Here is a 51,809-nt window from a genome sequence, read left to right on the forward strand (position 1 = left end):
ACTGGGCGAAGGCCGCGAGGCGATCATTGCGGTGACCATCCCCGAACAACCGGGCAGCTTCAAGGCGTTCTGCGAGGCCATCGGCAAACGGCAGATCACCGAATTCAACTACCGCTACCACACCGATCGCGAGGCGCACATCTTCGTCGGCGTGCAGACCCATCCCGAGAACGACCCACGCAGCGCCCTGATCGCCAGCCTGACCGGCCAGGGCTTCCCGGTGCTGGACCTGACCGACAACGAACTGGCCAAACTGCATATCCGCCACATGGTTGGCGGGCATGCCGAGCGGGTCAATGATGAAGTGGTGCTGCGCTTCGAGTTCCCGGAGCGACCGGGCGCGCTGTTCAACTTCCTCAACCGTCTGGGCGGCCGCTGGACCATCTCCATGTTCCACTACCGCAACCACGGCGCTGCTGACGGCCGGGTGGTTGCCGGGCTGGTGGTGCCGGAGGAAGAGCGGCATCTGGTCGGTGCTGCGCTGGATGAGATTGGTTACCCGTATTGGGATGAAAGCGAGAACCCAGCGTACCGGTTGTTTCTGGGCTGAGGCCGGGATATCTCGCGTTCCTCACGCTCCGCGTCACAAGAGGACGCAGAGCGTCCAGACCGGCATACCCACGCGGAGCATGGGCACGATGGGGATCTGACTGACAACTATCGTTCCTCACGCTCCAGCGTGGGAATGCAGTTCACGACGCTCTGCGTCGCAAGAGGACGCGGAGCGCCAGACCGGCATGCCCACGTGGAGCACGGGCGCGATAGCGCTTAAGGCACGGCTCTTGTGTCCACACTGCTAAACTCACCCAAGCCCGATTCCAGAGGAACACCGCGTCATGGAACCCATCACCACCCTTAGCACCCTGCACATCGTCGCCATCGCGTTGTTGCTGATCAGCGCGCTGGTGTTGGCCAGCGGGGTGGTCAAGGTGCGTCTTGAAGGCGACACGACCGTGCAGAATCGCCTGCTCAAGCGGCCATTGCTGTTTTTCTGGGTGTTGATGGCCGTTTGCCTGGCGACGCTGCCGTTCAGTGGCTGGTGGCTGGTGCATTTGAAAGGCCTGTCACTGGGCCAGACCTGGGTGCTGGGCAGCAGCGTGCTTTACACCCTGGGGCTGTGCAGTTGGGTCTGGCTGGTGGCCAGGCTCAACCGCTTGCGTCTTGGTGCCAAAGGTGGCAAGCGCGGCTTCACCTTGGCGCTGACGGTGATCAGCGTTGTGTGCTTCGTGGCAATGGCCGGTCTGACGGGCTTCAAACCGGCCTGAGTATTGCCAGCACTCAGTGGCGCAGGGTAATCACCGGCCAGCCGCGTCGCTCGGCTTCGGCACGCAATTTATCGTCCGGATCGACCGCGACCGGGTTGGCCACCTGCTCCAGCAGAGGCAGGTCGTTCATCGAGTCACTGTAGAAATAGCTGCCCTCGAGGCTGAACGCGTTGTCTTCCAGCCACTGGTTGAGGCGTGTCACCTTGCCTTCACGGAAGCAGGGCACACCCGTGGTACGACCGGTATAGCGTCCATCCACCATTTCGCACTCGGTCGCCAGCAGGGTATCGATGCCCAGCTGCGCCACGATAGGTGCTGTCACAAAGCGGTTGGTGGCGGTGATCACCACCAGCTTGTCGCCAGCCTCTCGGTGTTTGGCGATCAATTCCAGCGCCTTGGGCAGCATCATTGGTTCGATGCAGTCGCGCATGAACTCGCGATGCCACTGCTCAAGCTGCGCCATGTCAGTGTTGCCCAGAATCTCCAGGGTAAAATTCAGGTAGTCGGTCATGTTCAGCGTGCCGGCCAGGTAATCCTGATAGAACTCGTCGTTGCGGGTCTTGTAGGTCGCGGCATCAAGGATCCCGCGCCGGCACAGGTAATCGCCCCAGGCGTGATCGCTGTCGCCGCCCAGAAGGGTGTTGTCGAGGTCGAATAAAGCCAGGCGCATAGGGTTACTCGCTGAAATAGTTGAAAAAAGAGCCCCAGAATACGAGGTTTTCACAAGTCTTCACATAAGGTGATAAGCCTCGTTGCTGGTTTGATCGCCTTTGTGGAACAATGCGGCGACATGCGTTTGCGAGGTTGTTGCCGTGATCGACCCCGATGGTTTCCGTCCTAATGTCGGGATTATTCTGACAAACGATGCTGGTCAGGTCCTATGGGCTCGGCGTATTAACCAGGATGCCTGGCAGTTTCCTCAAGGGGGTATCAACCCGCAGGAGACGCCGGAAGACGCGCTTTATCGCGAATTGAATGAAGAAGTCGGTCTGGAACGACATGATGTGCAAATACTTGCCTGCACTCGGGGCTGGTTGCGCTATCGTCTGCCGCAAAGACTGGTCCGTACCCACAGCCAGCCGCTGTGTATCGGCCAGAAGCAAAAATGGTTTCTCCTGCGCCTGATCTCCAACGAGCAGCGGGTGCGGATGGATTTGACCGGTAAACCGGAGTTCGATGGCTGGCGCTGGGTCAGTTATTGGTATCCGTTAGGCCAGGTGGTGACATTCAAGCGCGAGGTGTATCGACGCGCACTCAAAGAGCTTGCCCCGCGCCTCTTATCGCGCGACTGACACGGAGTTCGACCCCGAGCCATGCTCAATACGCTGCGCAAGATCGTCCAGGAAGTTAACTCCGCCAAGGATCTCAAGGCGGCGTTGGGCATTATTGTGTTGCGCGTCAAGGAGGCCATGGGCAGCCAGGTCTGCTCGGTCTACCTGCTCGATGCCGAGGTCAACCGCTTTGTCCTGATGGCTTCCGAAGGCCTCAACAAGCGCTCCATCGGCAAAGTCAGCATGGCGCCGAATGAAGGCCTGGTCGGCCTGGTCGGTACGCGCGAAGAACCGCTGAACCTCGAAAACGCCGCAGATCACCCTCGTTATCGCTATTTTGCCGAAACCGGCGAAGAGCGTTACGCCTCGTTCCTGGGCGCGCCGATCATCCACCACCGGCGCGTGGTTGGCGTGTTGGTCATCCAGCAAAAGGAGCGCCGTCAGTTCGACGAGGGCGAAGAAGCCTTCCTGGTCACCATGAGCGCGCAACTGGCGGGCGTTATCGCGCATGCCGAAGCGACCGGCTCGATCCGCGGTCTGGGTCGTCAGGGCAAAGGCATTCAGGAAGCCAAGTTCGTGGGTGTGGCCGGTTCGCCGGGTGCTGCGGTCGGTGTCGCCGTGGTCATGCTGCCGCCTGCCGATCTGGAAGTGGTCCCCGACAAGACCGTCACTGACATCGCCGCTGAACTGGCGCTGTTCCAGAACGCGCTGGAAGGCGTACGCAATGACATGCGCACCCTGTCAGCCAAACTGGCCACCCAGTTGCGTCCCGAAGAGCGGGCGCTGTTCGATGTCTACCTGATGATGCTCGACGACGCCTCGCTGGGCAGCGAAGTGACCGACGTCATCAAGACCGGTCAATGGGCGCAGGGTGCCTTGCGCTCGGTGGTCAGTGAGCACGTCAAACGTTTCGAGCTGATGGACGATGCCTACCTGCGCGAGCGGGCGTCGGACGTCAAGGACCTGGGCCGCCGTCTGCTGGCTTACCTCCAGGAGGCGCGACAACAGGCGCTGGTCTATCCCGATAATACGATTCTGGTCAGCGAGGAGCTGACCCCGGCCATGCTCGGCGAAGTGCCGGAAGGCAAACTGGTCGGCCTGGTGTCGGTTCAGGGTTCCGGCAACTCCCACGTCGCGATTCTGGCGCGGGCCATGGGCATTCCCACGGTCATGGGCCTTGTGGACTTCCCTTACTCCAAGGTCGATGGCATCGATCTGGTGGTCGACGGCTATCATGGCGAAGTCTTCACCAACCCCAGCGAAATCATGCGCAAGCAGTTCGGCAAGGTGGTGGAGGAGGAGCGTCAGCTCTCCCAGGGCCTGGATGCCCTGCGCGAACTCCCTTGCGTCACTCTCGACGGGCATCGCATGCCGCTGTGGGTCAACACCGGTCTGCTGGCCGACGTGGCGCGTGCGCAACAGCGTGGCGCCGAAGGGGTGGGCCTGTACCGCACCGAAGTACCGTTCATGATCAACCAGCGCTTCCCGAGTGAAAAGGAACAGCTGGCGATCTACCGCGAGCAACTGGCCGCCTTCCATCCACTGCCGGTGACCATGCGCAGCCTGGACATCGGTGGCGACAAGTCGCTGTCCTACTTCCCGATCAAGGAAGACAACCCGTTCCTCGGCTGGCGCGGTATTCGCGTCACCCTCGACCACCCGGAAATTTTCCTGGTCCAGACCCGCGCCATGCTCAAGGCCAGCGAGGGCCTGAATAACCTGCGCATTCTGTTGCCGATGATCTCCAGCACCCACGAAGTGGAAGAAGCGCTGCACCTGATCCACCGCGCCTGGGGCGAGGTGCGCGACGAAGGCACCGACGTGCCCATGCCGCCGGTGGGCGTGATGATCGAAGTGCCAGCCGCGGTCTACCAGACCCGCGATCTGGCGCGTCAGGTGGACTTCCTCTCGGTCGGCTCCAACGACCTGACTCAATACCTGCTCGCGGTCGACCGCAACAACCCGCGCGTGGCCGATCTCTATGATTACCTGCACCCGGCAGTGCTTCAGGCGCTGCAAAGCGTGGTGCGTGATGCCCACGCCGAGGGCAAGCCGGTGAGCATCTGCGGCGAAATGGCGGGTGACCCGGCAGCAGCGGTGCTGTTGATGGCGATGGGTTTCGACAGCCTGTCGATGAACGCCACCAACCTGCCGAAAGTGAAGTGGATGCTGCGCCAGATCAACCTCAGCAAGGCCAAGGAACTGCTGGCGCAACTGATGACCAACGATAACCCGCAAGTCATCAGCAGTTCTCTGCAACTGGCGCTGAAAAACCTCGGCCTGTCGCGGATGATCAACCCGAGCTCGGTCAAAGGGCACTAAGCGCTACTAATGCTTTCGTGAGCAAGCTCACTCCCACAAGGGGGACACATGCACCTTTGGGGCGGGCCGGTCGACGTTCACTTGTTCGCGAAGAGGCCGGTACAGACTCCGGGAAATGGGGCGTTTGGGCTACTGCCTTCGTGAGCAAGCTCACTCCCACAAGGGTGACACATGCACCTTTGGGGCGGGCCGGTCGACGTTCACTTGTTCGCGAAGAGGCCGGTACAGACTCCGGGGAATGGCGCGTTTGGGCTACCGCCTTCGTGAGCAAGCTCACTCCCACAGGGGTACACATGCACCTTTGAGGCGGGCCGGTCGATGGTCGCTTGTTCGCGAAGAGGTCGGCATGATCGCCGAAAATGTGTCGTTTGAAACGCCGTCTTTGCGAACACGCCAAGCCTTGTCCGGTTCGCTCCTGCGCCCTGGGGGCAGAAGCCTGTAAGGCACGTATTCAGTGCGCTCCAAGACCTGTCTATAACGCTGTGCGCGGAAGCGCTAAGCGTACGGCTGGACACATCAGGCGTATCTTTTTTCATTTCGTTCAGGCGGCTTCCATCGGTCGCCGCTAGAGCATCCTGCCGGGCTCCGGTAACATGCGCGCCTGATTCAGTCGCTCGCAAGGGCGTTCCAATTGAGGAGTCGCAATGCTGCCTTACCCGCAGATTGACCCGGTAGCCGTCGCTATCGGCCCGCTGCAAATTCACTGGTACGGTTTGATGTACCTGGTCGGTATCGGCGGCGCCTGGCTGCTTGCGTCGCGTCGCCTGAACAAGTTCGACCCGACCTGGACCAAGGAAAAACTCTCCGACCTGATTTTCTGGCTGGCCATGGGCGTGATTGTCGGCGGGCGGCTGGGCTACGTGCTGTTCTACGATCTGTCGGCCTACATCGCCAACCCGCTGCTGATCTTTGAAGTCTGGAAGGGTGGTATGGCGTTCCACGGCGGCTTTGTCGGCGTGATGATCGCGGCCTGGTGGTTTGGCAAGCGCAACGGCAAAAGCTTCTTCCAGCTGATGGACTTCGTTGCTCCGCTGGTGCCGATCGGCCTGGGTGCCGGGCGTATCGGCAACTTCATCAATGCCGAGCTGTGGGGCAAGCCGACCGACGTGCCGTGGGCCATGGTTTTCCCGCCGTTCAGCGACCCTGCGCAACTGGCGCGTCATCCTTCGCAGCTGTATCAGTTCGCGTTGGAAGGCGTTGCGCTGTTCATCATCCTCAATCTGTACGCCCGCAAGCCGCGTCCAACCATGGCCGTTTCCGGCATGTTTGCGCTGTTTTACGGGATCTTCCGCTTTGTAGTCGAGTTCGTTCGCGTTCCTGACGCCCAGTTGGGCTACCTGGCATGGGGCTGGGTGACCATGGGTCAGATCCTCAGCCTGCCGATGATCATCGCCGGCCTGTTCCTGATCTGGCTGGCCTACAAGCGCGATCCGTCCGCCAGCAAGGCAGCGGTCTAACACCGAAACGCCGGGTGAAAACGCCCGGCGCGTTCAACAATGCAGGTGATTTATGAAGCAATATCTGGAACTGGTCGCTCATGTGATCAAGCACGGGACCTTGCAAGCCAACCGTACCGGCGTGAACACCATCAGCTTTCCGGGTGCGATGCTGCGTTATGACTTGCAGGAAGGTTTTCCGGCGATCACCACACGGCGCATGGCCTTCAAATCGGCCATCGGCGAGATGGTCGGCTTTCTGCGTGGCGTGAACAACGCCGCCGAATTCCGCGAACTGGGTTGCAAGGTCTGGGATCAGAACGCCAACGAAAACGCTCAGTGGCTGAACAACCCGTTCCGCAAGGGCGAGGACGATCTGGGCGAAATCTATGGCGTGCAATGGCGCAAGTGGCCAGCCTACAAGCGTATCGATGCCGGCAATGTCGCGGCCATAGAACTGGCGCTGGGCCAGGGGTATCGTCAGATTGCCGAATCCGAAGAAGACGGTCAGTCGTTCGTGGTCCTGTACAAGGCCATCGACCAGATTCGCCAGTGCGTCGACACCATCATCAACGACCCAAGCAGCCGCCGCATTTTGTTCCATGGCTGGAACTGCGCACAGCTCGATGAAATGGCCCTGCCGCCGTGCCACCTGCTGTACCAGCTGCACCCGAACCCGCAGACCCGCGAAATCTCGCTGACGCTGTACATCCGCTCCAACGATCTGGGCCTCGGCACGCCGTTCAACCTGACCGAAGGCGCCGCGCTGCTGAGCCTGATCGGCCGCCTGACCGGCTACACCCCACGCTGGTTCACCTACTTCATCGGCGACGCCCACGTGTACGAAAACCACCTGGACATGCTCAACGAACAGATGACCCGCGAGCCGTACCCGATGCCGAAACTGGTCATCTCCGATCGTGTACCCGAGTTTGCCAAGACCGGTGTGTACCAGCCTGAATGGCTGGAACTGATCGAGCCTTCGGACTTCACCCTGGAAGGCTACCAGCACCACCCGGCAATGACGGCGCCGATGGCGGTCTAAGAGGGCTGCGCGCTATGACCTTCTCGTTCCTGCCTGAGGAACGAGAGGTGTCAAACCCCTCTCAATGCCCATGACTCCTCCCCACATGTGAAGGCTCGCCCTCTGGCGCTGCCACAGCCCCCGTCACTTCCAGCCTCTCCAGTATCGCGCAATGTTCTGTCGTGCCATCGCTGCAGCGGCGGCGCAGGTCGAGCAGTTGTTCCTGGAGCGCTTGCAGGCTTGCGACGCGGGCGTTGACGTGTTCGATGTGTTCGTCGATCAGGGCGTTGACGTTTTCGCACTGGTCCTGCGGGCTGTCGCGCAGGTTGAGCAGGTTGCGGATTTCTTCGAGGGTCATGTCCAGGCTGCGGCAATTGCGGATGAACGACAGGCGCTCCATGTGCGCCTGGGTATACAGCCGGTAATTGCCGTCACTGCGGGCGGGGGCGGGCAGCAGGCCTTCGCGCTCGTAATAACGGATGGTTTCGACCTGGGTGTCGGTCAGTTTTGCCAGTTCGCCGATTTTCATGTGGACCCATCTCGTTTGAGTGCTTGACCCTATAGTGGCTACAGGGTGTTCACTTGGCAACAAGCAGAATCCTGGAGCCACAACGAATGGGCACGACGATCAAGAATTCCCCCGCACATGACCATGACCATGACCATGACCATGATCACGGCGAGCACGCGCACGAGCAAAAGCCCGTGGAGCATGCCCATTCGTGTTGCTCCAGCGATGCACAGCCCGCTGTAGTGACCTTTGGCGAAGCGTCTGCAGCGGGTGGTCGTCTGAGCAGTTTCCGTATCGAGGCGATGGATTGCCCCACCGAGCAGACGCTGATCCAGAACAAGCTGGGCAAGCTGGCCGGTGTGCAGAAGCTGGAATTCAACCTGATCAACCGCATGCTGGGGGTCTGGCACGACCTGCCGTCCACCGACCCGATTCGTGAGGCTATCAGTTCACTTGGCATGCAGGCCGAGCCGATCGAGGAAGGTGCAGCGTCTGCCGACTCGGCGCCGGTGGTGAAGAAACACTGGTGGCCGCTGGCGTTGTCCGGCGTTGCGGCGCTGGGCGCAGAGGTGGTCCATTTTGCATCGCTCGGCCCGACCTGGGTGGTTGCCTTGCTGGCACTGGTGTCGATCTTCAGTTGCGGGCTGACGACCTATAAGAAGGGCTGGATCGCACTCAAGAACTTCAACCTGAACATCAATGCGCTGATGAGCATCGCGGTGACCGGCGCCATTCTGATCGGTCAGTGGCCGGAAGCGGCAATGGTGATGTTCCTGTTTACCATCGCCGAGTTGATCGAAGCCAAGTCACTGGACCGCGCGCGCAATGCGATCAGTGGCCTGATGCAACTGACGCCTGAGCTTGCCACCGTCAAGCAGGCGGATGGCAGCTGGCAGGAAATCGAAGCCAAAAACGTCGAACTGGAGGCTATCGTCCGGATCAAGCCGGGCGAGCGTGTCGGACTCGACGGTGAAGTGGTGTCCGGCAGCTCGACGATCGATCAGGCATCGATCACCGGTGAAAGCCTGCCGGTGGAAAAGACTGTCGGCGACAAGGTTTTCGCGGGCACCATCAACCAGGCCGGTTCGCTGGAGTATCGCGTCACCGCCGCCGCAAACAACTCGACGCTGGCGCGCATCATTCATGCGGTAGAAGCGGCTCAGGGTTCGCGTGCGCCGACCCAGCGCTTTGTCGACAGCTTTTCGCGCATTTATACGCCGGTGGTGTTCGTCGTTGCGTTGGCATTGGCGTTGGTCGCGCCGCTGTTCTTCGGCGGCGAATGGTATGACTGGATCTACCGGGCGCTGGTGCTGCTCGTGGTGGCCTGCCCATGCGCGCTGGTGATTTCCACGCCGGTGACCATCGTCAGCGGTCTGGCAGCGGCGGCGCGCAAGGGGATTTTGATCAAGGGTGGCGTTTATCTGGAAATGGGCGAGAAGCTCGATTACCTGGCCCTGGATAAAACCGGCACGTTGACCCACGGCAAACCGGTGCAGACTGATTATGTGCCATTGAACCCTGCTGTTGCCGACAGTGCCCCGGTGATTGCCGCCAGCCTTGCCGGGCGTTCAGATCACCCGGTTTCCCAAGCGATTGCCAAGGCCGCCGATGGCAGCCTGACGCTGCATGAAGTCAGCGCGTTCGAGGCGCTGGGCGGGCGGGGTGTGAAAGGCGAGATCAACGGCCAGATGTATCACCTGGGCAACCATCGCCTGGTGGAGGAGCTGGGCCTATGTTCGCCGGAGCTGGAGGCCAGGCTCGATGCGCTGGAAATGCAGGGCAAGACCGTGGTGCTGTTGCTTGATGCCTCTGGCCCGATCGCGCTGTTTGCCGTCGCCGATACGGTGAAGGAGACCAGCCGCGAAGCCATTGCCCAGTTGCACGAGCTGGGCATCAAGACGGTCATGCTGACCGGTGATAACCCGCACACCGCCAAGGCGATTGCCGATCAGGTCGGCATCGATGAAGCGCAGGGTAATCTGCTGCCTGCCGACAAGCTCAGTGCGATCGAGGCGCTTTACGGCCGTAATCACCGGGTAGGCATGGTGGGCGACGGTATCAATGATGCGCCTGCGCTGGCCCGTGCGGAGATCGGTTTCGCGATGGCCGCTGCAGGCACTGATACGGCTATCGAGACAGCAGATGTCGCCCTGATGGACGATGATCTGCGCAAGATTCCAACATTCATTGCGCTTTCACGCCGGACATCGGCGGTGCTGAAGCAGAACATCGTGTTGGCCATCGTGACCAAGGTGCTGTTCATCGGCATCACCTTCGCGGGCCTGGCGACCATGTGGATGGCGGTGTTTGCCGACATGGGCGTGAGCTTGCTGGTGGTGTTCAACGGTTTGCGCTTGCTCAAGAAGTGATCAGTCGGCAACGTTGAAGGGCGGACGCGGAGCGTCCAAACGGCATTCCCACGCGGAGCATGGGAACGATAATCATGGCCACCGGCTCCGATCACTGGCTATCGCTCCCACGCTCCGCGTGGTAGCGCCTTTCTGGACGCTCGGCGTCCGCCTTCATCAGCCAAAGCGCTCCTGCCCCCAGGCGATGAAGGTTTCCAGCAGTGGCTTTAGCACGGCGCGGGTCGGCTCGGCCAGGTCCGGGCGGTAGTGGAAGGGCACGAATTCGTCCATGTAGGTGCTTTGCGCCAGCTCCAGCTGTACTGCGTGGATGTTGTTGGCCGGGTTGCCGTAGTGGCGGGTGATGTGGCCGCCCTTGAAGCGTCCGTTCAACACATGGCTGTAGTCCTTGGCCGCTGCGCAGACCTGCTCCAGTCGGCTGGCCAGTTCCGGGTCGCAGCTCAGACCATTGAAGGTGCCCAGGTTGAAGTCCGGCAGGCGGCCGTCGAACAGGTGCGGGATGTGGCCGCGAATCGAGTGGGCGTCGAACAGCAGCGCATAGCCGAACTCGTCACGCATGCGCTGCAGTTCCTGCTCCAGCGTCTGGTGATACGGCGTCCAGATCTGTTGCAGATACCGCGCTCGTTCCTCGGCGCTGGGCGTCTGGCCGTCCTTGAACAGTGGCACGCCATCGAACAGGATCGACGGAAACAGGCCGGTGGTCGCACCGGCGTACATGGGCTTGTCGTCAGACGGCCTGTTGAGGTCGATGACAAAGCGCGAGTATTCGGCGGCCAGGGTGCTGGCGCCCAATTCAGCGGCGAAGTCATACAAACGCGGAATGTGCCAGTCGGTATCCGGCAGGCTCAAGGCTTCGTCCACCAGCGCGGCTTCGACCACCGGGGTCAGTTTCAGACCGGCATGCGGCATGCTGATCAGCAGCGGAATACGGCCACGCTTGAATGTCAGAACGTTATCCACAGGGCTCTCCTTCAGATCGATGATTCGACGCCGTGGCGCACGATACGTTTGTCCAGATCGCCGCCCAGCCAGTAGGCCAGATCAGCCGGCCGTTCAATGTTCCAGGCGATGAAATCCGCCACCTTGCCGACCTCCAGCGAGCCGTGGGTCGCGCTCATGCCCAACGCCCTGGCGGCATTGAACGTCACCCCCGCCAGTGCTTCTTCGGGCGTCATGCGAAACAGCGTGCAGGCCATGTTCAGCATCAGGCGCAATGACAGGCCCGGCGAGGTGCCAGGGTTGAGGTCGGTGGAAATCGCAATCGGCACGCCGTGCTTGCGCAGCGCGTCCATCGGCGGCAGTTGCGTTTCACGCAGGAAGTAAAACGCCCCCGGCAGCAGCACCGCGACGGTTCCGGCAGCCGCCATGGCGATGGCGTCGTCCTCGGTCATGAACTCCAGATGATCCGCCGACAGCGCCTTGTAGCGCGCGGCCAGGCTCGATCCACCCAATGACGACAGCTGCTCGGCATGCAGTTTGACCGGCAGTGCCAACTGCCCTGCGGTGATGAACACCTGCTCGACCTGCGCAGGTGAAAACGCCAGGTATTCACAGAAAGCATCCACCGCATCGACCAGCCCTTCGGCTGCCAGCGCCGGGAGCATGTCGTTGCAGATGTGGTTGATGTAATCGTCGGCGCGATCGGCGTATTCCGGCGGCAGCGCATGGGCGGCCAGGCAGGTGGCACGCACGGTGACTGGCTGGGTGTTGCCCAGACGACGAATCACCCGCAGGATCTTGCGCTCGTTTTCCAGGTCCAGCCCGTAGCCCGACTTCATCTCGACGGTCGTGACGCCGTCCTTGAGCAAGTGCCGCAAGCGGCGCTCGGCACTGGCGTACAGCTCATCTTCACTGGCGGCGCGAGTCGCACGCACCGTGCTGGCAATACCGCCGCCCGCTGCCGCTATTTCTGCGTAGCTGACGCCCTGCAGACGCTGTTCGAACTCGCCACTGCGGTTGCCGCCGAACACCGTATGGGTGTGACAGTCGATCAGGCCGGGCGTGACCCATGCACCGCCCAGATCGATGCAGTTGTCATGTTCCGGCTCGGCCAGCTCGGCCTGAGGCCCGATCCACTCGATGAGCGCTCCGGAGGTCACGATGGCGGCATGCTCGATGATCGAGTATTTGCCGTGCGCCATGCTTGCGATGTGACAGTTTTTCCAGAGCGTTTTCATTCCAGGCCTCGTTGATCAATGAGTGTTGTTGAGCGCCTTGGGCTTGACCCACACAGCGTAGGCGATGAGCAGCAGCACGATCCAGATTGCGCCGACGATCAAGGCTGCACGGTTGTCCGGGAAATAGCCCAGCACGCCGAAGATGAACAGCATGAAGGCGATGGCGGCCGCAGGCCCGTAAGGCCAGAACGGCACGGCGAATTTCAGCTGTGCCGCTTCCTCGCGGTGCATCGAGCGGCGCATGGCGACCTGCGTCAGCAGAATCATCAGCCAGACCCACACGGTGGCGAAGGTGGCCAGCGACGCGATCAGCAGGAACACATCCTTGGGGATCAGGTAGTTGAGCAGCACGCCGCCTAGTAATGCGATGCCCATGACCAGCACGGTCATCCACGGCACGCCATGGCGTGAAACGCGGGCAAAACTGGCGGGCGCCTGACCATCACGGGCCAGGCCATACATCATGCGGCCTGCGCCGAAGATGTCGCTGTTGATGGCCGATACGGCCGCCGAGATCACCACGATGTTGAGGATGGTCGCCGCCGAAGCGATACCCAGGTTGTCGAAAATCTGCACGAACGGGCTGCCCTGCGTGCCGATCTGCGGCCACGGATAGATGCACATCAGCACAAACAGTGTCAGCACGTAGAACAGCAGAATGCGCAGCGGTACGGCATTGATCGCCTGCGGCAGGCTGCGTTGCGGGTCCTTCGCTTCGCCTGCGGTAATGCCGATGATTTCAATGCCGCCGAAGGCAAACATCACCACCGCGAACGAGGCGATCAGACCGGTGACGCCGTTGGGCATGAAGCCGCCATGTGCCCACAGGTTGCTGATGCCGATTTCGGTGCCGCTGGTCGAGCTGCCGATACCGAAGATCATGATGCCGAAGCCTGCAACGATCATCGCCACGATGGCGCTGACCTTGAGGATCGACAGCCAGAACTCGGTTTCACCAAAGACTTTCACGTTGCACAGGTTGAGCGCGCCGATCAGAAAGACGATGCCCAGCACCCAGATCCAGCGGGGTACTTCCGGAAACCAGAAGCCCATGTAGATGCCGAATGCGGTCACGTCGGCGAGGCAGACGATGATCATTTCGAACGCGTAGGTCCAGCCGAGCACGAAGCCGGCCAGCGGGCCCATGTAGCGCGTGGCGTAATGGCTGAACGAACCGGACACCGGGTCGTGGACCGCCATTTCGCCGAGCGCGCGCATCACCATGTACACCGCCGCGCCGCCGATCAGGTACGCCAGCAGTACGGCAGGCCCGGCCTGTTGAATCGCCGAGGCCGAGCCGTAGAACAACCCTGTGCCGATGGCAGAGCCCAGGGCCATGAAGCGGATGTGGCGGGCGGATAACCCGCGTTTCAAACCATCTTGTGACGTCATTTCAGGTCCATTTCATTACAGGTATGGCAAAAGCCGCGAGAACGCCTGCATCCGGCCTCCCGCAGCGATGACCAAAGCGAGCCCTGCCAGGCTCGCGGTGCATCACAGACTGGGTAGCAGACGTGCAGGAACCAACGGGTTCAGGCAAGTGGAGGACAACAGCTGACTGGCAGCTTCGATGTCCGGTGCAAAAAAGCGGTCCTTTTCATAGAACGGGACCTTGCTGCGCAACAGGCTGCGGGCTTGCTCCAGCTTCGGAGAGGTTTTCAGACCCTCACGCAAGTCCAGACCCTGGCAGGCAGCCAACCATTCTACGGCAAGAATCCCGCGAACGTTTTCTGCCATTTCCCATAAGCGCTTGCCGGCGGCCGGGGCCATCGACACATGGTCTTCCTGATTGGCCGAGGTCGGCAGGCTGTCGACACTGTGCGGATGGGCCAATGCCTTGTTTTCACTGGCCAGCGCGGCGGCGGTCACCTGCGCGATCATGAACCCGGAATTGACGCCGCCGTTGGCCACCAGGAAGGGCGGCAGCTGCGACATGTGCTTGTCCATCATCAGCGAAATGCGACGTTCGCTGAGCGAGCCGATCTCGGCGATGGCCAGCGCGAGGTTGTCCGCCGCCATGGCGACCGGCTCGGCGTGAAAATTGCCACCGGATATGACGTCGTTCTCGGCGGCGAACACCAGCGGGTTGTCGGACACTGCGTTGGCTTCGATTTCCAGCACCTCGGCGGCCTGACGCAGTTGGGTCAGACACGCGCCCATGACCTGTGGCTGGCAGCGCAACGAGTAGGGATCCTGAACCTTGTCGCAGTTGCGGTGCGACTCGGACACGCCGCTGCTTTCGCCCAGCAGGTCACGGTAGCAGGCTGCCGCATCGATCTGCCCGCGCTGCCCGCGTGCGGCATGAATGCGCGCGTCGAAGGGCGAGCGTGAACCGAGTACCGCTTCAACCGTCAGCGAGCCGCAGGTCAGGGCTGCAGCGAACAGGTCTTCGCCTTCGAACAGGCCGCGCAATGCGTAGGCGGTAGACACTTGCGTGCCGTTGAGCAGTGCCAGCCCTTCCTTGGCTGCCAAGGTCAGCGGTTGCAGCCCGGCAGCCGCCAGCGCATCGACGCCGTTCAGCCATTCGCCCTTGTAGCGCGCCTTGCCTTCGCCCAGCAGCACCAGCGACATGTGCGCCAGCGGTGCAAGGTCGCCGGAAGCACCGACCGAGCCCTTGAGCGGAATATGCGGGTAGACCTCGGCATTGATCAGCGCAATCAGAGCGTCGATGACCACGCGCCGAATGCCCGAGAAGCCGCGGCTCAGGCTGTTGACCTTGAGCACCATGATCAGACGCACCAGCTCATCGCTGATCGGCTGACCGACACCGGCCGCATGCGACAGCACCAGCGAACGCTGCAGGTTTTCCAGGTCTTCGCTGGCAATCCGCGTCGAAGCCAGCAGACCGAACCCGGTGTTGATGCCGTAGGCGGTGCGGTTCTCGGCCAGAATGCGCTCGACACAGGCGACGCTGTCGTCGATCTGCTGGTCTGCGCTGCTGTCCAGCGTCAGGCTGACCGGCTGTAGATAAATACCGCGCAGTTGCGCCAGGGTCAGTTGGCCGGGGATCAGGTTCAGCGTCTTGGCAGATAAGGTGGTCACGATGCTGCTACTCCTTGATGAATGTCAGCGACGGCTGGTGGCCGTATGCTGTTTTTATAGGTCTGCCGCGTTGTTACGGCAGTGCTGGAAAACCCTTTCCAGCGACGTTTCGTCTTTGATCAGGGCCGCGCTGCTGGCGATGTCCGGAGCCAGCCAGCGGTCTTCGTCGTAGGCCGGGATGCGCTCGCGCAGCAGTCGCCACGCGGCACCGGTGCCCACGCCAAAACCCTGTGTCTTGAGAAATTCGAATGCCTGGGCCGCGAGCAAATACTCGATGGCCAGAATCTGCGTGGTATTGCCCAGCACCTTGTGCAGCTTGAGCGCGGCGCTGGTGCCCAGGCTCAGGTGATCCTCCTGCAGGCCGGAGGTCACGTAGTTGTCGACCACAGCCGGCTGCGCCATCTGGCGGTTTTCCGCGCACAGCGAAGCGGCGACGTACTGGACGATCATCATTCCCGAGTTGACCCCCGGCTGGGTGACCAGAAACGCCGGCAGGCCGCTGACCATCGGGTTGATCAGGCGGTCCAGGCGCCGTTCGGCGATCGAGCCCAGCTCGGCCATCGCCATGCACAGCAGATCTGCCGCCATGGCCACTGACTGGCCGTGTGGATTGGCCTGGGACACCACTTGGAAAGCGTCGGGCGTGCCGAGCAGCAGCGGGTTATCGGTGACTGAATTGAGCTCGATCTCGACCTGGCGAGTGGCGTGAGCCAACTGGTCGCGGGTGGCACCATGCACCTGGGGAATCGAACGAATACTCAGCGCATCCTGGGTACGAATGCCTTCACTGCTGGCGAGCACTTCGCTGCCTGCCAGTAACGTGCGCAGGTTCTTGCCCACCTGTTGCATGCCCGGATGCGGCTTGAGGGCGAGGATGCTTGCATCGAACGCGTCCAGCTGGCCGCGCAGGGCTTCGAAGCTCATCGCGCCGATCACGTCGGCCCACTGGCTCAGACGCTCGGCGTCGGCGATGGCCAGACAGCTCAGGCCGGTCATGCACGGTGTGCCGTTGACCAGGCACAATCCGTCCTTGGCGCCGAGGATGACCGGAGCCAGACCTTCTTCGTTCAAGGCCTGCTCAGCCGGGACGATCTGCCCGCGATAGCTGACCTGGCCGATGCCCAGCAACGCGACGCCGACGTGCGCCATGTGCGTCAGGTAACCCACCGAGCCCTGCGCCGGTACTTGCGGCGTGATGCCCCGGTTGAGCAGGGCCAGTAGCGCTTCGACCACTTGCCGGTGAATGCCGGACTTGCCCTGGCTGTAGTTGAGAATCGCGGCGCAGATGATTGCGCGGGTCTGCTCGTCGGCCAGTGGCGCACCGACGCCGCAGGCATGGCTGAGCAGGGTATTGCGCGACAGGCGACTGAGCTGTTCGCCTTGCAGTGACACATTGCACAGCGCGCCGAGCCCGGTGTTCACGCCATAGGCGCGCTCGCCGCTGACGACGATGCGCTGCACGATGGCCTGAGCGTTGTCGATCCGTGCCCAGGCAGCATCCGACAGGACCAGTCTTGCGCCCTGCCGGGCCACGGCGACCACGTCCTGCCAGCCCGCATGTGCTTCACCGATGACGATCTGTTCTGCTCGCGACATCTGCAACGGTCCTTAAAGGGTGGCTACGCGACGCTGAACGAAACGATCCACGTAATCGTCGGCGGGCGAGTGGAGAATTTCTTTCGGCGTACCGACCTGAATCAATCGACCATCCTTGAGGATCGCGATGCGATTGCCGATGCGCACGGCCTCGTCCAGATCGTGGGTAATGAACACGATGGTCTTGTGCAGGCTGGCTTGCAGCTCCAGCAACTGGTCCTGCATCTCGGCGCGGATCAACGGGTCGAGGGCGCTGAATGCTTCGTCCATCAGAATGATGTCGGTGTCGGCCGCCAGCGCGCGGGCCAGACCCACACGCTGACGCATGCCGCCGGAAAGCTGGTGCGGGTATTTGTTTTCGTAGCCCTTGAGGCCTACGGTGGTGATCCAGTGCAGCGCGCGTTCCTGACAAAGCGCCTTGCTCTCGCCACGCACGGTCAGGCCGTAGGCCACGTTGGCCAGCACGGTCTTGTGCGGCAGCAGGCCGAAGCTCTGGAACACCATGCTGATCTTGTGCCGGCGGAATTGGCGCAAGGCCTCCATGTCGTAACGCAGGATGTCTTCGCCATCGACCAGAATCTCGCCGCTGGTGGGGTCGATCAGCCGGTTGAAGTGACGCACCAGCGTCGATTTTCCCGAGCCGGAGAGGCCCATGATGACGAAGATTTCGCCGCTGCCGATCGACAGCGACAGGTCGTTGACCCCGACCACACAGCCGGTCTGGGCCAGCACCTGGTCCTTGCTCTGGTTTTGCCTGATCAACTCCAGCGCTTCTTTCGAGCGGTTGCCGAAGATCTTGAATACGTTTTTGACGACGATTTTGTTCGGTTCCACGCTGCTCATTTGTGCGCCTCATGCCGTGGGCGGCCATAGGCCTGCGTGATACGGTCGATGACGACCGCCAGAATGACAATGGCCAGGCCCGCTTCCAGCCCGCGCCCGACGTTGAGGGTCTGAATGCCCACCAGCACGTCTTCGCCAAGCCCGCGTGCGCCGATCATCGAGGCAATCACCACCATCGACAGCGCCATCATGGTGGTCTGGTTGATACCGGCCATGATGCTCGGCATCGCCAACGGCAGTTGCACGCCGAACAGTTGCTGCCAGCGATTGGCGCCGAACGCGTTGATGGCTTCCATCACTTCACCATCCACCTGACGAATGCCCAGATCGGTCAGACGAATCAGCGGCGGTGCGGCGTAAATTACGGTGGCGAAGATCGCCGGCACCTTGCCCAGACCGAACAGCATCAGCACCGGGATCAGGTACACGAAGCTGGGCATGGTCTGCATGATGTCCAGCAGCGGCATCAGCACCGAGCGCAGCCGATTGCTGCGTGCCGAGAGGATGCCCAGCGGAATGCCGATCAGCACCGCGATGATCGTGGCGACCAGCATCAGCGCCAGCGTCTGCATCAGCTTGTCCCACAACCCGACCGCACCGACCAGAAACAGCAGGCCGACGATGACCAGCGTCGTGACGATCTTGCGTGTCGCGTGCCAGGCAATACCGCCGACGATCATCAGCATCAGCCACCACGGCGCCATGCGCAGCAGGCCTTCGAGGTTGACGATGGCCCATAGCAGGGTGTCGGAAATGTGCCGGAACACATCGCCGTACTGCGTGACCAGTGAGTCGACGCCATCGTTGACCCAGTTGGCGATCGAGAAAGTGAAGCTTTCAGGAAACATAAGCGGCTCTCAAATGAGGTGTGTCGGGTCAACGACGGGGCTGTCGAACCGTTCAGTCCGACAGCCCGGTCGTTTACAACGAAGCGTCCACCTTCTTCGCGGCGTCTTCGCTGACCCATTTGTGCCAGACTTCGGGGTGCTCTTTCAGGAAAATCTTCGCCAGCTTCGGCGATTCGATGCGTTCCTTGGCCATGCGCCCCAGGTTCTGGTTGAGCAGGTCGATAGGCAGGTTGACCTTTTCCAGGATGGCGACCAGTTCAGGGGCCTCATCGTGGAACACTTTGGACACGCCGACCTTGATATCGATCGTCTTGTTGACCCCGGCTTTCTCTTCCAGACGCACCAGGTCTACCTGACCCATGAGCGGCGTGGGTGACCAATAGTAGGCGAGGATCGGTTCGCCACGTTTGTAGCTGGAGAGAATCGCCGCATCCAGCGCCGGGCCGGTGCCCGGGCGGAAGTTGGTGTATTTGCTTTCCAGGCCGTAGCTCTTGAGCATTTCGCTGTTTTCCAATTCACATGTCCAACCAGCCGGGCAGTTGTAGAAACGCCCTTTGGATGGCTCTTCCTGATCCTTGAACACGGCTGAATACTGGGCCAGATCGCTGATGGATTTCAGGTTGGGTGCCTTGGCTTCCAGCTTGCGTTTGGCATCGCCTTCGATCACATAGCGCGGCACGTACCAGCCTTCCACTGCGCCGACGATCGGCGCGCCGACACCAACCACTTTTCCGGCAGCGGCGGCCTTGTTCCAGACCTCGCTGCGACCGACCCATTCTTCGGCAAAGATCTGGATATCGTTGGTGCCCAGGGCGTTTTCCATGGCGATGGAATTGCCGGGCAGGGCGTCAACCGTGCAGCCGTAACCCTTGTCCAGAACGACCTGCAGAATGTCGGTCAGCAGCATCGCGCTTTCCCAGTTAAGACCGGCGAATTTCACCGGCTTGCCTGATTCGCACCAGCCGGCAGCCTGACTTGCGCCTGTGCTGGCGAGCAGGCCAGCGGATACCAGGGTGGTCAGCAGGGCCTTTTTCATATTCATTGTCGATGCTCCTAAGCCTGAAATGGATGACGGCAGCTTCAAGTAGGCATCCGGCCCGTGGGCATGCTCATGCCCGTCCCCGACGTGTGCCGGCCTGATGGCCGGCAACGTTGTCAACGTCCGATCATTGGCAGGTTCAAGCCCTGCTCTTTGGCACAATCGATAGCGATGTCGTAACCGGCATCGGCATGACGCATCACTCCGGTGGCCGGGTCGTTGTGCAATACGCGGGCGATACGCTCGGCGGCTTCATCCGTACCGTCGCAGACGATCACCATGCCGGAATGCTGCGAGAAGCCCATGCCGACGCCGCCACCGTGGTGCAGCGAGACCCAGGTCGCACCGCTGGCGGTATTGAGCAGGGCATTGAGCAGCGGCCAGTCGGAGACGGCATCGGAGCCATCGCGCATGGATTCGGTTTCGCGGTTGGGGCTGGCGACCGAGCCGGAGTCCAGGTGGTCGCGGCCGATTACCACCGGTGCCGACAACTCGCCACTGCGGACCATTTCGTTGAAGGCCAGGCCCAGCTTGGCGCGCTGGCCCAGACCGACCCAGCAGATACGCGCTGGCAAGCCCTGAAAGCTGATGCGCTCGCGGGCCATGTCCAGCCAGTTGTGCAGGTGCTCGTCATCCGGGATCAGCTCTTTGACCTTGGCGTCGGTCTTGTAGATGTCCTGCGGATCGCCCGACAGCGCGGCCCAGCGGAACGGCCCGATGCCACGGCAGAACAGCGGACGGATGTAGGCGGGCACGAAACCCGGGAAATCGAAGGCATTGGTGACGCCGACTTCCTTGGCCATCTGGCGAATGTTGTTGCCATAGTCGAAGGTCGGAATGCCGGCTTGCTGGAAGGCGAGCATGGCTTCGACGTGTTCGGCCATCGATTGCTTGGCCGCCTTGACCACACTGGCCGGCTCGCTGACCGAGCGGGCACGGTACTCGTCCCAGGTCCAGCCTTTGGGCAGGTAGCCATTGAGCGGGTCGTGGGCGCTGGTCTGGTCGGTGACCATGTCCGGGCGCACACCGCGACGGACCATTTCCGGCAGGACGTCCGCCGCGTTGCCACACAGGGCGATGGAGATGGCTTTGCCTTCGGCCGTGTATTTCGCGATACGCGCCAGTGCGTCATCGAGATCAGCGGCCTGTTCGTCGACGTAGCGGGTCTTGATACGGAAATCGATGCGGCTCTGCTGGCATTCGATGTTCAGCGAGCAGGCCCCGGCCAATGTCGCGGCCAGCGGCTGCGCGCCACCCATGCCGCCCAAACCTGCGGTCAACACCCAGCGGCCCTTGAGGTTGCCGTCATAGTGCTGGCGACCGGCTTCGACGAAGGTTTCGTAAGTGCCTTGCACGATGCCTTGGCTGCCGATGTAGATCCAACTGCCGGCGGTCATCTGGCCATACATGGCCAGGCCCTTGGCATCCAGTTCGTTGAAGTGCTCCCAGCTGGCCCAGTGCGGCACCAGGTTGGAGTTGGCGATCAGTACGCGCGGGGCGTTGCTGTGGGTCTTGAACACGCCGACCGGCTTGCCGGACTGCACCAGCAGGGTTTCATCATCGTTGAGCTGAGTGAGGCTTTCGACGATCTTGTCGTAGCACTCCCAGTTGCGTGCGGCACGACCGATGCCACCGTAAACCACCAGTTCATTGGGGTTTTCGGCGACTTCCGGGTCGAGGTTGTTCATCAACATGCGCAGCGGTGCTTCGGTCAGCCAGCTCTTGGCGGTCAGTTGAGTACCGCGTGCAGCCCGTACGACGCCTTCGCGATGGCGGGTCCAGTCCTGCTTAAGGTCTTGATTATTCTCGGTCACAAAAAAATCCTCGGCGATCAATTCGAACCAGCCCGATGAAGGGCGAGCAGCGCCTGGCGAAGCAGGCCTATTCAGTTGGGTAGAAGACAGAGTGTTCAGCCTGTCTCTACTTGTACATACAAGCATATGCAATCAAAAGACCAACTTTGTGCTGTCGCTGTTTTTTGCCCATCGAATCTATCTGCAGGGCTTTATTTATGCGGGCCTGGTGCTTTTGATCAGCAAAGGGGCGTTTCTCCGAAAAGGGCTGGACGTTGTTACCTGAATGACTTTTTGCGCAGTTTTGGGGCGGCAGGTAACAGATTGGTGCGGGGGATGTGTGCGCCGCGTTCGGGCCGGGAATGAACTGCCGCTGGGTGTTTGCGAACAGCGCATTTGGCGGGCTGCAAATGGCCTCCTCAGCATGGGAACGAACCCCCTCAAGCATGCGTCATACCCAGGCCTGAGCCAGCATTCACCGGCCTGCGATTAGGTCTCGCGGGTGTTTTCGTGTTTAAATTGAACGCTCGTTCAAGTTAAACCGGTGGTTCGCTGCCCGCTCACAACAGGAGGCTTACCCTTGCCGTATCCGCTTTTTGCAGTTGGTTTTATCAGTCCGGAGGCACTCAACCGATGAGTTCTGCGAGTTCCTCTTCAAGCGGCATGGTTCGCATGAATGCTCCAGTGTTCTATTTCGCTGCGAGTTTTATTCTGATTTTCGGCATCGTCGTGATCGCGTTCCCGCAAGCCAGCGGCGAATGGCTGCTGGCGGCGCAAAACTGGGCGGCCAACACGGTCGGCTGGTACTACATGATGGTCATGACCCTGTACCTGGTCTTCGTGGTGGTCACCGCCTTGTCGGGCTTCGGCAAGATCAAGCTCGGTGCCGACCACGACGAACCCGAGTTCAGTTACCTGTCATGGGCCGGGATGCTGTTTGCCGCCGGCATCAGCATCACGCTGTTCTTTTTCTGCGTTTCAGAACCCCTGACGCACCTGCTGCAACCGCCGCAGGGCGAGGGTGGTAGCGCAGAAGCGGCTCGCCAGGGCATGCAGTTGCTGTTTCTGCACTGGGGGCTGCATGGCTGGGGCGTGTTTGCCTTCGTCGGGATGGCGCTGGCCTATTTCGCCTATCGGCACAACTTGCCGCTGGCCCTGCGTTCGGCGCTGTATCCGCTGATCGGCAAACGCATCAACGGCCCTATCGGCTATGCGGTCGATGGTTTCGGCATCATTGCGACCATCTTCGGCCTCGGCGCAGACATGGGCTTCGGGGTGCTGCACCTCAACTCCGGTCTGGATTACCTGTTTGGCGTGGCGCACACCCACTGGATTCAGGTCGGACTGATCACCCTGATGATGGGCGCGGCGATTCTGGTGGCGATCGCAGGTGTCGACAAAGGCGTGCGCGTCATGTCCGACATCAACATGCTGCTGGCCTGTGCGTTGCTGTTGTTCGTGCTGTTCGCCGGCCCGACTCAGCACTTGCTCAACACGCTGGTGCAGAACATCGGTGACTATCTGGGTGCACTGCCGAGCAAGAGTTTCGACGTGTATGCCTACAACGAGCCGAGTGACTGGCTGGGCGGCTGGACGGTGTTCTATTGGGCCTGGTGGATTGCCTGGGCGCCGTTCGTGGGCCTGTTCATTGCGCGCATCTCGCGTGGCCGGACCATCCGTGAGTTCGTCTTCGGTGTGTTGCTGATCCCGCTGGGCTTTACCCTGGCGTGGATGTCGATCTTCGGTAACAGCGCCATCGATCAAGTGCTCAACCATGGCATGACTGCGCTGGGTCAGTCGGCTATCGATGATCCGTCGATGACCCTGTACCTGCTGCTGGAAACCTATCCGTGGAGCAAGACGGTCATTGCGGTCACGGTGTTCATCAGCTTTGTGTTCTTCGTGACGTCGGCCGATTCGGGCACTGTGGTGCTGTCGACACTGTCAGCCAAAGGCGGCAACCCTGACGAAGACGGTCCGAAATGGCTGCGGGTGTTCTGGGGTGTGGCCACGGCGCTGATCACCAGTGGCCTGTTGTTCTCGGGCAGTATCGATGCGCTGAAGTCGGCTGTGGTACTGACCTCGCTGCCGTTCTCGCTGATTCTGCTGCTGATGATGTGGGGCCTGCACAAAGCGTTCGTCATGGAATCCCAGCGCCAGATTGCGCAACTGTATTCGTTGGCGCCAGTGTCCGGTTCAAGGCGCGGCGGGTGGCGTCAGCGCCTGAGCCAAGCTGTGCATTACCCGTCGCGAGACGAGGTGTACCGTTTCCTCGATCAGACCGTGCGTCCGGCGATTGAAGAAGTGACGGCGGTGTTCGTCGAAAAGGGTTTGAACGTGGTCAACGTGCCCGACCCGTCCAACGACTCGGTGACCCTGGAAATCGGTCACGGCGAAGAACGTCCGTTCATTTACCAAGTGCAGATGAAAGGCTTCTTCACGCCTTCGTTCGCTCGTGGCGGCATGGGCTCCAAGCAATTGAACAATCGCCGCTACTACCGCGCCGAAGTTCACTTGAGCGAGGGCAGTCAGGACTACGACCTGGTGGGCTACACCAAGGAACAGGTCATCAACGACGTGCTCGATCAGTACGAGCGGCATATGCAGTTCCTGCATCTGGTGCGGTGATCGGGGCGTGGGGGGCGGTTACAACTATCGTCCCTCACGCTCTGCGCCGCGCCTCATGTTCAGGAGAGGACGCGGAGCGTCCAGAACGGCATGCGACGCGGAGCGTCGCACGATGGTTACAGGGTCATCGTTCCTCACGCTCCCGCTTAGGCTCGAGAGTGCGGCAGGCTCACGTACTCTCTCGCTCTACCAATCTGCATTCCAGCAGGTTCAGGCGTTGTATCTCTCCCTCTACTGGTAACACTCCGAGGCTTTCAAGCACCCGCGTGGCGGCCATTACGCCGATCTGCAGTGCGGGCGGTTTGATGGTGGTCAGGCTGGGCAGCATCATTTCTGCGAAGGCGTAGTCGCCAAAACCCATCACGGCGCAATCCTGCGGAATGCTCAGGCCTGCGCGCTGGCTGGCGAGCAGGGCACCGGCTGCCAGGTTGTCGTTGGCGAAGAAGATCGCGTCAGGGCGGGGCTCTTGGTTCATCAGGGTGTCCATCGCCTGTTTGCCTGCCTCGAATGGCGCTCGGTCCGCGTCCGGGACGAAGACCCACGGCGTGATACCGAGCCCTTCCAGAGTCGCAGCGTAGCCGTCGCGGCGCTCCAGTGCGCTGAAGTCGCCCGCGATGCTGTTCTGTACGAACGCGATTCGCCGGTAGCCCTTGTCATGCAGATAACGGGCTGCCATGACGCCGACGTCGTAGTGCGAAAAGCCGATCTGGATCGGACTGCGATCGGGTTGATGGTCCCAGGTTTCGATTACCGGGACATCGGTCTGCTCGATCATTTTCTCGGTAGCAGGGCTGTGAAAGCGACTGGTCAGCACCAGTGCCGCCGGTGACCAGCCCAGAAATGCCCGTACCGCGCTTTCTTCCTGCTCGGCGGAAAAGTAGCTGGAGGCCAGCAGCAACTGAAAACCGTGCCGGCTCAGGGTGTCACTGAAGCCCTGAATGGTATTGGCAAAGATCGGCCCGGAGATGTTGGGAATCACCATCGCCACCACCCGGCTGCGTGCTGACGCCAGGCCGCCAGCAACCAGATTGGGCACGTAACCCAGTGCATTGACCGTGCTCGCAATCCGCTCGCGCAGTTCGGGCGATACCTGTTCCGGCTGATTGAAATAGCGCGATACGGTAATGGCCGACACCCCCGCCTGACGCGCCACGGCAGTGATCGTCACCCGGCCTGCGCCTCGGCGTTTACGTGTCAGGGGTTTCTCGTCGGCCATGCTTGATCACTTCGCATAAAAGTAAAAAGAATATAAAACTAATTTTTCAGTATTGGACGGTCTATCTAGCATTTCCCGATACTGGCGATGTTAGCGCTAACAAAGATGGTTTGTCTGCTACTCGCCACCGCGAATGCCCGGACCCGGTTTAGTCAGCACGTATAGGCGCCAGTGCGCATCGCACTGTCGGATCAGGGCATATTTCAGGTAGGCACGCAGATGCACACAACAGCTGGGGATGGCATCAGACACACGCTTCTGGCGCAGGCGATCAATCAGGTTCATGCGGCGCGGGGGCGTCGTTGTGGGTGGTTACTGATGGGGCTGACGGCATTGCCGTGTGTTCCGGCCATGGCAGAGACAGCGGCAGGGCAGAATACAGAAACGGTAGCGCTGGAATCGGTGACCGTGACCGCCACACGCCGTGAAGAATCGCTGCAAAAAGTACCGGTTGCCGTGTCCGTGATCGAGGGCGAACAACTGGAGCGCGATAACCGTAATGGCGTGGCCAGTATTGTGCAGCAGGTGCCGTCGTTGAATTTCCGCACCGGGGCTTCCAACAAGGACACTTCGCTGTTCGTTCGCGGTGTCGGCACCATTTCCACCTCGCCAGGCGTCGAACCGACCGTGGCCACCGTGATCGACGGCGTGGTGTATGCCCGTCCGGGTCAGGCCACGCTGGACTTGCTCGACCTGGAACGCATCGAAGTGCTGCGCGGCCCGCAAGGTACGCTGTTCGGCAAGAACGCTTCGGCGGGCGTGCTGAACGTCACCACCAAGGCACCGACCGAAGAGACTCACGGTTACATCGATCAGTCGTATTACAGCGGCAACGAAAGCCGCACCCGTTTCGGTATTGGCGGCAGCCTGATTCCGCAGACCCTCAAAGGCTCGATCACGACGTTGTTCGGCAGCTATGACGGCAATGTCGATAACAAGCTCAATGGCCAGGAAGTCAACGGTTACAACCGCAAGGGCGCACGCGGCAAGCTGGAATTCACGCCCAATGACGACATCACCTTCACCCTCGCAGCGGACTACATGCAGTCCCATGACGACGCGCCCAACGGCGTGGTAACCAAGGCGCCGACCCCGTCCTTCGCCAGTGCCCTGGCGCCGGTACGTGCCGACAGCGATAACCGCAATGTCGTCAGCGATTACCGCAGCCATGTCGAGGACGTCAACAAAGGCCTGTCCGGTCAGCTCGACTGGCAACTGGGCGACTACACCCTGACCTCCATCACCGCCTGGCGCGGCTGGGACAACACGCAGTATCAGGACGGCGACCGGCTTGGCACCATCACCGCCGCCTTTCCCGGCACTGAAGACAAGGGCGATCTTGAGTTCAACCAGTATTCACAGGAGCTGCGTCTGGCGTCGCCGAAAGGCCAGTTCGTCGAATACGTGGGCGGGCTGTTTTACATGCACGGCAAGAGCGACGAGACCTATCAGCGCACGCTGATCACACCGACGACTCAGGATCGCGGCATCGCCGACTACAGCACCACCACCGACAGTTATTCGGTGTTCGGCGAAACCACGTTCAATTTCACCCCGGACTTCCGTGCGATTGCCGGGGCACGCTGGACCCACGACGATCTGGAATACGATCATCGCCGCGTCTCGACATCGGCTACGACCGTCAGCGGCATTCAGCCAGCGACCAGCAGTTCCGGGTCGGTGGACGAAGACGGCAAGTCCGGGCGTCTCGGTTTGCAATACGACCTGAGCGACAGTGTGATGACCTACATCACCTATTCGCGCGGCTACAAAGGCCCGGCCTACAACGTGTTCTTCAACATGCAGCCGCGTGACACCGAGGCCCTCAAGCCGGAAACCTCGAACACCTGGGAGGTCGGCCTCAAGGCCACCACCTGGAATAATCGCCTGACCACCAACCTGGCGGTGTTCCACAGCGAATACGACAACTATCAGGCGAACTTCTTCGACAGTGTTGCCGGACAGGTCGTGACGCGCCTGATCAACGCCGGCAGTGTCAGCACCGAAGGCGTCGAGCTGGATTACGCCCTGCAAGCCACGCGAAACCTGAAATTCTCCGGCGCGCTGTCCTACACCAGAGCACGCATCGACAGCTTTGCCTGCCCGGCCGGTGCGGCGGCGTCCTGCAACGTCGACGGCAAAACCCTGCCGTACAGCCCGGACTGGAAAAGCTACGTGCGCGCCGACTACACCCTCCCGCTGGACAACGGCCTGGATATCGAACTGGGTACCGATTACAGCTGGCAGAGCGAAGTGCAGTACGACATCAGCCAGAACCCGGACACCAAACAGGGCGCTTACGGCATCTGGAACGCCAGCGTGGCACTGGCTGATTACAACAGTGGCTGGCGTGTGGCATTGCTGGGCAAGAACCTGGCTGACAAGTCCTATTCGCCAATGCTGGCGACCGGGGGCAACTACGTTTACCGATCCGTGCCGCGTGATGATGAACGTTATTTCGGTGTGCAGTTACGCAAGGATTTTTGAGCCGAGACCCCAGGCAACACGTAAGGAGTGAGGTATGAGCACGACTGCTCGACAGATGAAGCTGGGCGCTTTCCTGATGGCCACCGGGCACCATGTCGCTGCCTGGCGGCACCCGGATGTGCCTGCGGATGCAGGGCTGGATTTCAAGCATTACCGGCACGTGGCCAGGGTTGCGGAGGCGGCAAAATTCGATGCACTGTTCGTCGCCGACAGCGTGGCTGCCGCGACCGGTGATATCGCCAGCCGCATGGCACGCTCCGATCATTTCGAACCGCTGACCCTGCTCTCGGCACTCAGTGCGGTGACTGAGCATATCGGTCTGATCGCGACGGCAACCACCACCTACAACGAGCCGTATCACGTAGCCCGCAAGTTCGCCTCGCTGGATCATCTCTCCGGTGGGCGAGCGGGCTGGAATCTGGTGACCTCGGATGCCGCCGCCGAAGCGCAGAACTTCGGTCGCGCCGAGCATGTGGGGCATGCCGAGCGCTATAGCCGCGCACGAGAGTTTCACCAGGTGGTGACCGGCCTTTGGGACAGCTGGGCAGACGATGCCTTCACCCGCGACAAGGCCAGCGGCGAGTATTACAACCCGGCCAGGCTGCATGTGCTCGATCACCAGGGCGAGCACTTCAGCGTCAAAGGCCCGCTGAACGTGGCACGTTCGCCGCAAGGACAACCGGTGGTGGTGCAGGCTGGTTCCTCGGAAGTCGGGCGTGAACTGGCGGCGCAGACGGCGGAAGTGGTGTTCACCGCGCAGACCTCGCTGGCCAGCGCCCAGGCGTTTTATGCGGACATCAAAGGCCGTCTGAGTGCTTACGGGCGTGACGTCGATTCGCTGAAAATCATGCCCGGCGTGTTCATCGTCGTGGCCGAAACCGAAGCCTTGGCGAAAGCTAAATTCGAGTCGTTTCAGGCGCTGGTCGAGCCTCAGGTCGGGGTCGCTCTGCTGGGCCGCATGCTGGGCAATTTCGACCTGTCGGGTTACCCGCTGGATGGCCCGTTGCCAGAGCTGCCACTGACCGACAGCGGCCAGCGCAGCCGGCAGAAACTGCTCACCGAACTGGCCGATCAGGAAAACCTGACCCTGGCGCAACTGGGGCGGCGGATTGCCGGCGGGCGAGGGCACTACAGCCTGATCGGTACGCCTGAGCAGATTGCCGATGAGCTGCAACGCTGGTTCGAGCAAGGCGCGGCGGATGGCTTCAATGTGCTGGTGCCGCATCTGCCGGGTGGTCTGGAAGATGTCGCGCAGTTGCTGGTGCCCGAGTTGCAGCGGCGCGGGATGTTTCGTACCGAGTATGAGGGCACGACCTTGCGTGAAAACCTGGGCTTGCAACGGCCTGCTTACAGATTTTGATCGTTGCCGCATGCAAGTCCTGATGAGCGCAGAAAGCGGCCTTCGGCCAGAATCAGAGGCAGATTTTTATACAGAATTAAGGGGTCACCCATGAAACCATTCACGTTTATCGCCGCCATTCTGGCTTTCAGTGGCCTGCTCGGGACAGCTGCTGCCGTCGAGCCCGACACCCTCCGCATCGGCTACCAGAAGGGCTCTATTACGCTGGTGCTGGCCAAGGAACACGGCTTGCTGGAAAAGCGTTTTCCCGAGAAACAAATCAAATGGATCGAGTTTCCGGCCGGGCCGCAGATGCTGGAGGCGCTGAACATTGGCAGCCTGGACATCGCCTCCACCGGCGACATTCCGCCGATTTTCGCCCAGGTCGCAGGTGCCGACCTGGTCTACATTGGTGCCGAGCCACCCAAGCCGCAGGTGGAAACCCTGTTGGTGCGCAACGAAAGCCCGGTGCACAGCGTCGCAGAATTGAAAGGCCGCAAGGTCGCGCTGCAGAAAGGCTCCAGCTCGCATAACGTGGTGCTGCGTTTGCTCAACAAAGCAGGCCTGACCTTCAAGGATATTCAGCCAATCTATCTGACCCCTGCCGATGCCCGCGCTGCCTTTGAAAACGGCAGTGTCGATGCCTGGGCGATCTGGGACCCTTACTACTCCATCGCTATGAGCGAAGGCCACACTCGCCTGCTGGCCAACGGCGAGGGGCTTGGATTGTCCGGGCCGTTCTATACCGCACGGCGGGCGTTTGCCGAGGAAAATGCAGCGCTCGTGCAGCAGGTGCTCGACGAACTGACAGTTGCCGATGGGCTGTCGCGCTCGCAGCGTGCCGAGAGTATTCAGATACTGGCGCGGAGCATGGGCTTGTCCGAAGCGGTCATGACTCAGTATCTTGACCATCGGCCTGTATCACCCAGCCTGCCGATCACGCCGGAGATCGTAAGTGCGCAGCAGGCGACCGCTGATCTGTTTTACGACAACCACTTGATACCTAAGCGGGTCGACATTCAGCAGGTTGTCTGGCAAAAGCCATGATTCCGGCGTTGCGAACAGGCGTCGCCTGTTCGCAAACGCAATCAAGACGCCTCGAATATCCCCCAGACAAGAGAGGATTCAATGACCTACATCGCTGCCGAAAATCGTTACGAAGACATGCCTTATCGCCGTACCGGCCGCAGCGGGCTGGTGCTTCCGGCACTGTCTTTGGGCTTGTGGCACAACTTCGGTGACAGCACGCCGATCGACACCCAGCGCGCCATGCTGCGCACGGCGTTCGATCTGGGCATCAACCATTTCGACCTGGCCAACAACTATGGCCCGCCGTACGGCAGCGCCGAGATCAACTTCGGCCGTCTGCTGCGCGAAGACTTCAAGCACTACCGTGATGAACTGATCATCTCCAGCAAGGCTGGCTGGGACATGTGGCCAGGGCCGTACGGGCAGGGCGGTGGTTCACGTAAATACGTGCTCGCCAGCCTCGACCAGAGCCTGCAGCGCATGGGGCTCGATTACGTCGACATCTTCTATTCCCACCGTTTCGACCCGGACACTCCGCTGGAAGAAACCGCCAGCGCGCTGGCCACCGCGGTTCAGCAGGGCAAGGCGCTGTATATCGGTATCTCATCCTATTCCGGGGCCAAGACCCGTGAGATCGCGGCGTTGCTCAAAGAGTGGAAAGTGCCGTTGCTGATCCACCAGCCGGCCTACAACCTGCTCAATCGCTGGGTCGAGAAAGACTTGCTCGACGCGACTGAAGAGCTGGGCGCGGGCGTGATCGCCTTTACCGCGTTGGCCCAGGGGTTGCTGTCGGACAAATACCTGAATGGCGTGCCCAAGGATGCGCGGGTCAATCGTCCGGGTGGCGGCTCGCTGCAGGCTTCGCACCTGTCCGAGCAGAACATCGCCCACGTGCGTGCGCTCAACGAAATCGCCCAGCGTCGCGGTCAGAGCCTGGCACAAATGGCCCTGGCCTGGACGCTGCGCGATCCGCGCGTGACCTCCGCGTTGATCGGTGCGAGCCGTCCGGAGCAGATTGTCGAGAACGTCGGCGCGCTGAAGAACCTCGCGTTCAGTCCCGAAGAACTGACCGAGATCGACAGCTTTGCGGTGGAAGGCGGAATCAACCTGTGGGAAAAACCATCACTGGCTGAGTGATGCGGTGCTGAGCTGCGCTGCGCTGCGCGTTACACGCAATTCCTGAGATGACTATCGTTCCCACGCTCCGCGTGGGAATGCAGTTCTGGACGCTCTGCGTCCTGCCTTGAATAGTAGGCGCGGCGCAGAGTGTTTCGAAATGCATGCCAATGCGGAGCATTGGCACTAATGACCATCATATAACCACTCAGCCCTCATCGGCCTCGTCGTCATCCCCGCCATCGATCTTCATGCCCAGTTCCTTGATCTTGCGGGTCAGGGTGTTGCGGCCCCAGCCCAGCAGTACGGCGGCGTCGCGGCGGCGACCGGCGGTGTGCTTGAGGGCGGTTTCGATCATGATCCGCTCGAAGGTCGGCACGGCGCTGTCCAGCAGGCTGGACTGACCGCGAGACAAGGCCTGATCGGCCCACTGGCGCAGCGCCTGTTCCCAGTTGGTGACCGGTGCGGCGTCCTGCGGCAGGCTCAGCAGTTCCGGTGGCAGGTCGCTGATGTGCACTTCACGACCCGACGCCATGACCGTGATCCAGCGGCAGGTGTTTTCCAGCTGACGCACGTTGCCAGGCCACGGCAGATGCTTGAGGTATTCCTCGGTCTCGGCCTTGAGCAGCTTGGGTTCGACCGCCAGTTCCTGAGCCGCGCGGCTGAGGAAGTGCTTGGCCAGGGTCGGGATGTCTTCACGACGGTCCGACATGCGCGGAATGTGGATACGGATCACGTTCAGACGGTGGAACAAGTCCTCGCGGAACTTGCCGGCCTGTACCAGGGTTTCCAGGTTCTGGTGTGTCGCGGCAATGATGCGCACGTCGACCTTGACCGGCGTGTGCCCGCCTACCCGGTAGAACTCGCCATCGGCCAGCACGCGCAGCAGACGGGTCTGGGTGTCGGCCGGCATGTCACCGATTTCATCGAGAAACAGCGTGCCGCCGTCGGCCTGTTCGAAGCGTCCACGACGCAGGTTGGCCGCGCCGGTGAACGCGCCTTTTTCATGCCCGAACAGTTCGGACTCCATCAGGTCCTTGGGGATCGCCGCCATGTTCAGCGCAATGAACGGCGAGGCCGAACGCGGGCTGTGGCGATGCAATGCATGAGCGACCAATTCCTTGCCGGTTCCCGACTCACCGTTGATCAACACCGTGATGTTGGAGTGACTCAGACGGCCGATGGCGCGAAACACTTCCTGCATCGCTGGCGCTTCGCCAATGATTTCAGGGGTGCGGGTCAGTGTCGGTGCAACGTCCAGGCCCTGTTGTTCCTGAGCGTGCTGATTGGCGCGCTTGACCAACGAGACGGCTTCATCGACGTCGAACGGCTTGGGCAGGTACTCGAACGCACCACCCTGATAAGACGCCACGGCACTGTCCAGGTCCGAATGGGCGGTCATGATGATCACCGGCAGACGCGGATGCTGCTCGCGAATCCGCGCCAGCAGGTCCAGGCCACTGGCACCCGGCATGCGGATGTCGGAAATGATCACGTCGGGTTGCTGACGGGCCAGACGGCTCATCACCCCGTCGGCGCTGTCGAAGCTTTGCGTGGTCATGCCTTCCTGTTGCAAGGCCTTTTCCAGTACCCAGCGGATAGAACGATCGTCGTCTACGATCCAGACAGTTTCACTACGGCTCATGTCGAAGCTGCTCCTTGTTCCAGCGGCAGGAAGATCGAGAATGTGGTGTGGCCGGGATGGCTGTCACACTCGATCAGACCCTGGTGCTGGCTGATGATGTTCTGGGTAATGGCAAGACCTAATCCCGTACCGTCCGGGCGGCCACTGACCATGGGGTAGAAAATGGTTTCCTGAAGTTCGGCCGGAATACCGGGGCCGTTGTCGATGATTTCGATCTTGCTCACCAGTCGATGGCGAACGTGGCCGATGGTGAACTGGCGCATGGCGCGGGTGCGCAGGGTGATCCGGCCAAGGCGCAATTCGTTCTGGCCGCTGATGGCCTGCATGGCATTGCGCACGATATTGAGCACGGCCTGGATCATTTGCTCGCGGTCGATCAACACGTCGGGAATGCTCGGGTCATAGTCGCGCACCAAGGTGATGCAGCCCTGGCTTTCGGCCTCGACCAGGCTGCACACACGCTCCAGCACTTCATGCACATTGGTCATGGCCAGCGATGGCAGCTTGTTGGAGCCGAGCATGCGGTCGACCAGATTACGCAGGCGGTCGGCCTCTTCGATAATGACGTTGGTGTAGTCCTTGAGACTTTCTTCAGGCAGCTCGCGGGCCAGCAATTGTGCGGCCCCGCGAATGCCGCCCAGCGGATTCTTGATTTCGTGAGCCAGGCCACGCACCAGCATCTTGGTGGTTTCCTGCTTGGACAGCTGGGCCTCTTCCTTGGTAATGCGCAACAACCGGTCACGCGGGTGTACTTCAAGCAACAGCAGGGTATCGCCCTTGCTGAGGATAGGCGTCACCGCATAGTCGACAGTCAAAGTCTGACCGGTCAGTGCAGTGAGCATCGCTTCGCGCTTGGTGAAAGGATGAGCCTGTTCGACTGCCTGACGCAGCGAACTCAATGCTTCGGCCGACTCGGTGAACAGCTCGCTGATGAATTGCCCATGGCTACGCTGCCCGCTGATGGCCAGCAGCATTTCCGCTGCCGGGTTCATGTACTCAAGTCGCAGGTCGGCGTTGAGCAGAATGGTGGCAGTGGTCAGGTTATCCAGTAACAGTCTGTGCAGCGCATCGCTGATAGTCATGAATCGTGTTGACCTCTTTTGGCACATTGCAGTCGCGCCATGCTGGTGCTGGCTGGTCTGCGCCAGCAGGAGCAAAGCCACCAATACGGTGCTGTGTCAGTGAAGTTGCAAAAAACAAACCAAGGCTCCGAAAAGAAGCGTTTTATCTGCAAAGTCGGGCCGTTTTTGCAAAGCGTGCCCGCATACGGCGCTACCCGGCCGGGCTTCCTGAACCAGATTGGGCTGTATTGTTGCGCAGGCAGTCATTGAGCGCACCAAAAAGGTGCTGGCGTTTTGGCGAGATCAGAAGAAGGGCAGGATGCTGCTTTTGGGCTCGGGCTTGTCCTTGAGCGGACACTCCGGCCGCACACCGTAGTCATCCTCCTTGCAGGGGTGAGTCGCGCGCTTTTGCGCCAGGGAAATGCGCTGCACGTGAAAGGGCTGGTTCGGTGTTTTTTCCAGCACACGGCCAAGTTCGTCGAAAATCTCTACCGACAGTTGATGCGTGCCACGATCGACATTGCTCAACGGGAACACCGGGCTGCGGCCGGCCTGGCCGACGGCAACACCATCCAGTAGCAATCGATAGCTGTGCCCGTCCTGTAGCACCGGTTCGCTGGTGACGGTAACGATCAGGTCGCCACTGGGATTGACCAGGGTGGCGTCCGGTTCGGGCACCAGAATTCTCAGCAATTGGTAATGAAACATCGGCTTTATTGCAGGTTTGGCAGGGTGGGCCTTCAAGGTCCGGGTCGGCGGCGCGCCGGTCATGTTGTTGCTGGGCGCGATGTCGACGCGGGTGGCGTTCTTGCGCGGCTGGTCGGTAAACACCCGATTACCCTGCGCGTCGATATAGGTATAGACGTCGGCCGCTGCGGGCAGCGTCAACAGCAGCAACAGGCAGGTCAGCAGACGGCGCATCGTGTGTCTGCTCATGGCTTGCCGAGGTGTACGCGCTGTACGGTCAGGGTGATGGTTTCACTCTGCTGAATGATCCGATCGCCGTCTTTCACGACCACCGCGAAGCTGTGTTCGCCGCGATCTACGTTGACCACTTGAAAGCGCGGCAGGTTGGAGGGCTGCCCGTACAGGTTGCCGTCCAGCAGCAGTTGCAGGCTGTGAGTCGGTTGCAGACGCGGCTGGATCTTCACCCCGATGATGAACGTGCCATTGTTGGCGCGTAACGCTTCGTCGGTGGGCAGGTCGGTGAGTTCCAGTACGTCATAGGCCGTTTGCGGCTGCGAGGGTGGTGCGACAGGGGCTGGTTGCGGCGCACTGTTGACGACCGGTCTGGAAGGCGTCTGCGTTTCTATGCTGTTGAGTGGCGGCAACTCGACCACTTCGGTCTTGGCCCCGTTGGGCGGCTGGTTGCTGAACGCGGTGTTACCGTTCGCATCGGTGTACTTATATATCTGCGCCAGCGCGGGCAGGCTGATCAACAGCAGCAGGCAAATCAGACTTTGACGCATGAGACTCTCGACAGCAGGGCAAGATTGGCCGTCAGCATAGAACACATCGCCCTATGCTGCGCTATCTGCCTGATGTGTCAGAGTTTCGCAGGGCAAAGGTCGGCAGTGGCCAGTACCAGCGCCTGATCGTGAATCGGGTTGGTCTGATAACGCTTCAGCGCCGCATCCAGTTGCATCTGGCAGGTTTCCGCCTTGCGCAGTGGCTGGAAGTCCGCGTAGGCCTGGAGCAGTTGGGTCTGCAGGCGATCCAGCTTCGGACGGATGTCATCGACCAGGCTGAGCCTGACTGTGTCGGGCGCTTTGCCTGCCGCGTGCCACTGGGCGAGCAGGGCGTTCTGCACCTGTTTATTGGCTTCGATCTGGGCGCGGAACAGACGTTGAACATCATCGGGGTTGAGCTTGAACTCGGCAGCGCGGGCCTGGGCGGCGTTGATCACTTGCAGCTCGCGCGGCGGATCCTCGACGGCCTTGCCGCTGTCCCACTTGCTCAGGGCAACTTGATCGGCGATGGTCAGGCGCTCGCTGATCGCTTGCAGCAGGGGTTCAAGTGCAGAAGGCTTCTGCTCGGCAGTGAAGGCGAAGCAGGAAGACATGAACGTCATTGTCAGCAGGGAAGTGGCCAGGATAAGGCGCATGGCAGTTCCATCTCGGTTCGGTGGGGAGATGCAGATTTAACTCCAGGCGACCGGGCAGAGCCAGCGTTGCGGGGTGAACAAAAGTTCACGCGGTAAACTCCGGGCAAAAAAAGACCTCCCGAAGGAGGTCTCCTGTTACGCCATCAACGCTGGCGTGGCTGGATCAGCAGCTGTAGTACAGCTCGTATTCCAGTGGGTGTACGAAGGTGCGAACCTTGATTTCTTCTTCGCTTTTCAGCTCGATGTAGGCATCGATGAAGTCGTCGCTGAAAACGCCGCCCTTGGTCAGGAACGCGCGGCCCTTGTCCAGTTCTTCCAGGGCTTCTTTCAGGCTGCCGCAAACTTGTGGGATCTCTTTGGCCTCTTCAGGCGGCAGGTCATACAGGTTTTTGTCAGCTGCGTCGCCAGGGTGGATCTTGTTCTGGATGCCGTCCAGGCCAGCCATCAACAGGGCAGCGAATGCCAGGTACGGGTTGGCCGCTGGATCCGGGAAGCGTGCTTCGATACGACGGCCGCGCGGGCTGGAGACGTAAGGAATACGGATCGACGCGGAACGGTTACGGGCCGAGTAGGCCAGCATGACCGGGGCTTCGAAGCCCGGGACCAGACGCTTGTAGGAGTTGGTCGACGGGTTGGTGAAGCCGTTCAGAGCCTTGCCGTGCTTGATGATGCCGCCGATGAAGTACAGGGCGGTATCGGACAGACCGGCATAGCCTTCGCCTGCGAAGGTGTTCTTGCCATCCTTGGAGATGGACATGTGTACGTGCATACCCGAACCGTTGTCACCGTACAGTGGCTTGGGCATGAAAGTAGCGGTACGGCCGTACGCGTCGGCAACGTTGTGCACGCAGTACTTGAGGGTCTGAACTTCGTCAGCCTTCTTGACCAGCGTGTTGAATTTCACACCGATTTCGTTCTGGCCGGCAGTTGCCACTTCGTGGTGGTGAACTTCCACGACCTGGCCCATTTCTTCCAGAGCGTTGCACATTGCGGTGCGGATTTCGTGGTCGTGGTCGACCGGTGGCAGCGGGAAGTAACCACCTTTGACGCCCGGACGGTGGCCCTTGTTGCCGCCATCGACGTCGCCGTCGGTCATCCAGGAAGCCTGTTCGGAGAAGATCTTGAACATGGAACCGGAGATGTCGGACTTGAACTTCACTTCGTCGAAGATGAAGAACTCTGGCTCCGGACCTACGAATACGGTGTCGCCGATACCGGTGGACTTCAGGTATTCCTCGGCACGGTGGGCAATGGCGCGCGGGTCGCGGTCGTAGCCTTGCATGGTCGAAGGTTCGATGACGTCGCACACCAGAACCAGGGTTGGCTCTTCGGTGAACGGGTCGAGCAGGGCGGTTTCGTCATCCGGCAGGAGAATCATGTCGGACGCTTCGATGCCTTTCCAGCCAGCGATGGAGGAACCGTCGAACATTTTGCCGACTTCGAAGAAATCGTCTTCCAGTGCATCGCGCGCAGGCATGGTGACGTGCTGCTGCTTGCCCTTGGTGTCTGTGAAGCGCAGATCAATCCATTTAACGTCATGATCTTTGATGAGTTGAACCGACTTCGACATGGTGTCCTCCGGGTGGCTAGAGACCGACTTGATAGAGTTGTGGTCCCTTGAATTTGGGTGATGCCGGCGCAAATACTCTGCCAAGGCAACCTGCCTCACAAGGGAGCAATTTGCATGCCAGTGCCCCGTGTTGGGTTTTTTGCCTCAAACGCTGGTTTTCAGGGGGCGAAAACGCACCGCGCAGGAAAAACACGCACCTTTATGGCGCTGCAATTTGGTGCGTCGACTCTTTTTGGTGCATCAGTGATTGCGTGTACGATAACTGGTTAAACCTTGAGCAATTTCCGCTATAATCCGCGCCCCCCTTTTTTGGTCGGCACCTCACGCTCCGTTTCCATGAAACTAATCGTTAAAGTTTTCCCAGAAATCACCATCAAAAGCCCGCCGGTGCGCAAGAAGTTCATCCGGCAACTGGGCAAGAACATTCGTACCGTGCTCCGTGAACTGGACGCGGACATTGTCGTGGGTGGCGTATGGGACAACCTTGAGGTCGAAACCCGGCTGACCGACCCCAAAGTGCTGCATGGCATCAGGGAGCGGCTGAGCTGCATGCCAGGCATCGCCAACTTTCTGCAGGTCGCCGAGTACCCGCTGGGCGATCTGGATGACGTGGTTGCGAAGTGCAAACTGCACTACGCCGACCTGTTGCCTGGCAAGATGTTTTCAGTGCGCTGCAAGCGCGCCGGCCGACACGACTTCAGCTCCATGGACGTCGAGAAATACGTCGGCAGCAAGTTGCGCATGCAGTGCGGCGCGGCCGGAATCGAGCTGAAAAAGCCCGATCTGGTGGTGCGCATGGAAATTCGCGACCAACGGTTGTTTGTCGTTCATGACCAACATCAGGGCATGGGCGGTTACCCGCTGGGCGCGCTGGAGCAGACCCTGGTATTGATGTCCGGCGGGTTCGATTCGACCGTTGCGGCCTACCAGATCATGCGCCGCGGGCTGATGGCGCACTTCTGCTTCTTCAATCTGGGCGGAAGAGCCCATGAACTGGGCGTGATGGAAGTCGCGCACTTCATCTGGAAGAAGTACGGCAGTTCTCAGCGCGTGCTGTTCGTCAGCGTACCGTTCGAGGAAGTTCTCGGAGAAATTCTGCAGAAAGTCGATAACAGTCATATGGGTGTAGTTTTGAAGCGTATGATGTTACGCGCTGCATCCGCCGTGGCCGATCGTCTTGAAATCGATGTGCTGGTCACTGGCGAAGCGATTTCCCAGGTTGCCAGCCAGACGCTGCCCAACCTGTCGCTGATTGACGCGGCGACCGACAAGCTGGTCCTGCGGCCGCTGGTTGCCACCCACAAGCAGGACATCGTGGACCTGGCGACTGAAATCGGTACTGCTGATTTCGCCCGGCACATGCCTGAATATTGCGGGGTGATTTCGGTCAACCCCAAGACCAACGCCAAGCGAAATCGCGTTGAGTACGAAGAAAAACAGTTCGACATGGCGATTCTCGAGCAGGCGCTCGAACGCGCGAAGCTGGTTTCGATCGATCGGGTCATCGACGATCTGAGCCGCAATGTCGATATAGAAGAAGTCAGCCAGGCGCTGGCCGGTCAGGTGATCCTCGACATCCGTCACCCGGATGCCCAGGAAGACCAGCCGTTGCAGGTGCCTGGCGTGGAGATACAGACGTTGCCGTTCTACGCATTGAACAGCCGTTTCAAGGCACTGGATGACACGCGCCAGTACCTGCTGTATTGCGACAAAGGCGTCATGAGTCGCCTGCATGCCCACCATTTGCTCAGTGAGGGACATGCCAATGTGCGCGTATATCGACCGAGCTAAGTGCCCGGGGCTGTTTGCCTGTGGCTTGCGTCACCGGCCCCCCGACACCAGTCGTCATGCCGTAACGGCTTTTGCCGACTCGAAATAGTTAATCGCTGCCTTTAAACAGTCAGCAGACCGAATCCTCTGATCGAGATACACAAGTGATCGAAAATCTACGCAACATCGCCATCATCGCCCACGTTGACCATGGTAAGACCACCCTGGTAGACAAACTCCTGCGCCAGTCCGGCACCCTTGAGCGCAACGAGCTCAACGACGAGCGCGTGATGGACTCCAACGACCAGGAAAAAGAGCGCGGTATTACCATTCTCGCGAAGAACACCGCGATCAACTGGAATGGCTACCACATCAACATCGTGGACACCCCGGGCCACGCCGACTTCGGTGGTGAAGTAGAGCGCGTGATGTCGATGGTCGACTCCGTACTGCTGCTGGTCGACGCCCAGGACGGCCCTATGCCGCAAACCCGTTTCGTGACCAAGAAGGCATTCGAAGCCGGCCTGCGTCCAATCGTGGTCATCAACAAGGTTGACCGTCCAGGCGCGCGCCCGGACTGGGTTCTGGACCAGATCTTCGACCTGTTCGACAACCTGGGTGCCACCGAAGAACAGCTGGACTTCAAAGTCGTCTACGCCTCGGCCCTGAACGGCATTGCCGGTCTGGAACACACCGATATGGCTGAAGACATGACTCCGCTGTACCAGTCGATCGTCGATCACGTTCCTGCGCCAAAAGTTGACCGTGACGGTCCTTTCCAGATGCAGATCTCGGCTCTGGACTACAACAGCTTCCTGGGCGTCATCGGTGTTGGCCGTATCGCTCGCGGTCGCGTCAAGCCAAACACTCCGGTTGTTGCCATCGATGCCGAAGGCAAGAAGCGTAACGGTCGTATCCTGAAGCTGATGGGTCACCACGGTCTGCACCGTGTGGACGTTGAAGAAGCAGCTGCCGGCGACATCGTCTGCATCAGCGGCTTCGACCAGCTGTTCATCTCCGACACCCTGTGCGACCCACTGAATGTCGAAGCGATGAAGCCGCTGACCGTTGACGAACCTACCGTTTCGATGACCTTCCAGGTTAACGATTCGCCGTTCTGCGGTAAGGAAGGCAAGTTCGTCACCAGCCGTAACATCAAGGAACGTCTGGACAAGGAACTGCTGTACAACGTTGCTCTGCGCGTTGAAGAAGGCGACACCGCCGACAAGTTCAAGGTCTCCGGCCGTGGTGAGCTGCACCTCTCGGTACTGATCGAAACCATGCGTCGCGAAGGCTTCGAAATGGGTGTTGGTCGTCCGGAAGTGATCATCCGTCGTGTAGGCGACGTGAAGCACGAACCGTACGAAAACGTGACCATCGACCTGCCGGAAGAATCCCAGGGCGCGATCATGGAGCAAATGGGTCTGCGTAAAGGCGACCTGACCAACATGGTTCCGGATGGCAAGGGCCGTGTTCGCCTCGAGTACAACATCCCGGCCCGTGGCCTGATCGGTTTCCGTAACGAGTTCCTGACCCTCACTTCCGGTGCAGGCATCCTGACCTCGATCTTCGACCGTTACGACGTGATGAAGTCCGGCGACATGTCCGGCCGTCAGAACGGCGTTCTGGTTTCGGTTGAAACCGGCAAGGCACTGACCTACTCCCTGGAAACCCTGCAGGCGCGCGGCAAGCTGTTCGTCGAGCACGGTCAGGAAATCTACGGTGGTCAGATCGTTGGTCTGAACAGCCGCGACAACGACCTGGGTGTGAACCCTACCAAAGGCAAGAAGCTCGACAACATGCGTGCTTCGGGCAAAGACGAAACCATCGCCCTGGTTCCACCTGTCAAGTTCACCCTTGAGCAGGCTCTGGAATTCATCCAGGACGACGAGCTGTGCGAAGTAACGCCGAAGTCCATCCGTCTTCGCAAGAAGATCCTGGACGAAAGCGAGCGTACCCGCGCTGCCAAGAAAGCCAAGGCTTGATACTTAGCCCGCGCTGAATAAAAAACCCCGGTCGAGAGACCGGGGTTTTTTTTTGACCTGCTGATCATCGCAATGAGGTTCAGGACTTGATATCGAGGGCCTGACGTTTGCCCGCCACGGGTGCCAGCAACAGTTCGATACGCTGCTTGCGAATCCCGTCGGCAGCCGCTTCGGCCAGGGCTGCGTCGGTGATGATGGTGTCGAACTGCTCGAGCCCGGCCACCTTGTACATGCCGAAGGTGCCGTATTTGGAGCTGGTGGCGATCAGGACGGTTTGCGAGGCGGACTGCATGGCGGCCTGCTTGACCTCGACCTTCAGCGCCGACGGTGTGGTGGTGCCGCGTTGCAGGTCCCACGAGCTGGTGGACATGAAGGCCACATCGGTCGCCAGCTGGCGCAGGGTCGCCGCTGCCAGGCCGCCGACGCTGGAGCGGTTCGGATGATCGAGCAGCCCGCCGGTGTGAATCACATCCACATGCGCAGCATCGGCCAGCGCGTTGACCACGCCGAAATCATTGGTGACCACAGTCATGCCCGACAGCGCGATGATATGCGGGACGATTTCGAGTGTGCTGGTGCCTGCGTCCAGATAGATCGTCATGTCCGGGTGCAACAAGCCCGCTGCGAGCCGCGCCATACCCTGCTTGTGCGGCAACTCCACTACGGCCTTGGACTGGTGGCTGGGCTCGCTGTGGACCTGGCTGGCGATACGCACGCCCCCGGTGACCGAGTAGGCGCGACCTTCCTGCTCCAGCTGGGCGATGTCGCGGCGGATGGTCATGTGCGAGCAATCGAACATCTCCATCAACTGATGCACGCTGAGCACCTGATGCTTGCGCAACTGACGCAGCATCAGCTCCCGGCGCTGGTCAGGGATCATAGGTGTACCGCCGGAAATGGCGATCTCCTCTTCAGTGGACATTCGTACTCCTGTACATCAATGAGCCGCCTCAGGCAGCAGGCGGTCCGCGCATCTTAGCCAATCGCTTCGGCAATGGAAGCAGTTGCAGGCTTTTTTGCGCGGTTCGGCTCATCTTTACTCCCGTCGCACTTCAACTCATCCAGTTGCCACCGTCGACGTTATAGGTCTGGGCTACGACGTATTCGCTGTCCGCTGAAGCCAGGAAAATGGCCATGCCGGTCAAATCGTCCGCTGTGCCCATGCGCCCGAAAGGCACTTGTTCGCCCACCAGCCTTTTCTTCTCGCCCAACGGCCGGTTTTCATAGCGGGCGAACAGCGCATCCACGCCGTCCCAGTGTTCGCCATCGACCACACCCGGCGCGATGGCATTGACATTGATGCCGTGCCTGATGAGGTCCAGCCCGGCCGATTGGGTCAGGCTGATCACCGCAGCCTTGGTCGCGCAATACACCGCCACCAGCGCCTCGCCCCGCCGACCGGCCTGGCTGGCCATGTTGATGATCTTGCCGCCGTGCCCCTGGGCAATCATTTGCCTGGCTGCTGCCTGCAAAGTGAACAGGGTGCCCGCGACGTTGATCGAAAACAGCCGTTCGTAACTGTCGCGGGTGATATCGACAATTGGTGCCAGATCAAACAGCGCGGCGTTGTTGATCAGGATATCCAGCTTGCCGGTCTGTGCGACCACAGCGGCGATGGCCTGATCGATGGACGACTGATCCGTGACGTCCATCCGCACCGCATAAGCGTTGGGGCCCAGCTCGGTCGCTGTCGCCTGTGCGCGCTGCAGATCGATATCGGCAATCGCCACGCGCGCACCTTCGTGAATGTACGCCTGCGCAAACGCCCGCCCGATGCCTCGCGCCGATCCGGTGATCAGCGCGCTTTTACCTTCAAGTCGTTTCATGGGTTCATCGTCCGTTCAATACAGTTGAGGGCTGGCGCTCTACTTCGGGTAGCCGGCACGTTTCATCTCGCGCTCGGTCACCGCCTGCGCGGCTGTGAGCGCCTGTTCAGTGGTGGTTTGCCCGGTCACGGCGGCAGAGAACAGCTTGCCGACCGAGGTGCCGATGGCCTGAAACTCGGGAATGGTCACGTACTGGATACCAACGTAGGGCACAGGCTTGGCCGAGGGGTGCGCCGGGTCGGCGTGTTGCATCATTTGCAGCGTGACCTTGGCGAACGGTGCAGCTTTCAGGTAAGCCTCGCTGTAGGTGGAGGCGCGGGTGCCAGGCGGCACGTTGCTGATGCCATCCGTCTCGGCGACCAGCTGGATATATGCCTTGGACGTCGCCCAGGTGATGAACGCCTTGGCCGCATCCTTGTGCTTGGAGGTAGCCGGTATTGCCAGCGACCAGGCGTAAAGCCATGATGAACCCTTGTCAGTCACTTCAACCGGCGCAGGTGCAAAGCCGATGCTGTCGACCACCTTGCTCTGTTCCTTGTCCGTCGTGAAGGAGCCGGCCACGCTGGCGTCGACCCACAAGGCGCATTTGCCGCTGTTGAACAGCGCGAGGGTTTCGTTGAAGCCGTTGCTCGACACGCCCGGCGGGCCATAGTTTTTCAGGGTGTTGACGTAGAAATTCGCAGCCTTGCTCCATTCCGGGCTGGTCAATTGCGGTTTCCATTGCTCATCGAACCAGCGCGCGCCGAATGCATTGGCCATGGTACTGAGCAAAGCGATGTTCTCGCCCCAACCGGCCTTGCCGCGCAGGCACATGCCGTAAACGCCCTTGTCGGGCTGATGCAGCTTCGCGGCGAAGTCGCCCAGCTGCGTCCAGGTCGGGTGTTCGGGCATGCTCAAGCCTGCCTGCTTGAACAAATCGGTGCGGTAATAAGTGATGGTGCTTTCGCCATAAAAGGGCAGGGCATAGAGCGTGCCCTTGACTGACAAGCCTTGGCGCACGGAGGGAAAGATATCCTCCAGATCGTAGTCCGGCGCAAGATCGGTGATTGGCTCCAGCCACTGTTTGGCGCCCCATAACGGGGTCTCGTAGGTGCCGATGGTCAACACGTCGAACTGACCGCCCTGCGTGGCGATGTCGGTGGTCAGGCGCTGGCGCAGGACGTTTTCTTCGAGCACCACCCAGTTGAGCTTGATGTCGGGATGCTGCTGCTCAAAGGTTTTCGACAGGCGCTGCATGCGGATCATGTCGCCGTTGTTCACCGTGGCGATGGTCACGGTTTCGGCAGCCTGGACGGTCAGGTTGAAAAGGGCGGCGGACACGCCTGCGGACAGGAAAAGCGTTTTCCGAATGTTCATCGTAGTGCTCTCCACCCCGCGCCTTGTCTGGCGGGAGTCATTGTTTTTGTTGTTGGCCACGGTTGAGTCACCCTGGTGGACGGCTTGATTACAGCAGCCCTCAGGGGGCTGAACAAACGCAGCGCGGATGATCGACTGATACTTTTTTAACCGGCCGCGCTCCGGCTGTCCGAAAGCAAAAAAGTATCAGTGCCGGTTTGAACGCGAGCTAGCGCTGGCTGGACGCGAGGGGGTATGTTCAAGCGTCAACAGCGCATTCATAACGATAAAAAGGGGCATCCCGTGCCTGACAGCCGAGCCGCCTTGCTCGAGCAGCGCCCTGCCGAGCTTGAGGTTATTCTCCCGCAGCCCGACCACTGCTTTCGCTGGTACGAGCATGACTATCCCTACGCACTGGCGCGCTGGAACCATCATCCGGAATTCGAAATTCATCTGATCCGCCAGGGCAGCGGCAAGCTGGTGGCCGGGGATTACATCGGTGAGTTCGCGGCAGGGCATGTGGCCCTGATCGGCCCGGATCTGCCGCATGACTGGATCGGCGATCTGGCCCCCGGTGAGCATCTGCCCGGGCGGGACGTGGTGCTGCAGTTTGATGGTGCCGCGTTGCTGGCCTTGCGCGGCACGCTGCCGGAGATAGGCGATTTGCAGCGTCTGTTCGAGCAGGCGCGACGTGGCCTCGAGTTCACCGGTGCAACAGCGGTGCAGGCCGCGCGCCTGCTTGAACAGATCGGCCCGGCTCAGGGGCTGGAGCGGCTGATTCTGTTCCTGCAACTGGTCAACACGCTGATGAAAGCGCCTGCGCAGGAGGTTCGTCTGCTGGCCAGCACCTGGTATGCACCGACCCTGGATGCGCGCAGCTCCGAACGGATCAACAAGGCGTTCGACTATCTGCTGACCGAATTGACCAGCGATATTCGCCTGTCCGTCATCGCGCAGCGGCTGGACATGAGCGATCCGGGTTTTTCACGCTTCTTCAAGCGCACCACGGGCCATTGTTTTATCGACCTGATGCGCAAACTGCGGGTCCAGCGGGCTTGCCGGTTGCTGCTGCACAGCGAGATGTCGGTGTCGGACATCTGCTTTGAAGTCGGCTATGCCAACCTGTCCAACTTCAACCGGCACTTCCGCGTGGAGATGCAGCAGACGCCCAGTGAATACCGGCGCGCCGCTGCATCGGCCTGATCAATGCTCTGCCGGTTCTTTCGCCTGCGGGGCACGGGTAACGGCATTCACCAGCTTGCCGATGGTCAGGCCCTGCAGAAGGATCGACAGCAACACCACGATATAGGTGATGCTCAGCAGCAGATCGCGTTCCGGCCCGGTCGGCAGCGCCAGCGCCAAGGCGACCGAGACACCGCCGCGCAGGCCGCCCCAGGTGAGGATGCGGATCGTGCCATGCGGCACCTTGCGCCAGCGACGCAGGAGCAGGATGGCCGGGGCCACGGTGACGAAGCGCGACAGCAGAATCGCCGCTGCCAGCAGGCTGGCCGCAATCAGGTGCTGCCACGAGAACGGCAACAGCAACAACTCCATGCCGATCAGCGCGAATAGCAGCGCGTTGAGCATGTCATCCAGCAACTCCCAGAAACCGTCCATGTAACGACGGGTCATGTCGTTCATCGCCAGATTACGTCCCAGATTGCCGATGATCAGGCCGGCCACGACCATCGCGATAGGACCGGACACATGCAGTTCAGACGCCATCGCCGAGCCGCCGATCACCAGTGCGAGAGTCAGCATGACTTCGATCTGATACTGCTCGATGCTTTTGATCATCAGGTACACGGCATAGCCGATCAGGCCGCCGAACAGCACACCGCCCACCGCTTCGTGGGCGAACAGCAGAGCCGTTTCGCCTACCGTAGGCGTTTCGCCCAGCTGCGCAATACCCAGCAGCACGGTGAACACCACCACCGCCGTGCCATCGTTGAACAGGCTTTCACCAACGATGGTGGTTTTCAGCGGTTTGGAGGCGTTGGCGGTACGCAACACACCGAGCACCGCAATCGGATCGGTAGGCGAGATCAGTGCACCAAACAGCAGGCAGTACAACGGGCTGACGTGCCAGCCGAACAGGGCAAAGATCCAGTAGGCCAGTGCGCCGATCACAGTGGTGGCAATCAGCACCCCGAAAGTCGCCAACAGGCCGATGGGCCAACGGTAGCTCCTCAAATCGCCAAGGTTGACGTGCAGCGCCCCGGCGAACAGCAGGAAGGACAGCATCCAGTTCATCAGCAGGTCGCCGAAGTCGATCTGACCGATCAATTGTTGAACGCGATCTTCCAGGCCGGGATAGCCCAGAAAGCTCAGACCCTGCAACAGCAACGAGAACATCAGCGCAGTGACCATCACGCCAATGGTGGGGGGCAGACCGATGAAACGGTAGTTCACGTAGGTCAGCAGCGCAGTGAGGCAGATAAAACCAGCAGCGAGTTCAAGCATCCGTCATTCCAGAGTCCGTAAGTGCAGTGTCTCGATCACCGTAACCGAGCCTGTGTTTGATGGACTGGATCTACGTCCAGACACATCTCGACACGCCACAGTGGGGTTTGCGTTGACCACGCAGAGGCGGTGATGTTGCAAAAAATGCTGGAATCACCCAGCGAAGCTGGATTTGAGACGGGAGAGGCAGGGCATTGCAGACACAAAAAAGTCAGCCCGAATGACGGTCCGGGCTGACGGGGGATGTAGCGCTGAGTGGCCTTCCTGGCAGGATCAGAATCATTGGCTGTTTCTGCATCCGCCGAGGACCTGGTACTGAACCGTGTTCAGCTTGCCTTTGGAGTCTTCGTAAGTCATCAGCTTTGGCATCACGCTACAGGTTTGCAGATCCGGGGATTTGCGGACCAGCTTGGCAATGTCCAGCTTCATTCCGTAGGTGTACTCCTTGATCTCCGGCATTGGCTTGTTATGGATGGCGGCATACTTCTGCACGCTGGCTTGGTGCTCCTTGATCACCGTAGTGGCTTTGACTTCATCAGAGGTGTAGGCGAAAGCACTGATGGGCGAAAGGATGACCAGGGCAAGTAACAACGATTTGGCTGTGCGCATTTTCTTTTGTCTCCGTTTGAATGTGGCTTAACCCTAACCAATGCGCACTAACCGGAAGGTTGCTGAAACATTACAAATCGGTCATCTCGAAGATGTCAGCTTCCTAACAGTATTGTCATTGTTCGCTCACCTTCCTGTTAGCTCCCCCTCCGTAAGCTTGTTTCATCCCTGACGAGCGCCGAGCGCTGCGCAGGTCCGACATTCAACCGATAAAGGTAACGATGATGAAACTGGTCAAATCGATGGTCTTCGCAGTAGCTGCCTTGTCCGCCAGCGCAGCCTTTGCCGACGACGGTAACGAGTACGCAAGCACAGCGGCTGACAAGATGCGTCTTGCACAGGAACTGCGCTTCAAGGAACAGAACAGCAGCAATAAAGCCGAGCGCTACGTCAATACAGACGACAACGCCGAGGCTGAACGGTCGACCAAGTCCGAAGGCTGATGCCTTTGCTGCCCGACCCGCTGCACCCCCATTCGCCCTTTGTAGCAGCTCCCTGCTCCTTTGGTCGGGGCGAATCTTTAAGCGTCCTTCGGGGCGCTTTTTTTATTCCCGTATCTACACAAATCGTTATCACGCCCGTGCTCCAGCGCCCGTGGGAGCGAGCTTGCTCGCGAAAGGGCCGGTACAGCCGCCAGAAGGAGTGCACTTGAACCAGGGAATGCCGTTCTGGACGCTCTGCGTCCTATCTTGAATGTTGGCTTGTGTTGGTCAAAGCGTGAGTCATTTTTATTGAATAGACACACGCTGCAGCGCACTTCCTTTCATATTTGTAATCCCGCTGTCACCCCGCCGTTATCTTCGCCACTTCAAGATGGTGCCCCACTGGCAGCTCTCGTACCTATAAAAAGAGCCAGGTCGACATGTTTACAACAATCTGCCGATTAGACGGAGCGCACATGACTCAACTTAAAACACTATCACTGGCCCTGTGTTCGACCCTCGCCGGTGTCGCACCGGCTGCCGTATTCGCCGAAGAGCAAAAAGAAGGCTTCATCGAAGGCAGCACGCTGACGTTACTCAACCGCAACTTCTACATGAACCGCGACCACCGCAACGGCGAGTCCAGCCCGACCGGCAATGGCTATTCCGAAGCATGGGCGCAGGGCATCATCGGTCGATTCCAGTCAGGTTTCACTCAAGGCGCCTTCGGTGTCGGCGTCGATGCATTTGCCATGATCGGCATCAAGCTCGACACCGGTGACGGCCGCAACGGCGGCCGCAGCGCATTCGACGTGCTGCCGGTCGATGGGGAAGGCCGCGCCCGTGACGAATACACCAAGGTAGGTGGCTCGCTGAAGGCCAGAGCCTTCGACACCGTCGTCAACGTGGGCGATGTGTTTCCCTCCACCCCCGTGGTTGCCTTCGGCGACTCCCGCCTGCTGCCCGAGAGCTTTCGCGGCGTTACCGCCGTCAACAACAGCATCAGCGGCCTGACCCTGCAAGGCGGTCGCCTGCACGCCATGAGCCAGCCCGTTTCCAGCAACCTGCGCGACGGTTTCGTCACCTTCTACGGCGGTGCCGTGGACTCTCCATGGGTTGCCTACTTCGGCGGTGACTATCAGGCCACCGACAGGCTGAGCCTTGGCCTCTACACCAGCCGACTCAAAGACGCCTGGGATCAGAAATACGCTTCAGCGTCCTACGTGCTGCCGCTCTCTGACGACCTGTCGCTGACCAGCAGCCTGAACTACTACAACGCCACCGACGAAGGCAAAAAGCTGCTCGGCGAATTCGACAACGACATCTGGAGTGCAAAAGTCGCACTGCAATACGGCGCACACACCCTGTCGCTTTCGCACCAGCGCAACGAAGGTGATGATGACTTCGACTACCTCCGGCAGTCCGACTCCATCTACCTGGCCAACTCCATCCAGTACAGCGACTTCAACTCACCCAAGGAGCGCTCGTGGATGGTCACCTACAACCTCGACATGTCCACCTTCGGCGTGAGCGGCCTGTCATTCATGACCCGCTACGGAAAAGGCACCGACGCCGACTACTCCAACGCCAACAGCACCTACATGCGCCGCGACGCACAAGGCAACCCGCTGACCGACCAGAAACGCTGGGAGCGCGATATCGAAGCGAAATACATCGTGCAGACCGGGTCACTCAAAGACCTGTCGCTGCGCGTGCGCCAGGCAACGACTCGTGCCACGGCGTTCGAATCGGATCTGGATGAGGTGAGGGTGATTGTGGAGTATCCGTTGAGTGTGCTTTGAGGGGGGGGATTGAGTGAGGCGTCCTTTGGTGCGCCTCTTGGTGCTAACCACGTTGTGTGAACCATCAACACCAAAGCTCGATAGGCTGACCCATGACTTTTCCAGCGCAAAAAGCTGACTGGCCATCGCTATTTCGAAAGGAGTCTCATCAATGCAGCTAATGCAAAAGCCGATGCTGCGTAAAGGCAAAACTTACTGAGACTCCACATGGCATCCATAAGCTGTTGACCTTCGGCACTTCCTCCTGAACCGCTGATTGCGCTAGCTGTGCCGCCTATAAATACTGCGCCTGAAGCCACACACAGGACCAAAAAAGCGCACGCCATTTTAAATAACGTGGCTGGGGTAAGCACATTTGAAATCCCGCCTGTTTCATCGGTGCTGATGATCCGAAAAATGACACGACCTATATAAAAAACTGCAGACAAGACACATAGGAAAAGCACCAAAGTGATCATGGAATTTACCTTGGGCAGAAAGTGTTTGATAGTCGCTCACCCCAAGATATTCTTGATGGCTGCGATAGTTTGATATCGATTTGAACGTTATTCTTCCTGTACGATCCATGCTAAGACATAAAACGCATAAATGGCGTTCTGGACAGCTTTGGACGCGAGTACAAGTTTGCATATGCCGCCCGCTATAGGCATATGCAGAATCTCTTTCGGATCGGCGTCATCAGACTTTTGATCAGTATCCGTTGCTGTAGACCGGAGAGCCTGGCAACGGCTTGCCTGTTTTAGGATCAAGAATCATGGCCTTGGCCAACTGCTCGATCAGCTCTTCAGAAGGCTTGGGCGGCGGGATGTTGGCTTCACGCTCTTCAACCCATTTCAGCTTGCCATCCCATGCGGGGAGTTTGGCTGGTGGCAGTGGGACGATTTCGTTGATTTCGGGGACGTTTGGATTGGCGTAGGACCAATCTGCTAGAAGGCTCCAGATTTGCTTATAACGTTCGGCGCGTTCCAAGTCTTCCTGCTGGCCTAGATAATACAAGCGATCATCGGGTTGGGGTCCGCGAAAGCCCTTGCTCAAAAAAGACGCAGAGGTTTCATCACCTGCCGCTGCGCCAAGTTGAAAGGCTTCCAGAGCGGCCCGATATTGCTTGGCTGTTGATAGGTGGACACCCAATGCTCCAGCTGCCTTGCCGTTACCTTGCTCTGCAGCACAACGACGCATTTGTCTTGCAATATCCGGTGCAATATCAATGGGCGCGAGTTTTTCGGCAACGTATGCTTGCGCTTGCGCACTTCCCTCATCTGCCGCTTTGCGAAAGTAGCGCAGGGACATATCCTCGTCTTGTTGTAGACCCGCCGCGCCCTTTTGAAGATAGATGGCGATCATGTAATACCCCGAAGCCACATGCGCATCTATCAGCTGTTGGCTAAGTCGTAATCTTTCCCCTCCAGTGAGCTTGAACTGGCCACGCATAGCACCGTTCTGCAGGTTGACATTGGCCTTGTAGTGGTTGTTTTCTGCCGCGATGCGGTACAGCCTTTCGATCTCGATATCGACCGTTTCATCCTGCTGAATTTGATTGTTTTTCTGCAACCAGCGCGCGTACTGAAACAGCACATCCGTTTCTGCCGAAGGGGCCGGGATTTTCTCGTGTACGCAGGTAAATGCCAGCTTGGCGTTGACTTCGCTCAACTGACTCAGCGGCGCGTCCTTCGTCCGTGAGGTAAGGGCATTGCCGGAGCTGCAGGCGGCCAACAGCAGGATCGAAAGCAACAAAGTCAAGCGCATCAGTCATGGTCCGTCATAGTAGCGTCGCGATAATAAGGTTCAACGAGCGCGCGTCGGGTTTGAGTTTGGGCAGAGATTTGCATGTGCCGATCACTGTCGACACATGTAAATCTCTGCTTGGCA

General features: G+C 60.1%; 43 protein-coding genes. 18 read left to right on the plus strand and 25 right to left on the minus strand.

Annotated elements, in window-relative coordinates; translation table 11 throughout:
• Together BT119_RS25380 and BT119_RS25385 are read left to right on the plus strand one after the other, a co-directional pair.
• Window positions 1–550, plus strand: a 550-nt coding sequence (locus BT119_RS25380) for a threonine dehydratase (RefSeq protein WP_072367111.1), incomplete at its 5' end; no start/stop codon positions are given.
• A gap of 286 nt (window positions 551–836) precedes the next feature.
• A complete protein-coding gene (locus BT119_RS25385) occupies window positions 837–1,265 on the plus strand; it encodes a DUF2269 family protein (protein ID WP_003432383.1) in 429 nt (142 codons plus the stop codon).
• Window positions 1,266–1,278: 13 nt separating this feature from the next.
• On the opposite strand, the gene BT119_RS25390 is transcribed toward BT119_RS25385, so the two are convergent.
• The gene (locus BT119_RS25390) at window positions 1,279–1,935 is read right to left on the minus strand and encodes a histidinol-phosphatase (protein ID WP_003372134.1); all 657 of its coding nucleotides are present in this window, start codon (window positions 1,933–1,935) and stop codon (window positions 1,279–1,281) included.
• A 142-nt stretch (window positions 1,936–2,077) separates the two neighbouring features.
• On the opposite strand from BT119_RS25390, the gene BT119_RS25395 reads away from it, so the two are divergent.
• The 4 genes from BT119_RS25395 to BT119_RS25410 all read left to right on the plus strand — a co-directional run bounded on the left by BT119_RS25395 (window position 2,078) and on the right by BT119_RS25410 (window position 7,339).
• Window positions 2,078–2,557, plus strand: a complete 480-nt coding sequence (locus BT119_RS25395) for an RNA pyrophosphohydrolase (RefSeq protein ID WP_002555745.1) — start codon at window positions 2,078–2,080, stop codon at window positions 2,555–2,557.
• A gap of 21 nt (window positions 2,558–2,578) precedes the next feature.
• Window positions 2,579–4,858, plus strand: a complete 2,280-nt coding sequence (gene ptsP / locus BT119_RS25400; RefSeq protein ID WP_002555744.1) for a phosphoenolpyruvate--protein phosphotransferase — start codon at window positions 2,579–2,581, stop codon at window positions 4,856–4,858.
• A 644-nt stretch (window positions 4,859–5,502) separates the two neighbouring features.
• The gene (gene lgt, locus BT119_RS25405) at window positions 5,503–6,315 is read left to right on the plus strand and encodes a prolipoprotein diacylglyceryl transferase (protein ID WP_003343867.1); all 813 of its coding nucleotides are present in this window, start codon (window positions 5,503–5,505) and stop codon (window positions 6,313–6,315) included.
• A 52-nt stretch (window positions 6,316–6,367) separates the two neighbouring features.
• Entirely contained in the window at window positions 6,368–7,339 is a 972-nt protein-coding gene (locus BT119_RS25410) for a thymidylate synthase (protein ID WP_072367112.1), read from the plus strand.
• A gap of 61 nt (window positions 7,340–7,400) precedes the next feature.
• Here BT119_RS25410 and cadR read toward each other — a convergent pair whose 3' ends face one another.
• The gene (gene cadR, locus BT119_RS25415) at window positions 7,401–7,847 is read right to left on the minus strand and encodes a Cd(II)/Pb(II)-responsive transcriptional regulator (RefSeq protein WP_010434512.1); all 447 of its coding nucleotides are present in this window, start codon (window positions 7,845–7,847) and stop codon (window positions 7,401–7,403) included.
• 86 nt (window positions 7,848–7,933) lie between these two features.
• Between cadR and BT119_RS25420 the strand changes: the two genes are divergently transcribed.
• Complete coding sequence (locus BT119_RS25420; RefSeq protein ID WP_072367113.1) at window positions 7,934–10,198, plus strand: heavy metal translocating P-type ATPase; 2,265 nt, start codon at window positions 7,934–7,936, stop codon at window positions 10,196–10,198.
• Window positions 10,199–10,354: 156 nt separating this feature from the next.
• Here BT119_RS25420 and hutG read toward each other — a convergent pair whose 3' ends face one another.
• The 9 genes from hutG to hutU all read right to left on the minus strand — a co-directional run bounded on the left by hutG (window position 10,355) and on the right by hutU (window position 21,554).
• Window positions 10,355–11,155 (minus strand): N-formylglutamate deformylase, encoded by an 801-nt coding sequence (gene hutG, locus BT119_RS25425; RefSeq protein WP_003350448.1) that lies wholly within the window; start codon window positions 11,153–11,155, stop codon window positions 10,355–10,357.
• Between the two features lie 11 nt (window positions 11,156–11,166).
• Window positions 11,167–12,372, minus strand: coding sequence for an imidazolonepropionase (hutI, locus tag BT119_RS25430; RefSeq protein WP_003432386.1), 1,206 nt, complete (start codon window positions 12,370–12,372; stop codon window positions 11,167–11,169).
• Between the two features lie 15 nt (window positions 12,373–12,387).
• Window positions 12,388–13,764 (minus strand): amino acid permease, encoded by a 1,377-nt coding sequence (locus BT119_RS25435; protein ID WP_003432387.1) that lies wholly within the window; start codon window positions 13,762–13,764, stop codon window positions 12,388–12,390.
• 102 nt (window positions 13,765–13,866) lie between these two features.
• Window positions 13,867–15,414, minus strand: a complete 1,548-nt coding sequence (gene hutH / locus BT119_RS25440) for a histidine ammonia-lyase (protein WP_003372122.1) — start codon at window positions 15,412–15,414, stop codon at window positions 13,867–13,869.
• Window positions 15,415–15,468: 54 nt separating this feature from the next.
• The gene (hutH, locus tag BT119_RS25445; RefSeq protein WP_072367114.1) at window positions 15,469–17,010 is read right to left on the minus strand and encodes an HAL/PAL/TAL family ammonia-lyase; all 1,542 of its coding nucleotides are present in this window, start codon (window positions 17,008–17,010) and stop codon (window positions 15,469–15,471) included.
• A gap of 12 nt (window positions 17,011–17,022) precedes the next feature.
• Complete coding sequence (locus BT119_RS25450) at window positions 17,023–17,853, minus strand: quaternary amine ABC transporter ATP-binding protein (protein WP_003432397.1); 831 nt, start codon at window positions 17,851–17,853, stop codon at window positions 17,023–17,025.
• Entirely contained in the window at window positions 17,850–18,701 is an 852-nt protein-coding gene (locus BT119_RS25455; protein WP_003343849.1) for an ABC transporter permease, read from the minus strand. The genes BT119_RS25450 and BT119_RS25455 overlap by 4 nt, the downstream gene beginning before the upstream one ends.
• A 73-nt stretch (window positions 18,702–18,774) precedes the next feature.
• Window positions 18,775–19,743, minus strand: coding sequence for an ABC transporter substrate-binding protein (locus tag BT119_RS25460; protein WP_058416797.1), 969 nt, complete (start codon window positions 19,741–19,743; stop codon window positions 18,775–18,777).
• Window positions 19,744–19,856: 113 nt separating this feature from the next.
• On the minus strand, window positions 19,857–21,554 hold the full coding sequence (gene hutU / locus BT119_RS25465; protein ID WP_042931093.1) for a urocanate hydratase: 1,698 nt from the start codon (window positions 21,552–21,554) through the stop codon (window positions 19,857–19,859).
• A gap of 651 nt (window positions 21,555–22,205) precedes the next feature.
• Between hutU and betT the strand changes: the two genes are divergently transcribed.
• Window positions 22,206–24,161 (plus strand): choline transporter BetT, encoded by a 1,956-nt coding sequence (gene betT, locus BT119_RS25470; protein WP_201023372.1) that lies wholly within the window; start codon window positions 22,206–22,208, stop codon window positions 24,159–24,161.
• 169 nt (window positions 24,162–24,330) lie between these two features.
• Here betT and BT119_RS25475 read toward each other — a convergent pair whose 3' ends face one another.
• Window positions 24,331–25,377, minus strand: coding sequence for a LacI family DNA-binding transcriptional regulator (locus tag BT119_RS25475; RefSeq protein ID WP_058397119.1), 1,047 nt, complete (start codon window positions 25,375–25,377; stop codon window positions 24,331–24,333).
• Window positions 25,378–25,548: 171 nt separating this feature from the next.
• Here BT119_RS25475 and BT119_RS25480 point away from each other — a divergent pair, with 171 nt between their 5' ends.
• From BT119_RS25480 to mgrA, 4 genes are all read left to right on the plus strand, one after another.
• Window positions 25,549–27,864 (plus strand): TonB-dependent receptor, encoded by a 2,316-nt coding sequence (locus BT119_RS25480; protein ID WP_170846042.1) that lies wholly within the window; start codon window positions 25,549–25,551, stop codon window positions 27,862–27,864.
• Window positions 27,865–27,898: 34 nt separating this feature from the next.
• Window positions 27,899–29,224 carry an LLM class flavin-dependent oxidoreductase gene (locus tag BT119_RS25485; protein ID WP_072367115.1) on the plus strand — a complete coding sequence of 442 codons (1,326 nt, stop codon included), beginning with the start codon at window positions 27,899–27,901 and terminating at the stop codon, window positions 29,222–29,224.
• A gap of 90 nt (window positions 29,225–29,314) precedes the next feature.
• Window positions 29,315–30,250, plus strand: a complete 936-nt coding sequence (locus BT119_RS25490; RefSeq protein ID WP_072367116.1) for a sulfonate ABC transporter substrate-binding protein — start codon at window positions 29,315–29,317, stop codon at window positions 30,248–30,250.
• A gap of 81 nt (window positions 30,251–30,331) precedes the next feature.
• Window positions 30,332–31,369, plus strand: a complete 1,038-nt coding sequence (mgrA, locus tag BT119_RS25495) for an L-glyceraldehyde 3-phosphate reductase (RefSeq protein WP_003372090.1) — start codon at window positions 30,332–30,334, stop codon at window positions 31,367–31,369.
• A 187-nt stretch (window positions 31,370–31,556) separates the two neighbouring features.
• Here mgrA and ntrC read toward each other — a convergent pair whose 3' ends face one another.
• The gene (gene ntrC, locus BT119_RS25500; protein WP_003413458.1) at window positions 31,557–32,993 is read right to left on the minus strand and encodes a nitrogen regulation protein NR(I); all 1,437 of its coding nucleotides are present in this window, start codon (window positions 32,991–32,993) and stop codon (window positions 31,557–31,559) included.
• Window positions 32,990–34,075, minus strand: coding sequence for a nitrogen regulation protein NR(II) (gene glnL, locus BT119_RS25505; protein ID WP_002555720.1), 1,086 nt, complete (start codon window positions 34,073–34,075; stop codon window positions 32,990–32,992). Before glnL ends, ntrC begins: the two co-directional genes overlap by 4 nt.
• A gap of 39 nt (window positions 34,076–34,114) precedes the next feature.
• On the opposite strand from glnL, the gene BT119_RS27325 reads away from it, so the two are divergent.
• Window positions 34,115–34,324: a hypothetical protein gene (locus tag BT119_RS27325; RefSeq protein WP_003432407.1), complete on the plus strand. Its 210-nt coding sequence runs from the start codon at window positions 34,115–34,117 to the stop codon at window positions 34,322–34,324.
• Between the two features lie 33 nt (window positions 34,325–34,357).
• Here BT119_RS27325 and BT119_RS25515 read toward each other — a convergent pair whose 3' ends face one another.
• The 4 genes from BT119_RS25515 to glnA form a co-directional block, all read right to left on the minus strand.
• A complete protein-coding gene (locus BT119_RS25515) occupies window positions 34,358–34,975 on the minus strand; it encodes a DUF4124 domain-containing protein (protein WP_003432411.1) in 618 nt (205 codons plus the stop codon).
• 11 nt (window positions 34,976–34,986) lie between these two features.
• Window positions 34,987–35,523 carry a DUF4124 domain-containing protein gene (locus BT119_RS25520; RefSeq protein ID WP_003432413.1) on the minus strand — a complete coding sequence of 179 codons (537 nt, stop codon included), beginning with the start codon at window positions 35,521–35,523 and terminating at the stop codon, window positions 34,987–34,989.
• 77 nt (window positions 35,524–35,600) lie between these two features.
• On the minus strand, window positions 35,601–36,158 hold the full coding sequence (locus BT119_RS25525; RefSeq protein ID WP_003432414.1) for a chorismate mutase: 558 nt from the start codon (window positions 36,156–36,158) through the stop codon (window positions 35,601–35,603).
• Window positions 36,159–36,321: 163 nt separating this feature from the next.
• Complete coding sequence (glnA, locus tag BT119_RS25530) at window positions 36,322–37,728, minus strand: glutamate--ammonia ligase (protein WP_003372080.1); 1,407 nt, start codon at window positions 37,726–37,728, stop codon at window positions 36,322–36,324.
• Window positions 37,729–38,064: 336 nt separating this feature from the next.
• On the opposite strand from glnA, the gene thiI reads away from it, so the two are divergent.
• Window positions 38,065–39,519 carry a tRNA uracil 4-sulfurtransferase ThiI gene (gene thiI, locus BT119_RS25540; RefSeq protein WP_003432415.1) on the plus strand — a complete coding sequence of 485 codons (1,455 nt, stop codon included), beginning with the start codon at window positions 38,065–38,067 and terminating at the stop codon, window positions 39,517–39,519.
• Between the two features lie 143 nt (window positions 39,520–39,662).
• Window positions 39,663–41,483 carry a translational GTPase TypA gene (gene typA, locus BT119_RS25545; protein ID WP_002555714.1) on the plus strand — a complete coding sequence of 607 codons (1,821 nt, stop codon included), beginning with the start codon at window positions 39,663–39,665 and terminating at the stop codon, window positions 41,481–41,483.
• 79 nt (window positions 41,484–41,562) lie between these two features.
• Here typA and BT119_RS25550 read toward each other — a convergent pair whose 3' ends face one another.
• The 3 genes from BT119_RS25550 to BT119_RS25560 form a co-directional block, all read right to left on the minus strand.
• On the minus strand, window positions 41,563–42,405 hold the full coding sequence (locus BT119_RS25550) for a DeoR/GlpR family DNA-binding transcription regulator (protein ID WP_003372074.1): 843 nt from the start codon (window positions 42,403–42,405) through the stop codon (window positions 41,563–41,565).
• Window positions 42,406–42,535: 130 nt separating this feature from the next.
• Window positions 42,536–43,309, minus strand: coding sequence for an L-iditol 2-dehydrogenase (locus BT119_RS25555; protein ID WP_072367118.1), 774 nt, complete (start codon window positions 43,307–43,309; stop codon window positions 42,536–42,538).
• A 39-nt stretch (window positions 43,310–43,348) separates the two neighbouring features.
• Complete coding sequence (locus BT119_RS25560) at window positions 43,349–44,665, minus strand: ABC transporter substrate-binding protein (RefSeq protein WP_072367119.1); 1,317 nt, start codon at window positions 44,663–44,665, stop codon at window positions 43,349–43,351.
• A 282-nt stretch (window positions 44,666–44,947) separates the two neighbouring features.
• Between BT119_RS25560 and BT119_RS25565 the strand changes: the two genes are divergently transcribed.
• Window positions 44,948–45,847, plus strand: coding sequence for an AraC family transcriptional regulator (locus BT119_RS25565; protein WP_032609331.1), 900 nt, complete (start codon window positions 44,948–44,950; stop codon window positions 45,845–45,847).
• Here the strand turns inward: BT119_RS25565 and BT119_RS25570 are convergent, their stop codons facing one another.
• Window positions 45,848–47,107 (minus strand): cation:proton antiporter, encoded by a 1,260-nt coding sequence (locus tag BT119_RS25570; protein WP_024663423.1) that lies wholly within the window; start codon window positions 47,105–47,107, stop codon window positions 45,848–45,850. It lies immediately after the preceding gene.
• A gap of 279 nt (window positions 47,108–47,386) precedes the next feature.
• On the minus strand, window positions 47,387–47,716 hold the full coding sequence (locus BT119_RS25575) for a DUF2790 domain-containing protein (protein WP_003372061.1): 330 nt from the start codon (window positions 47,714–47,716) through the stop codon (window positions 47,387–47,389).
• 221 nt (window positions 47,717–47,937) lie between these two features.
• Between BT119_RS25575 and BT119_RS27330 the strand changes: the two genes are divergently transcribed.
• Together BT119_RS27330 and BT119_RS25585 are read left to right on the plus strand one after the other, a co-directional pair.
• Window positions 47,938–48,159, plus strand: coding sequence for a hypothetical protein (locus BT119_RS27330; protein ID WP_175550610.1), 222 nt, complete (start codon window positions 47,938–47,940; stop codon window positions 48,157–48,159).
• Between the two features lie 455 nt (window positions 48,160–48,614).
• A complete protein-coding gene (locus BT119_RS25585; RefSeq protein ID WP_072367120.1) occupies window positions 48,615–49,940 on the plus strand; it encodes an OprD family porin in 1,326 nt (441 codons plus the stop codon).
• Between the two features lie 128 nt (window positions 49,941–50,068).
• On the opposite strand, the gene BT119_RS25590 is transcribed toward BT119_RS25585, so the two are convergent.
• Together BT119_RS25590 and BT119_RS25595 are read right to left on the minus strand one after the other, a co-directional pair.
• Window positions 50,069–50,398: a hypothetical protein gene (locus tag BT119_RS25590; protein WP_072367121.1), complete on the minus strand. Its 330-nt coding sequence runs from the start codon at window positions 50,396–50,398 to the stop codon at window positions 50,069–50,071.
• 232 nt (window positions 50,399–50,630) lie between these two features.
• Window positions 50,631–51,686, minus strand: a complete 1,056-nt coding sequence (locus tag BT119_RS25595; RefSeq protein ID WP_072367122.1) for an SEL1-like repeat protein — start codon at window positions 51,684–51,686, stop codon at window positions 50,631–50,633.
• Window positions 51,687–51,809 lie beyond the last annotated feature (123 nt).

It is taken from the genome of Pseudomonas sp. NFACC10-1 (genome assembly GCF_900119195.1).
Classification (GTDB): domain Bacteria; phylum Pseudomonadota; class Gammaproteobacteria; order Pseudomonadales; family Pseudomonadaceae; genus Aquipseudomonas; species Aquipseudomonas cerasi.

Excerpts from the sequence above, each read along its gene's own strand:
- mgrA (WP_003372090.1), top strand. The coding sequence starts at position 30,332 with ATGACCTACATCGCTGCCGAAAATCGTTACGAAGACATGCCTTATCGC.
- ntrC (WP_003413458.1), bottom strand. The coding sequence starts at position 32,993 with ATGAGCCGTAGTGAAACTGTCTGGATCGTAGACGACGATCGTTCTATC.
- BT119_RS25560 (WP_072367119.1), bottom strand. The coding sequence starts at position 44,665 with ATGAACATTCGGAAAACGCTTTTCCTGTCCGCAGGCGTGTCCGCCGCC.
- BT119_RS25490 (WP_072367116.1), top strand. The coding sequence starts at position 29,315 with ATGAAACCATTCACGTTTATCGCCGCCATTCTGGCTTTCAGTGGCCTG.
- BT119_RS25485 (WP_072367115.1), top strand. The coding sequence starts at position 27,899 with ATGAGCACGACTGCTCGACAGATGAAGCTGGGCGCTTTCCTGATGGCC.
- BT119_RS25520 (WP_003432413.1), bottom strand. The coding sequence starts at position 35,523 with ATGCGTCAAAGTCTGATTTGCCTGCTGCTGTTGATCAGCCTGCCCGCG.
- cadR (WP_010434512.1), bottom strand. The coding sequence starts at position 7,847 with ATGAAAATCGGCGAACTGGCAAAACTGACCGACACCCAGGTCGAAACC.
- BT119_RS25410 (WP_072367112.1), top strand. The coding sequence starts at position 6,368 with ATGAAGCAATATCTGGAACTGGTCGCTCATGTGATCAAGCACGGGACC.
- lgt (WP_003343867.1), top strand. The coding sequence starts at position 5,503 with ATGCTGCCTTACCCGCAGATTGACCCGGTAGCCGTCGCTATCGGCCCG.
- BT119_RS25450 (WP_003432397.1), bottom strand. The coding sequence starts at position 17,853 with ATGAGCAGCGTGGAACCGAACAAAATCGTCGTCAAAAACGTATTCAAG.
- glnL (WP_002555720.1), bottom strand. The coding sequence starts at position 34,075 with ATGACTATCAGCGATGCGCTGCACAGACTGTTACTGGATAACCTGACC.
- BT119_RS25515 (WP_003432411.1), bottom strand. The coding sequence starts at position 34,975 with ATGCGCCGTCTGCTGACCTGCCTGTTGCTGCTGTTGACGCTGCCCGCA.
- BT119_RS25475 (WP_058397119.1), bottom strand. The coding sequence starts at position 25,377 with ATGGCCGACGAGAAACCCCTGACACGTAAACGCCGAGGCGCAGGCCGG.
- BT119_RS25575 (WP_003372061.1), bottom strand. The coding sequence starts at position 47,716 with ATGCGCACAGCCAAATCGTTGTTACTTGCCCTGGTCATCCTTTCGCCC.
- BT119_RS27330 (WP_175550610.1), top strand. The coding sequence starts at position 47,938 with ATGATGAAACTGGTCAAATCGATGGTCTTCGCAGTAGCTGCCTTGTCC.
- BT119_RS25570 (WP_024663423.1), bottom strand. The coding sequence starts at position 47,107 with ATGCTTGAACTCGCTGCTGGTTTTATCTGCCTCACTGCGCTGCTGACC.
- BT119_RS25390 (WP_003372134.1), bottom strand. The coding sequence starts at position 1,935 with ATGCGCCTGGCTTTATTCGACCTCGACAACACCCTTCTGGGCGGCGAC.
- BT119_RS25455 (WP_003343849.1), bottom strand. The coding sequence starts at position 18,701 with ATGTTTCCTGAAAGCTTCACTTTCTCGATCGCCAACTGGGTCAACGAT.
- BT119_RS25550 (WP_003372074.1), bottom strand. The coding sequence starts at position 42,405 with ATGTCCACTGAAGAGGAGATCGCCATTTCCGGCGGTACACCTATGATC.
- hutI (WP_003432386.1), bottom strand. The coding sequence starts at position 12,372 with ATGAAAACGCTCTGGAAAAACTGTCACATCGCAAGCATGGCGCACGGC.
- BT119_RS25525 (WP_003432414.1), bottom strand. The coding sequence starts at position 36,158 with ATGCGCCTTATCCTGGCCACTTCCCTGCTGACAATGACGTTCATGTCT.
- BT119_RS27325 (WP_003432407.1), top strand. The coding sequence starts at position 34,115 with ATGCTGGTGCTGGCTGGTCTGCGCCAGCAGGAGCAAAGCCACCAATAC.
- glnA (WP_003372080.1), bottom strand. The coding sequence starts at position 37,728 with ATGTCGAAGTCGGTTCAACTCATCAAAGATCATGACGTTAAATGGATT.
- BT119_RS25595 (WP_072367122.1), bottom strand. The coding sequence starts at position 51,686 with ATGCGCTTGACTTTGTTGCTTTCGATCCTGCTGTTGGCCGCCTGCAGC.
- BT119_RS25585 (WP_072367120.1), top strand. The coding sequence starts at position 48,615 with ATGACTCAACTTAAAACACTATCACTGGCCCTGTGTTCGACCCTCGCC.
- BT119_RS25460 (WP_058416797.1), bottom strand. The coding sequence starts at position 19,743 with ATGAATATGAAAAAGGCCCTGCTGACCACCCTGGTATCCGCTGGCCTG.
- BT119_RS25435 (WP_003432387.1), bottom strand. The coding sequence starts at position 13,764 with ATGACGTCACAAGATGGTTTGAAACGCGGGTTATCCGCCCGCCACATC.
- hutH (WP_072367114.1), bottom strand. The coding sequence starts at position 17,010 with ATGTCGCGAGCAGAACAGATCGTCATCGGTGAAGCACATGCGGGCTGG.
- BT119_RS25555 (WP_072367118.1), bottom strand. The coding sequence starts at position 43,309 with ATGAAACGACTTGAAGGTAAAAGCGCGCTGATCACCGGATCGGCGCGA.
- betT (WP_201023372.1), top strand. The coding sequence starts at position 22,206 with ATGAATGCTCCAGTGTTCTATTTCGCTGCGAGTTTTATTCTGATTTTC.
- thiI (WP_003432415.1), top strand. The coding sequence starts at position 38,065 with ATGAAACTAATCGTTAAAGTTTTCCCAGAAATCACCATCAAAAGCCCG.
- BT119_RS25590 (WP_072367121.1), bottom strand. The coding sequence starts at position 50,398 with ATGATCACTTTGGTGCTTTTCCTATGTGTCTTGTCTGCAGTTTTTTAT.
- BT119_RS25385 (WP_003432383.1), top strand. The coding sequence starts at position 837 with ATGGAACCCATCACCACCCTTAGCACCCTGCACATCGTCGCCATCGCG.
- ptsP (WP_002555744.1), top strand. The coding sequence starts at position 2,579 with ATGCTCAATACGCTGCGCAAGATCGTCCAGGAAGTTAACTCCGCCAAG.
- BT119_RS25420 (WP_072367113.1), top strand. The coding sequence starts at position 7,934 with ATGGGCACGACGATCAAGAATTCCCCCGCACATGACCATGACCATGAC.